This is a genomic window from Paenibacillus sp. UMB7766-LJ446 (assembly GCF_030226665.1).
Classification (GTDB): Bacteria; Bacillota; Bacilli; order Paenibacillales; family Paenibacillaceae; genus Paenibacillus; species Paenibacillus vandeheii.
This window is the reverse complement of sequence record NZ_JASOYM010000022.1, coordinates 1-57,671: the sequence shown is the minus strand read 5'-3', so window position 1 is coordinate 57,671 and position 57,671 is coordinate 1. Positions and strand designations below refer to the sequence as shown.

49 protein-coding genes and 1 pseudogene (1 of these 50 running past the window's edge) are annotated in these 57,671 nt (G+C 47.6%); 43 read left to right on the top strand and 7 right to left on the bottom strand.

The window, feature by feature from the left end; all coding sequences use genetic code 11:
- On the bottom strand, positions 1-765 hold the 5' portion of the coding sequence (locus tag QP794_RS31865) for an AraC family transcriptional regulator (RefSeq protein ID WP_285080711.1). 117 nt of this gene lie to the left of the window's left edge; 765 of the gene's 882 nt are visible here — the first part of the coding sequence; the start codon lies at positions 763-765; its stop codon lies beyond the left edge, outside the window.
- Positions 766-964: 199 nt separating this feature from the next.
- Between QP794_RS31865 and QP794_RS31860 the strand changes: the two genes are divergently transcribed.
- Together QP794_RS31860 and QP794_RS31855 are read left to right on the top strand one after the other, a co-directional pair.
- A complete protein-coding gene (locus QP794_RS31860) occupies positions 965-2,479 on the top strand; it encodes a tagaturonate reductase (RefSeq protein ID WP_285080710.1) in 1,515 nt (504 codons plus the stop codon).
- Entirely contained in the window at positions 2,479-3,993 is a 1,515-nt protein-coding gene (locus tag QP794_RS31855) for a UxaA family hydrolase (protein ID WP_285080709.1), read from the top strand. Before QP794_RS31860 ends, QP794_RS31855 begins: the two co-directional genes overlap by 1 nt.
- 116 nt (positions 3,994-4,109) lie before the next feature.
- Here the strand turns inward: QP794_RS31855 and QP794_RS31850 are convergent, their stop codons facing one another.
- The 3 genes from QP794_RS31850 to QP794_RS31840 form a co-directional block, all read right to left on the bottom strand.
- The gene (locus tag QP794_RS31850) at positions 4,110-4,793 is read right to left on the bottom strand and encodes an AlkZ-related protein (protein WP_285080708.1); all 684 of its coding nucleotides are present in this window, start codon (positions 4,791-4,793) and stop codon (positions 4,110-4,112) included.
- Positions 4,794-4,813: 20 nt separating this feature from the next.
- The gene (locus QP794_RS31845; protein WP_285080706.1) at positions 4,814-5,785 is read right to left on the bottom strand and encodes a helix-turn-helix transcriptional regulator; all 972 of its coding nucleotides are present in this window, start codon (positions 5,783-5,785) and stop codon (positions 4,814-4,816) included.
- Between the two features lie 417 nt (positions 5,786-6,202).
- The gene (locus QP794_RS31840) at positions 6,203-8,230 is read right to left on the bottom strand and encodes a beta-galactosidase (protein ID WP_285080705.1); all 2,028 of its coding nucleotides are present in this window, start codon (positions 8,228-8,230) and stop codon (positions 6,203-6,205) included.
- A gap of 133 nt (positions 8,231-8,363) precedes the next feature.
- On the opposite strand from QP794_RS31840, the gene QP794_RS31835 reads away from it, so the two are divergent.
- The 15 genes from QP794_RS31835 (at position 8,364) to coaD (ending at position 27,964) form a co-directional block, all read left to right on the top strand.
- A complete protein-coding gene (locus QP794_RS31835) occupies positions 8,364-9,197 on the top strand; it encodes an AraC family transcriptional regulator (RefSeq protein ID WP_285080703.1) in 834 nt (277 codons plus the stop codon).
- A gap of 201 nt (positions 9,198-9,398) precedes the next feature.
- Complete coding sequence (locus QP794_RS31830) at positions 9,399-10,187, top strand: alpha/beta hydrolase (RefSeq protein ID WP_285080701.1); 789 nt, start codon at positions 9,399-9,401, stop codon at positions 10,185-10,187.
- Between the two features lie 96 nt (positions 10,188-10,283).
- Positions 10,284-10,946: an SGNH/GDSL hydrolase family protein gene (locus tag QP794_RS31825; RefSeq protein WP_094936412.1), complete on the top strand. Its 663-nt coding sequence runs from the start codon at positions 10,284-10,286 to the stop codon at positions 10,944-10,946.
- A 15-nt stretch (positions 10,947-10,961) separates the two neighbouring features.
- Positions 10,962-11,837: an SMP-30/gluconolactonase/LRE family protein gene (locus QP794_RS31820; RefSeq protein WP_285080700.1), complete on the top strand. Its 876-nt coding sequence runs from the start codon at positions 10,962-10,964 to the stop codon at positions 11,835-11,837.
- A gap of 388 nt (positions 11,838-12,225) precedes the next feature.
- Positions 12,226-15,309, top strand: a complete 3,084-nt coding sequence (locus QP794_RS31815) for a X2-like carbohydrate binding domain-containing protein (protein ID WP_285080699.1) — start codon at positions 12,226-12,228, stop codon at positions 15,307-15,309.
- A gap of 282 nt (positions 15,310-15,591) precedes the next feature.
- A complete protein-coding gene (locus QP794_RS31810; RefSeq protein WP_285080698.1) occupies positions 15,592-17,139 on the top strand; it encodes a response regulator transcription factor in 1,548 nt (515 codons plus the stop codon).
- 19 nt (positions 17,140-17,158) lie between these two features.
- Positions 17,159-18,928, top strand: coding sequence for a cache domain-containing sensor histidine kinase (locus tag QP794_RS31805; RefSeq protein WP_285080697.1), 1,770 nt, complete (start codon positions 17,159-17,161; stop codon positions 18,926-18,928).
- A gap of 362 nt (positions 18,929-19,290) precedes the next feature.
- Entirely contained in the window at positions 19,291-20,583 is a 1,293-nt protein-coding gene (locus tag QP794_RS31800) for an ABC transporter substrate-binding protein (RefSeq protein ID WP_285080696.1), read from the top strand.
- Between the two features lie 147 nt (positions 20,584-20,730).
- Positions 20,731-21,618 (top strand): carbohydrate ABC transporter permease, encoded by an 888-nt coding sequence (locus tag QP794_RS31795; RefSeq protein WP_024630158.1) that lies wholly within the window; start codon positions 20,731-20,733, stop codon positions 21,616-21,618.
- Positions 21,611-22,441 (top strand): carbohydrate ABC transporter permease, encoded by an 831-nt coding sequence (locus QP794_RS31790; RefSeq protein WP_024630159.1) that lies wholly within the window; start codon positions 21,611-21,613, stop codon positions 22,439-22,441. The genes QP794_RS31795 and QP794_RS31790 overlap by 8 nt, the downstream gene beginning before the upstream one ends.
- A 183-nt stretch (positions 22,442-22,624) precedes the next feature.
- Complete coding sequence (lacZ, locus tag QP794_RS31785; protein ID WP_285080695.1) at positions 22,625-25,672, top strand: beta-galactosidase, LacZ type; 3,048 nt, start codon at positions 22,625-22,627, stop codon at positions 25,670-25,672.
- 140 nt (positions 25,673-25,812) lie between these two features.
- Positions 25,813-26,118 (top strand): hypothetical protein, encoded by a 306-nt coding sequence (locus QP794_RS31780; protein WP_053783757.1) that lies wholly within the window; start codon positions 25,813-25,815, stop codon positions 26,116-26,118.
- A gap of 100 nt (positions 26,119-26,218) precedes the next feature.
- Entirely contained in the window at positions 26,219-26,524 is a 306-nt protein-coding gene (locus QP794_RS31775) for a hypothetical protein (protein ID WP_285080694.1), read from the top strand.
- 320 nt (positions 26,525-26,844) lie between these two features.
- Positions 26,845-27,456: a 16S rRNA (guanine(966)-N(2))-methyltransferase RsmD gene (gene rsmD, locus QP794_RS31770; protein WP_285080692.1), complete on the top strand. Its 612-nt coding sequence runs from the start codon at positions 26,845-26,847 to the stop codon at positions 27,454-27,456.
- A 1-nt stretch (position 27,457) separates the two neighbouring features.
- Entirely contained in the window at positions 27,458-27,964 is a 507-nt protein-coding gene (gene coaD, locus QP794_RS31765) for a pantetheine-phosphate adenylyltransferase (RefSeq protein WP_094936495.1), read from the top strand.
- On the opposite strand, the gene QP794_RS31760 is transcribed toward coaD, so the two are convergent.
- Positions 27,942-29,258, bottom strand: a complete 1,317-nt coding sequence (locus tag QP794_RS31760; protein ID WP_285080691.1) for a nucleoside recognition domain-containing protein — start codon at positions 29,256-29,258, stop codon at positions 27,942-27,944. The two genes, coaD and QP794_RS31760, sit on opposite strands and share 23 nt — an antisense overlap.
- A gap of 203 nt (positions 29,259-29,461) precedes the next feature.
- Between QP794_RS31760 and QP794_RS31755 the strand changes: the two genes are divergently transcribed.
- Complete coding sequence (locus QP794_RS31755) at positions 29,462-30,502, top strand: SepM family pheromone-processing serine protease (protein ID WP_285080690.1); 1,041 nt, start codon at positions 29,462-29,464, stop codon at positions 30,500-30,502.
- Between the two features lie 287 nt (positions 30,503-30,789).
- On the opposite strand, the gene QP794_RS31750 is transcribed toward QP794_RS31755, so the two are convergent.
- Positions 30,790-32,022, bottom strand: coding sequence for a nucleotidyltransferase (locus tag QP794_RS31750; RefSeq protein WP_285080714.1), 1,233 nt, complete (start codon positions 32,020-32,022; stop codon positions 30,790-30,792).
- Positions 32,023-32,505: 483 nt separating this feature from the next.
- Between QP794_RS31750 and QP794_RS31745 the strand changes: the two genes are divergently transcribed.
- The 20 genes and pseudogenes from QP794_RS31745 (at position 32,506) to QP794_RS31650 (ending at position 51,758) form a co-directional block, all read left to right on the top strand.
- Complete coding sequence (locus tag QP794_RS31745) at positions 32,506-33,012, top strand: YceD family protein (protein WP_024630170.1); 507 nt, start codon at positions 32,506-32,508, stop codon at positions 33,010-33,012.
- A 68-nt stretch (positions 33,013-33,080) separates the two neighbouring features.
- Entirely contained in the window at positions 33,081-33,254 is a 174-nt protein-coding gene (gene rpmF, locus QP794_RS31740) for a 50S ribosomal protein L32 (protein ID WP_017689233.1), read from the top strand.
- A gap of 449 nt (positions 33,255-33,703) precedes the next feature.
- A complete protein-coding gene (gene fapR / locus QP794_RS31735; protein ID WP_052016600.1) occupies positions 33,704-34,252 on the top strand; it encodes a transcription factor FapR in 549 nt (182 codons plus the stop codon).
- Entirely contained in the window at positions 34,249-35,244 is a 996-nt protein-coding gene (gene plsX / locus QP794_RS31730) for a phosphate acyltransferase PlsX (protein ID WP_079347014.1), read from the top strand. Before fapR ends, plsX begins: the two co-directional genes overlap by 4 nt.
- Positions 35,245-35,252: 8 nt before the next feature.
- Complete coding sequence (locus QP794_RS31725; RefSeq protein WP_285080688.1) at positions 35,253-36,242, top strand: beta-ketoacyl-ACP synthase III; 990 nt, start codon at positions 35,253-35,255, stop codon at positions 36,240-36,242.
- 27 nt (positions 36,243-36,269) lie between these two features.
- Positions 36,270-37,202 (top strand): ACP S-malonyltransferase, encoded by a 933-nt coding sequence (gene fabD / locus QP794_RS31720; RefSeq protein WP_285080686.1) that lies wholly within the window; start codon positions 36,270-36,272, stop codon positions 37,200-37,202.
- Positions 37,203-37,239: 37 nt separating this feature from the next.
- Complete coding sequence (gene fabG / locus QP794_RS31715) at positions 37,240-37,989, top strand: 3-oxoacyl-[acyl-carrier-protein] reductase (RefSeq protein WP_094936421.1); 750 nt, start codon at positions 37,240-37,242, stop codon at positions 37,987-37,989.
- Between the two features lie 151 nt (positions 37,990-38,140).
- Positions 38,141-38,374, top strand: coding sequence for an acyl carrier protein (acpP, locus tag QP794_RS31710; protein ID WP_285080685.1), 234 nt, complete (start codon positions 38,141-38,143; stop codon positions 38,372-38,374).
- 180 nt (positions 38,375-38,554) lie between these two features.
- On the top strand, positions 38,555-39,793 hold the full coding sequence (gene fabF, locus QP794_RS31705) for a beta-ketoacyl-ACP synthase II (RefSeq protein WP_285080684.1): 1,239 nt from the start codon (positions 38,555-38,557) through the stop codon (positions 39,791-39,793).
- 13 nt (positions 39,794-39,806) lie between these two features.
- Positions 39,807-40,505 carry a ribonuclease III gene (rnc, locus tag QP794_RS31700; protein ID WP_024630178.1) on the top strand — a complete coding sequence of 233 codons (699 nt, stop codon included), beginning with the start codon at positions 39,807-39,809 and terminating at the stop codon, positions 40,503-40,505.
- Between the two features lie 189 nt (positions 40,506-40,694).
- Complete coding sequence (gene smc / locus QP794_RS31695) at positions 40,695-44,264, top strand: chromosome segregation protein SMC (protein ID WP_285080682.1); 3,570 nt, start codon at positions 40,695-40,697, stop codon at positions 44,262-44,264.
- A gap of 74 nt (positions 44,265-44,338) precedes the next feature.
- Positions 44,339-45,352, top strand: coding sequence for a signal recognition particle-docking protein FtsY (gene ftsY, locus QP794_RS31690; protein ID WP_094936423.1), 1,014 nt, complete (start codon positions 44,339-44,341; stop codon positions 45,350-45,352).
- A 133-nt stretch (positions 45,353-45,485) separates the two neighbouring features.
- Positions 45,486-46,133: a PAQR family membrane homeostasis protein TrhA gene (trhA, locus tag QP794_RS31685; protein WP_285080681.1), complete on the top strand. Its 648-nt coding sequence runs from the start codon at positions 45,486-45,488 to the stop codon at positions 46,131-46,133.
- 259 nt (positions 46,134-46,392) lie between these two features.
- Entirely contained in the window at positions 46,393-46,743 is a 351-nt protein-coding gene (locus tag QP794_RS31680; RefSeq protein WP_285080680.1) for a putative DNA-binding protein, read from the top strand.
- Between the two features lie 65 nt (positions 46,744-46,808).
- A complete protein-coding gene (ffh, locus tag QP794_RS31675; RefSeq protein WP_024630183.1) occupies positions 46,809-48,185 on the top strand; it encodes a signal recognition particle protein in 1,377 nt (458 codons plus the stop codon).
- A 54-nt stretch (positions 48,186-48,239) separates the two neighbouring features.
- Positions 48,240-48,512 (top strand): 30S ribosomal protein S16, encoded by a 273-nt coding sequence (gene rpsP, locus QP794_RS31670; protein WP_024630184.1) that lies wholly within the window; start codon positions 48,240-48,242, stop codon positions 48,510-48,512.
- A gap of 23 nt (positions 48,513-48,535) precedes the next feature.
- Positions 48,536-48,766: a KH domain-containing protein gene (locus QP794_RS31665; protein WP_024630185.1), complete on the top strand. Its 231-nt coding sequence runs from the start codon at positions 48,536-48,538 to the stop codon at positions 48,764-48,766.
- Positions 48,767-49,005: 239 nt separating this feature from the next.
- Positions 49,006-49,518 carry a ribosome maturation factor RimM gene (rimM, locus tag QP794_RS31660; RefSeq protein WP_024630186.1) on the top strand — a complete coding sequence of 171 codons (513 nt, stop codon included), beginning with the start codon at positions 49,006-49,008 and terminating at the stop codon, positions 49,516-49,518.
- 1 nt (position 49,519) lies between these two features.
- Positions 49,520-50,287 (top strand): tRNA (guanosine(37)-N1)-methyltransferase TrmD, encoded by a 768-nt coding sequence (gene trmD, locus QP794_RS31655; RefSeq protein ID WP_285080679.1) that lies wholly within the window; start codon positions 49,520-49,522, stop codon positions 50,285-50,287.
- A gap of 214 nt (positions 50,288-50,501) precedes the next feature.
- Positions 50,502-51,758 (top strand): annotated as a pseudogene (locus tag QP794_RS31650) (hypothetical protein).
- Between the two features lies 1 nt (position 51,759).
- Here the strand turns inward: QP794_RS31650 and QP794_RS31645 are convergent.
- Positions 51,760-52,725: a polysaccharide deacetylase family protein gene (locus tag QP794_RS31645; protein WP_285080678.1), complete on the bottom strand. Its 966-nt coding sequence runs from the start codon at positions 52,723-52,725 to the stop codon at positions 51,760-51,762.
- 335 nt (positions 52,726-53,060) lie between these two features.
- Between QP794_RS31645 and rplS the strand changes: the two genes are divergently transcribed.
- From rplS to QP794_RS31620, 5 genes are all read left to right on the top strand, one after another.
- Complete coding sequence (rplS, locus tag QP794_RS31640) at positions 53,061-53,402, top strand: 50S ribosomal protein L19 (RefSeq protein WP_024630190.1); 342 nt, start codon at positions 53,061-53,063, stop codon at positions 53,400-53,402.
- A 256-nt stretch (positions 53,403-53,658) separates the two neighbouring features.
- Positions 53,659-54,279 (top strand): signal peptidase I, encoded by a 621-nt coding sequence (gene lepB, locus QP794_RS31635; protein WP_024630191.1) that lies wholly within the window; start codon positions 53,659-53,661, stop codon positions 54,277-54,279.
- 167 nt (positions 54,280-54,446) lie between these two features.
- A complete protein-coding gene (ylqF, locus tag QP794_RS31630; RefSeq protein WP_079346996.1) occupies positions 54,447-55,310 on the top strand; it encodes a ribosome biogenesis GTPase YlqF in 864 nt (287 codons plus the stop codon).
- Positions 55,311-55,710: 400 nt separating this feature from the next.
- The gene (locus QP794_RS31625; protein WP_285080677.1) at positions 55,711-56,415 is read left to right on the top strand and encodes a ribonuclease HII; all 705 of its coding nucleotides are present in this window, start codon (positions 55,711-55,713) and stop codon (positions 56,413-56,415) included.
- Between the two features lie 31 nt (positions 56,416-56,446).
- Positions 56,447-57,664, top strand: coding sequence for a hypothetical protein (locus tag QP794_RS31620; protein ID WP_285080675.1), 1,218 nt, complete (start codon positions 56,447-56,449; stop codon positions 57,662-57,664).
- The last annotated feature ends 7 nt before the right edge of the window (positions 57,665-57,671 follow it).

Below are 57,671 nucleotides of genomic sequence, written 5' to 3'. Positions count from 1 at the left end.
AACGGCCATCGTGTCATCACTTCGAAGCAGATGCTCTTTCGCCATAATGACCCGGCGAGCCAAGGCATAGTCCGTTAACGTCATACCAGTATACCTTTTGAATGCACGGCTGAAGTGAGCCGGAGATACGGCTGCCTGCCGTGCCAGTTCCGCCAAGGAAAGACCACTGCGGAGCTCTTCGTCCATATGGGCCAGTGTAGAGGCTAACCAGCCTGGTCCAGGAACGCTTTTGACAGGACTTGCCGGACCGGCCGCCTCCAATCGCTCCAAATCAATAAGTAAGAGCTGCAACCGCAGCAGTGCTGCGTGAGCACTCAGGTGATGGTCCAACTGAAATTCTGCATGAATGTCGTCAATGAGCGCAGCAACCTGGGTTTGCTCCTTGGCATCCAGATGCCTCTTGTACACCTTTCGCTTGCGACAGCGTTCAAATAGAGAGAGCATGGCTGATGCACTGCCTCCCGCTGTGGAGGCCAGTAATCCTGGACTGAAGAATAAGGCCGACGAAGTCACCGGATTCCCGGCATCCGGCAATGCACGATGTACCGTGCTGCCTGGAATGATGAACAAATCGCCCTCCTGCATATCTTCAAGACCGGTATCAATGAAAATGGTGCCCTTACCCCGATATACATAAATAATTTCATGCCAGTCATGAAGATGATCCGGCAGCTCGTTCTGGGGGGACTTGGTATCTGCATACACCAGACGAAAGGGTATCCCCGATTCCGCCTGAATGGTCTTACGAACGGGTGAACGTTCCATTCGATCTCCTTTCGAAACATTGATCACAAAAATGATAGTACACCTGGTCATGAAAGAGTACATTTACCGCAATATAAGCAATTAAATTTCCTTTTATTGATGATACAATGAATTTAAAGCGTTTTCAATGGAAGTATAGAGGCTGTATGGCGTGCAGCCGGACATCTAATATGACAATTAAACGATGAGGTGAGTGTTCATGTCGGCGAGCACGAAAAGACCAGGGCTAAAGCTGAATCTGCTCGGAAGTGATAGCCAGCGCAAGTGCAAAGAAGTGATGGAACGTCCCGTAAAGGTACTGCAGATTGGGGAAGGCAACTTTTTGCGCGGGTTTGCAGACTGGATGCTTCATGAGAGTGCGAGACAAGGTAAATTCCATGGCAGTGTTGCTGTGACCCAGCCTCGGCCTGGTGGAAAGGCAAAGCTGGAACAAATTCGGAATCAGGACGGATTGTATACGATGATTACCCGAGGTCTTTCACAGGGAAAAGCGGTGGAACGCACGGAAATGATCTCGATTTTTTCACAGTGTATTAACCCTTACGAAGAATGGCAGGATTTTCTGAGGCTTGCGGAATTGCCTTCCCTGGAGTTTGTCATCTCCAATACAACCGAGTCGGGATTGAAGTATACGTATTCGGAGTACTTGCAGGGGGAACCAGTACAATCGTTTCCGGGTAAATTGACGGTCTTTCTGCATCAGCGTTATCTGTGGTTTGATGGGGACCCATCCAGAGGATTGATCCACCTGCCGTGTGAGCTGCTTGAAGGCAATGGGGATATACTGCGAAGTTGTGTACTGCGGCATAGTGAGGATTTTGGTTATTCTGAAGGCTTTCGTTCATGGATTGAAAATCATAACTTGTTTTTGAACAATCTGGTTGACCGGATTGTCACGGGTGCACCGACCAAGGAAGAAGCCGATTCCCTGACCCATCGCTGGGGGTATGAGGATCAACTGATCAATACGGCAGAGCCGTATCATTTCTGGGCCATTCAGGCAGATGAAGCACTGGACAAAAAACTGCCCTTGAAACAGGCGGGACTCAACGTACACTGGGTGAAGGATCTGAAACCTTTTCAGCTGCGCAAGGTTCGTATTCTAAATGGTGCTCATACACTCATGTCATCGCTGGGCATTCTGCAAGGCAAGGACCATGTAAGAGAGACAATGGAAGACCCGGAGTTTGGCTCATGGGTCAGAGAAGCGGTACATCAGGAGATTGTGCCTGCACTGGATATGCCGGATCATAACTTGGATGAGTACGCAGCAGAAGTGTTTGAACGATTTCTCAATCCGTATATTAATCACAAGCTGCAGGATATTGCATTAAATACAGTAGGAAAGTTCAAGGTTCGTGTGCTGCCTACACTGATGGCTTATAAGCAAAAACAGGGAAACTGGCCTCTACGGCTTGTGAAAGGCTTTGCGGGATTGCTGTGTCTTTATCGCCCGATGAACACGCCAGGCGGTTATATGGGACAGCGACTGAACGGTGAGTCCGTCCTGCTTCGGGATGATGTCGATGTATTGGCTGCACTCGCCAAACACTGGGACAGTTATGAGCCACTGAAGAGGGATAAGCAGCAATTAGACCGCCGTGTTGCTGCCGTATTGTCTGATGTATCGATTTGGGGAGAAAATCTGGATGATCGAGAGGGACTTCGCGAAGCACTCGTTCACGAAATAGGTCTGTTGGAAGGTGAGAGTTGATGAACACAACCCATACAATTAATGACTGGATTGCAATTCAGCCGCAGGATGATGTCATTATAGCCCTTCGAGATTATGTAAAAGGGGAAAGCATCACGCTTCCAGACAGCTCTACTTTTACACTAAGGGATGATGTGCCCAAAGGCCATAAAATTGCTGTGCATACCCTCGCACCGGGCGAGGATGTGATGAAATATGGTTTTTCCATCGGGATAGCCAAAGAACAGATTGAGCAGGGTAGCTGGATTCATAGCCATAATCTGAAAACAGGACTTCACGGATTGCTGGAATATCAGTATCAGCCCGCACCACCTGTTCAGACGGACATGCCTCCGGAACATTTACGGTCCTTCGATGGATATTTGCGACCTAACGGTGAAGCAGGTATCCGTAATGAAATCTGGATTGTCAATACGGTCGGCTGCATTAATAAAGTATGTGAAGCACTGGCTCGTATGGGGCAGTCCCAGTTCGGCAGCAGGGTGGATGGAGTTTACCACTTCCCGCATCCGTTCGGCTGCTCGCAATTGGGGGATGACCTGAAATATACGCAACAGGTACTGGCTTCCCTGGTGGAACACCCGAATGCTGGCGGTGTGCTGGTTATTGGGTTGGGATGCGAAAACAATCAGGTAGATCAGTTCCGCGAATGTATTGCACCGGAATATCAGGGGAAAGTACGTTTTCTCAAAGCGCAGGAAACGGATGACGAGCTTGAAGAAGGACTGCGTCTAATGGAAGAGCTAGTGGAGCTTGTTGAACATGAAGAGCGTCAGCCGCTGCCTCTGAGCAAGCTCAAAATTGGATTGAAGTGCGGTGGCTCGGACGGTTTATCAGGGATTACGGCAAATCCACTAGTGGGCTCCGTTTCAGATATGCTGGTTGCTGCAGGAGGCACAGCCATATTGACCGAAGTTCCCGAGATGTTTGGTGCGGAGACTATTCTGATGAATCGGGCGGCCAGTGAGCAGGTATTTGATGATTTGGTAGACTTAGTGAATGGCTTCAAGCAATACTTTGTGAACCACGGTCAGAATATATATGAAAATCCTTCACCAGGGAACAAAGCAGGGGGCATTACCACGCTGGAAGAAAAGTCTTTGGGATGTACGCAAAAGGGAGGGCGCTCTGCCGTAGTTGATGTGCTTCGTTATGGTAAACGTGTCACTTCAACCGGCCTGAATATTGTGGAAGCTCCGGGCAATGATCTCGTGTCTGTTACGGCACTGTCTGCTGCGGGTGCACATATTGTTCTCTTCACAACAGGTCGCGGAACACCGTTTGGAGGCCCGGTGCCTACGGTCAAGATTGCCACCCAATCGGATCTCGCGAATCGAAAAAAACACTGGATCGATTTTAACGCGGGTCAACTGCTGGAAGGAAAGACGATGGAAGATGTGAAAGTACAGCTGTTCAGCCAACTGATCGATATTGCTTCAGGACGGGCGCATACGCTCAGCGAGCAGCATGGATTTCGGGAAATTGCGATTTTCAAGGATGGGGTCATTCTGTAATCCGGATTCGGTCCGCTGCCATGCAATTAGACTCATCCATCATCAACGTATACCGCAAATCCCGGCGGCTTCTTCTTCGGCTTCCGGGATTTGTCGTATACACATATTTCAATCAATCAATTCATGGCAAAGGCTTTTTTGATTTTGGTCAGTGCAGCCGCAGAAGCGTGTTGCTCCAATTGATGCAGCAGGAGTTTGCTCGCGTCTGCAGCGCTTCCCTCAAACAGTTTAATACCTTGACGCTTCATCCAATAGCCCGAGGTCTCATAAGCAGAGCTGTTCCAGGCGACCTTGCCTTCAGCTAGGCCTTCTTTTTCCTTGGTGCCACAGATGACAATGGCGCCAGCACTCTGGAGGTCCAGCAGTCCCTGGTCAAATGCTTTTTTGTCCTCTTTGGCTCCAAAACCTGCCTGTGAACGTAATTTACGACCATCCATACCTTCGTGCTCCTCAATTCGTTCATACAGTTTGAATGCTTCACGAGAGATCAAACCCGCATCATACTGTTCTTCCATGACTCTGGAGTCCGCTAGCAGGCGATGCACCCAAGGGAAATATTCGCGTGATACCAGGATAGCTTTCTTTTTGACAAATTTTCCATAGGCAGCGATCCCTTCCTCGGCCAGACGTGAACGCCACAACCAGGGATCAAGATCGTTATCCATATGCCAGTTTTCTTTAGGAGTAATGGAGGACAGTGACGGGTATTCAGGGAATAAAGGTGCGAGCGGGAGCAGTCCCACAGCTTCTATTCGCCGAACAGCTTCTTCGTAAGTTACGATGGTTTCATTCTCATTCATTGAATTCGGCAATCTCCTTTCTAACTTGTGCTGCAACGATTATGGTTGGAAGCGAGATACATCTGGCTTACTTCCTCGGCATGTTGGCGAATCTCGGAGCGAAGGTTCTCGGGTTCAAGTACTTCTGCCTCACGTCCAAGTCGATAAAAGAATCTTACGGCCCAAGCCCACTCACCTGGAGGGCACAGAAAGGAAAGTTCCCAGACATCCGGAGCAATTTCGGTCATCTGTTCGCCAATATGCTTGTCCTGTTCTGCTTCAATCATTCCGCTGTAACTCAAACGTGCCGTAACGCGCGTTGGAGAACGTTCGGGAGATTTCGGTTTGCTGCGCTGCCGTTCAGCCTCTTCAGCCAGCATTTGCGATTCGATCAGCTCAACGGGCTTAACGTCCAGAATGCGGTCTGCCCTGAACAGGCGCTGTTCACCATGCTCCTCCGAATACGCTTCACAATACCAGAAACCGGCAGAAGCATAGATTCGAATAGGGCAGATCGTAAGCCAGCGTTGACGGGAAGCGGATCGGTATAACATACGCAGCCACCCTTGTTCCGGGATGCAAGCCAAAAGCGGTTCCAGATGATGAAGGATGTAGTTCGGCTCCGGAATGTCATGTTTCAGTTGTTTAAGCATGGGATCCATCCTTGCCTTGACATCATCCGGGATAATACTTTTGATCTTGTCCATTAATGTCCAGCGTTTCTCTTGAAAAGGGGTATCTGCGTAATGGCTTAGGCCTTCGAGAGCAAAGATGAGAGTAGCTGCTTCAACCGGGTCCAATTGCAGTGGGGGCAGTACATACCCCTCCATAAGTCTGAAGCCGCCTCCGGGACCGGAGATAGCAATGATCGGGACATTCATCTCGGAGAGTGATTGGATATCCCGCAGGATGGTACGACGGGAAACTTCAAACTTTTCCGCAAGTGAATGTGCCGTTTCGTGACCGTTCTGCAATGCCATAACGATGGCGGCAAGCCGATTTGTTCTATTCATGTCAGCCACTCCGTTTCGAGGGTTGCGCCGCCGGAAAGGATGCTGGAGTGTTCCTCTCATTGTAGCAGTGTATAAGTGACATTATGGTTGTCACCAATAATTTCGCAGCATGATACTATGTATTCCATATACAGTGCAGCGCCTGCTTTCAGTGGGGCCGCTTCCTTTTCCCGGCGGGGCGTCGTTAAATTGTGTGTCTCGTCCAATTCGCTTCGCTTCTCGGTATTTCCTTCTAACCGAGAACCTCACAAATAATGACAAAAACCCGTATCCGGTCTAAACGGATACGGGAAGTAGCAGATTGAAACAGGTTCAATCCTATAATACTTCAAATTTTAACAATTGACACTCATTTAAGCTACAAATATGAATCAACGCGATTTGCTTGTAACATGTTGTATCATCGGTTTTCCAAAATTATTTCATTTCAAGCAGCTGCACACCGCGGCCTTCAATCTCAATCGTACCTGAAAGGGACCGATCTGTAAGCAAATCATGAGCCTTAGCCTTGCCGAGATCATAGGATTGGGCAGTAGCATTGTGATTCATGACAAACAGGTACTGCTGTCCATCATTGGTACGAGCAGTCACTTCAACACCTTCCGGCGTATTCAGAAGGGAATCAATATTTTTGGCTGCAGCCAGTTGTCCCAGTAAACCGTCCAGGAATCGGTCTTCCGGATCGGAAGCTACATACCAGGCTTCCCCTTGACCGAATGTGTTACGTGTCACGACAGGCATACCTTTATAGAAATCGTCTCCATACTCGGCGATGACTTCAGCGCCTTCACTGTGCAGCAGGTCACACAGCATGCCACAACCATATTCTCCTTGAAGATCACCATAAGCCTCTTTCAGGACAATACTGTTTTTTTGCTCAGGCAGCAGGGCATCAATTTCTTCGACCCAGATCCCGAGCAGTTCGCGAAGTTCACCCGGGTAACCACCAGTTGTTACGATGTCACTTTCATTAACGATACCACTGAAGAAGGTTGTCAGGAATGTACCGCCTGCTTCAACGAATTTCTCCAGTTTGGCTGCAAAGCCGGGTTTCACCATGTAGAGTACTGGAGCGAGAACGATGTCGTATTTGCTGATATCCGTATCCACACTAACGATGTCCACCTGAATGTTGCGGCGGAAGAAGGCAGCGTAGTATTTGTGAATTTGGTCTACATAGTTCAGTGCAACGGTAGGTCCGCTTGATTTCTCAATTGCCCACCAGTTTTCCCAGTCGAACACAATTGCCACTTTGGCATCAATGGTGGCATCCAGCGTCTTGTTACCGAGCAGCTGCAATTCCTTGCCCAGCTCTGCGACTTCACGGAACACGCGCGTATTCTCATGGCCTACGTGTTCAATTACAGCGCCGTGGTACTTCTCGCAGGCGCCGATGGAACGGCGAAGCTGGAAGAACATGATCGTATCCGCGCCGTGAGCCACGGACTGGTAACTCCACAGACGCATGACACCAGGACGTTTCAGTGAGTTATAAGGCTGCCAGTTCTGCTGGCTGGGTGTCTGCTCCATCAGCATGAACGGTTGACCGTCCTTCAGTCCACGCATCAAATCATGGGCCATAGCGGTGTAACTGACCGGCGTTGCCAGGCCGGGATAACTGTCCCAAGAAACGATATCCATATGCTTAGCCCATTTGAAATAGTCCAGTTGTTTGAAGAATCCCATCAGATTGGTCGTAACGACCGAATCCGGGATATGTTTTTTGATCGCATCATATTCCAGCCGATAACAATTAAGCATACTGTCAGAGTTGAAGCGGGAATAATCAAGCGAGATGCCTTGGAACGTGGAATTGTTGTTTCCCCAGTGCTCGCTCAGGTTGCTTGGCAGTACAATTTCGTCCCAATCATAGAATGTATGGCCCCAGAAATTGGTGTTCCATGCTTTGTTGAGCTGCTCCAGAGTCTGATAGCGTTCTTTGAGATACACGCGGAACGCTTTCTCGCAGTTATCGCAGTAACAATCGCCGCCATATTCGTTGGAGATATGCCATACAAGCACAGCAGGGTGATCCTTGTAACGTTCCGCCAGCTTGTCTGCAAGTTTCTCGGAGTATTTGCGGTAGGTTGGGCTATTCGGACAGGAGTTATGCCGTCCACCGAATTTGCGTTTACGTCCATCGGCATCTACACGCAGTACATCCGGATATTTCTTCGCCATCCACGCTGGATGTGCAGCAGTGCTTGTTGCGAGGCAAATGTAAACGCCGTTTTCATAGAGACTGTTAATGAACTGGTCCAGTCCTTCAAAATTATAAGTGACTTCATCAGGCTGAATTAGTGCCCAGGAAAATACGTTGATGGTCGCAATATCAATACCTGCCAATTGGAACATGCGTAGATCTTCAAGATGAGTCTCATGATCCCATTGTTCAGGGTTATAGTCGCCGCCGTAGAACATTTTGGGTAACTTGCTGCTAATCAAATGTGTTCACCTCTTGTATAAGAATAATTCTATACTATATGATGAATATGACTTTTAAAATATAAGAAAAGTAATGAAACATATAAGAATATGGAACTGTAATCTTGTTTTTTGTTCAAAGGAGAGAATCTCAATGCTCATCACACCCGATCATCGGCGCTATTTTATGACCCCACGGGATCGGCTGCTTCCGCTCTACATCGAGAGCATCGGATATAACGGAAATCAGGAGAGTGTCTCCAGACCAGCGGGCTATCCCTGCTATCACTGGCTTCAGACGGTGAAGGGGGCCGGAGAGTTCAGATTTGCAGGTTCAACTGTACTGCTGGGAGAGACGTCCGGCATTTTGCTGCCGCCGAATGAGCCGCACGAGTATGTACCCTCGCAGGGAGAGTGGCAGACACTTTACATTACCTTTGGAGGTGCCCAGTGTCCGGCCATCACAGAATCACTTGGTTTGGGGGAGGCTGCCCTTCATCAATGGGATTCGGAGAGCCCGCTTGAATACTATGGGCGGGAAGTGCTGGGTTCCATCAGCAGTGATCAGGATTTATCCGGCTTGGAAGCGTCAGCGGACATGTACCGATTTCTGATTTTGCTCAAAAAGCATGGCATGACGGGCAGTCGTTCTTCGATTTCGCATGCTGTGGAACGGCTGGCTCCGTTAATTTCATTTATGAATGAACACTACGCCGATCCCGATATTGGCCTTGAACAGATGGCAGCCATACCAGGCATTACGCCAAGGCATTTGAATACCCTTTTCAAACAATCCTTTGGCATGACCGCCTACAGTTATTTCATACTCCTTCGCATCCGCAAATCAAAAGAATGGATGACAGGAAACAGTAAACTGACCGTCAAGGAAACGGCAGCGAAGGTTGGTTTTCGGGATGCGAGCCACTTTGTGGCTACATTTCGGCGGATTGAGGGCGTAACTCCGGAACAGTATCGAACGTTATACTAATCATTGAGAGGTAATCCATGTGCTATAAAACACTGTTCAAGTAGGAACATTCGGTGTAACCTGTTACAAATTGAATAAAAAGTGATGCCAGGAAGGTATTGATGCGTATGGGTGCTTCCCGTTATGATGGTATCGATTCCTTAGATTGGAAAACGATTATACGGATCAACGTATCCGTTCAATTTAGAGAGGATGATAGAAGTGACGTCAACTATACCACTATGGGACCATGCAGCACCTTATGCGGCCAAGGGCCGTGAGGATGAAATGCCCCATCTGATTCCATTTATTCAACCAGGTTCCGAGAGCGCTGTCATTATATGTCCGGGTGGGGGCTATGGATTTTTGGCCGACCATGAAGGAGCTCCAATCGCTGAATTGCTGAACCGTGCGGGAATTAGTGCATTTGTGCTGAAGTACCGCGTGGCGCCTCACCAGCACCCGGCACCAATGACAGATGGTCAGCGTGCAATTCGTTATGTACGGGCGCATGCCGAGCAATTTGGCATTCAGCCTTCCAAAATTGCGGTGCTTGGTTTCTCGGCGGGTGGGCACCTTACAGCCACGTTGGGAACTTTGTATGACGAGGGTCAACCAGATCATGAAGATCCTATTGAACGGGAGAGTTCACGCCCGGATCGGGTTATTCTTTGTTATCCGGTAATTACGATGGAATCCTATGGACATGCCGGTTCTCGTGAAAATCTGCTTGGGTCAGATGCGACTGCCGAACAGATCAAGGCCTTCAGTGCAGAGCAGCAGGTGAAGGCCGACGCCCCTGAAGCATTTATTTGGCATACGAGTGATGATCAGGCGGTCCCGGTGGAAAACAGTTTGCGTTATGCGCTTGCCCTGGGTGCGCATGGCATTCCCTATGATTTGCATGTTTTCGAAAAAGGTTCACATGGTCTGGGATTGGCAGAGGATAACCATGCCGTTCGTGCCTGGTCTGACCTGTGCCTGACCTGGCTTAAAAATCAAGGGTGGTAACCCTGCGCTGGCTGAGCTCTGTCTTTCCTGATTATGAATTGAATACGAGTGATCTCACCTATTTTAACGCTTATGAGAGCGAAGGAGAAAACGACAATGAAATTGCAAAAGAATGATAAGCTGCTTTTTATCGGAGATTCGATCACAGATTGTGGCCGTGAACATCCTGTAGGTGAGGGCAGTTCTGGATTGGGGCATGGCTATGTGGCACAAGTGTATGCCCTGCTGCGTTCCATCTACCCGGAGTTGATGTTGCGAATTCAAAATGTGGGTAATAGTGGGAATACGATCCGTGATTTGAAGCAGCGCTGGGATCGTGATGTGCTTGATCTCAAACCGGACTGGCTAACCATCATGATCGGGATTAATGATGTATGGCGTCAATTTGATAATCCACTATCTACAGATTCGCATGTTTTCCTGGAGGAGTATGAATCTACACTGCGTGAGCTGGTTGCTTCTGTTCGTCCGGGGTTGAAAGGACTTGTTTTGATGTCTCCTTATTATTTGGAAGCCAACCCGGAAGATCCGATGCGGGCTACGATGGACGTATACGGGGAAGCTGTTCGCAGAGTAGCCGCTGAATATGATGCCATTTTCGTGGATACACAGGCTGCATTTACACCGTTCTGGGATCATTTCTATACGTCCGTGCTGACTTATGATCGGGTTCATCCCGATGCAACAGGCCATATGGTTCTTTCCAAAGCATTCCTGGATGCCATTGATTTCGAATGGTCAGGCGGCGTCAAATCATAAAAAGGATGTGATGGCATGAGCAACTTGAACATTGCAGTACATACCCCGGCGTTGCTGGGCGAAGGTCCAAGCTGGGATGCAGAACACAATCGGTTATTATGGGTGGATATTGAAGGGTATAAGGTACACGTATATGATCCTTCTACAGGTGAAGATCAGGTCTATGATGTAGGCGAGCATGTAGGTGCGGTTGTCCCATACCATGGTGATGAGGTTGTCGTTGCTTTGCGCAGTGGCTTCCACGCCTATAACCTGCTCACGGGAGAGCTGCAGCCGATTGAGGATCCTGAAACAGGCAAGGACAACAACCGTTTCAATGACGGGAAATGTGACTCGCTTGGCCGCTTCTGGGCAGGAACGATGAGCATGAAGAACGAAAGCAAGACGGGGGCATTTTATTGTCTGGAGGAAGGAAAGCCTGTTCGAACGATGTTCAGGGATGTGTCCACGTCCAATGGATTGGGCTGGAGTCCGGATCAGCAAACGATGTATTACATTGATACGCCGACACGTTCTGTTGATCGATTTGATTTTGATCTGGCTGCTGGAGAACTTACGAACCGGACAAGTGCTATTGCTATCCCGGAGGAATTTGGCTTTCCGGATGGAATGACTGTAGATGGTGAGGGAATGCTGTGGATTGCCCATTGGGGCGGAGGAAGAGTTACACGCTGGAATCCGCATACGGCAGAGCTGCTGCAACAGATTGAGATACCTGCGGATCAGGTGACATCCTGTTGTTTCGGAGGGCCGGATTTGGAGGATTTGTATATAACGACTGCCCGGATTGGTATTGGTGAAGAGCGGCTGCTAGAGACGCCGAATGCAGGATCTCTATTTGTAGTCAGACCGGGTGTGAAAGGGCAGAAAACCTACGCGTTTGGCAGTTAATACAGTCGGATAGCAAATAAATGAAGGAACGAACGTGTTAGCGGGATTGTGTTTTTCTTTTATACAATAGTATGTCAATGGAGAAGGGTGCTGGATCAAGCAGCAGCCTTCTTTGTGTTTGTGAAAGCGATATACTGAAAAAAATTACAAAAATCAGAATTAGAGCAGAAGGGGTTTTTTAATGGTCATCGAATGTTATCTATTGACAGTATAATCCAGTGAATGGTTATCGAAATCGATTTATGAAAGCGTTTTATAAATTGGAGAGGAGGTGGGGCTGGTTGCCTGACCTAATGCATTAAATGTCTGACACTGCACTCATCAACAGGATGACACAGCGGGAGTTGACCGGATGCGATGAACATATTGAAGAGGAGGCTAAGTTACTATGAAAACGTTTTTGGAGAAGCTGCGGGTGATGAGCTTGGCAATTGCCGTAGCAGCCGTTTCGCTAGGCGTACTCGTTGGAACAACAGATGCGGCACCAAGTGATTCATACCAGTGGAAGAATGTCGTGACTGGGGCTGGCGGAGGTTTTGTGCCGGGTATTATTTTTAATGAGTCAGAGAAAGATCTGATCTATGCCCGGACGGATATCGGTGGAGCCTATCGCTGGAACCCTGTGAATGAGAGCTGGATTCCGCTCACCGATTTTGTCGGCTGGGATGACTGGAACAAAAACGGTGTCGATGCGCTGGCAACAGACCCGGTTGATCCGAATCGAGTCTATATGGCTGTTGGCACGTACACGAACTCATGGGACAAAAACAACGGCTCCATCCTGCGTTCTACGGACCGCGGTGATACTTGGCAGACAACCACTCTTCCGTTCAAAGTCGGCGGTAACATGCCGGGACGTTCCATGGGGGAACGTCTGACTATTGATCCGAATAAAAATAGCATTTTGTATTTTGGTGCCCGCAGTGGTAATGGACTGTGGAAAAGTACGGATTACGGCGTAACCTGGAGCAAAGTAACGAGCTTCCCGAATCCGGGAACGTATGTGGAGGACCCGTCTTATGAGTATACCAGTGACATTGTAGGCCTATCTTGGATTACTTTTGACAAATCTACAGGTTCTGCTGGACAGGCAACACAGACCATCTATGTGGGGGTAGCCGACAAAAATCAAAGTATATACCGCAGTACGAATGGAGGCGCAACGTGGACTGCTGTCGCTGGACAGCCTACAGGCTATCTGCCTCATCACGGGGAAATGGATGCCAATGGCAATCTCTATATCTCTTACAGTGATGGTGCAGGCCCTTATGATGGGGAAAAGGGAGACCTGTGGAAATTAAATACGTCTACAGGGGTATGGACCAATATTAGCCCGGTGCCAAGCAGCAGCACGGATAATTATTATGGATACGGTGGACTGGCAGTAGATGCACAGCATCCTGGTACACTCATGGTAGCAACTCTTAACTCCTGGTGGCCTGATGCGAATCTGTTCCGCAGTACGGACGGTGGAGCTACTTGGACCCGTATTTGGGAATTTGAAGCATATCCAAACCGCAAAATGCGCTATACACAGGATATATCAGCTGCGCCTTGGTTGACCTTTGGGACAAATCCTGCACCCCCTGAAGTTTCACCAAAGCTGGGCTGGATGATTGGTGATCTGGAGATTGATCCATTTGATTCTGACCGTATGATGTATGGAACAGGCGCGACCATCTACGGCACCAAAAATCTGACAGACTGGGATGACGGCAATAAAATCAATATTTCAGTGATGGCCAAAGGGGTCGAGGAGATCGCGGTTCTGGATCTGATCAGCCCGCCAAGCGGAGCACACTTGTTAAGTGGAGTAGGGGATGTCTCGGGATTCCGTCATAACGATCTGGATCAGGCACCAGCTACGATGTTTACCAGCCCCAACTACTCTTCTACGGAAAGTCTGGATTTTGCAGAGTTAAGTCCAAGTACTATGGTTCGCGTAGGGAAAGCAGACTACACGGCTGATCCGAATGCAAAATCTATTGGTTTATCCAGCGACGGTGGGACGACGTGGTATAAAGCAAACGCAGAGCCTGCCGGAACAACCGGAGGAGGAACCGTAGCTATCTCTGCAAATGGTAACCGACTTGTATGGAGCACATCAGACAAGGGTGTGCATTATTCCACTGGCGGAAACTCATGGACCGCGAGTTCAGGTATACCCGCACAGGCCAAAGTGATCTCCGACCGGGTGAACCCGAACAAATTCTATGGATTTGCTGCCGGTAAAGTCTATGTGAGCACCAATGGTGGTGCCTCCTTCACCGCTTCTGCGGCTACCGGGCTTCCGGTTGAAGGAAATGCAGATCTGGACGCTGTTCCAGGTACAGAAGGTGAGCTCTGGTTTGCAGGTGGCAGTGAAGAGGGAGGGCCATATGGTCTGTGGCATTCCACCGATTCAGGAGCGACATTTACTAAGCTTGCAAATGTGGAGGAAGCGGACAGCATCGGTTTTGGTAAAGCGGCGCCTGGACAGAACGTGGTCGCGTTGTACACGATTGCAAAGATCGACGGAACACGTGGATTTTTCCGTTCCGATGATGGCGGGGCGAATTGGGTACGGATTAACGATAATCAGCATCAATATGCTCGTGTAACCACAATTACAGGTGATCCACGTCTGTATGGAAGAGTGTATTTGGGTACGAATGGACGGGGCATTTTATATGCTGACCGTATTGGCGGGAACAATGGCGGTGGAGAAGGTGGAGGCGGGTCTCCGGTAACCAGCTCGACCATCACACCAGTAAATGCTGAATTTGATAAGAATCCAGGCAACCAGGCCGATATTCCTGTAACGCTGACACTGAACGGAAACACACTTAGTACGATCCGTAACGGCAGTTCAACGCTGGTTGCAGGTACGGATTACACATTGTCGGGCAATCAGGTAGTGCTGAGCAAAACCTATCTGGCTTCGTTGCCCAAGGGAAGCGCAGCGTTAACCTTCCATTTCAGTGCAGGCAATGATGCGATTCTGAATCTGACTATCAAGGACACGACGGCTGTACCCGCAGGCGCCATTCGAATTGAGATGTTTAATGGAACGACTTCAGCAACGAGTAACTCCGTTAATCCCAAGATCAAGTTAACGAACACAGGCACGACGGCGATCAATCTTTCCGATGTCAAAATTCGTTACTACTATACGATTAACGGCGCTCAGACCCAAAGCTTCTTCTGTGATTGGGCAACGGCTGGAAACAACAATATTACGGGTACATTTAGTGCGTTGTCGACCCCGGTGACCGGAGCGGATTACATGCTGGAGATTGGCTTCAAGGATGCTGCCGGTTCACTGGCAGCGGGGCAAAGCACTGAAATTCAAGCCCGCTTCTCCAAAAGCGACTGGAGCAACTACACTCAGACGGATGATTATTCCTTTGCACCGGCTCAAACCGCTTATACTGATTGGTCAAAAGTAACTGGATATATTGCGGGAAGTCTTCAATGGGGAATCGAACCTTAGACTTAAACTTGAAATGAAAGTTTGAGTTAATCTAAACGTACATGGATAAGAAGTCTTGGTTAGCCAAAAAAGATTCACGGCGGACCAAGGCTTCTTATTTTGTCGAAATATAGTGTACACTAAAGAGAGTTTCCATTGATAAAACGTTCGTTTTGAGATATAAAAAGAAGTACAAAACTTTAAGATAAATGTAACCGCTAACACGGGAAGGCTGTTCTATCCGATATATGATGGTATAACCTGTAGACATAGAAGAAAGATTAGACGAGGGGGTCAAGGGTCATGAACCGGTTGTGCAAGGTGCTGATTGTTGACGATGAGTTTCTTGTAAGGCAAGGCATTAAGCACCATATGAACTGGGAAGCTGAAGGTTTTCAGATTGTAGGAGAAGCTTCCAATGGAGAAGAAGGACTTGAGCAGGTACAGTCGTTACAGCCAGATATTGTCATTACGGACATCGTAATGCCTGTGATGGATGGGGAAACCTTTGTCCGGACGTTAAAAGCCAGCCATCCGCAGATTGAGGTTATTGTACTTAGCAGCTTCAGTGAGTTCGAATATGTACGTTCAACGCTCCAGAATGGTGCAGCAGACTATATATTGAAACCGAAACTGGATACCAATGAATTATTACAAGTGCTTCAACGTACCGCTGGCAAAATTCCGGAATTGCAATTTGAGCCTTCACATGATGGGTGGAGGCTCGGGCAACTGATGGAAAAGATGCTGTCCGGTTTTACATTGGATGAGAGTAACGAGATGGATATCATTAGCGAGACGTTTCCTCACCGATGCTTTCGTTTACTCGTATATAAGCCGCAGGATACACAGGTACATGTGCACAGGCTGGATAACGAGCAGTTGGAGAACAGGTTACGGGATTTGCTCCCTGACGTAGAGTGTGCAATCGTTCCGGCCGAAGGCATGTCACCGGTGGTGCTTCTTAATGTAGACCCTTCAAAGGATGAATGGATGGTGCAGCAGATTAAGGAGTTGGCGAGCAAGAACAAGGAAGCCCAGGACGGATCTTGCTGGGTGCTGAGCGACAGCTTTTCTTCATTTGAAGAGATGGGAGACGTGTATCGAACGCGTCTGATCAAACTAATGGAGTATCGCTTTTATTATGAGGATCGCTCTATTCTGGTATATGGCGAACTTCCGCCTCTTCACCCTGCCGGGTACCAGTTCAACGTGAACATGTTTTTGCAGCATGTGAAGCGAAATCGAACAGAGGCGGCAAGAGAATATTTGCAGGAGCATGCCCTTACGTTGGGAAGGGATTATATCGCAGATGTGTTCGAAATCAAGTCCTTCTTGGGCAACCTAATCTTTAACGTGTCCATCACCCTGGCAGATATGGATGTTCAGTCTGCTGCGCTGGAAGAGGGTAAATATGCCTATTTCAAACATGTGGATGGAGCTTCCAGCCTCAGGGAAGCCATGACTGTGCTGGATCAATTCATGACTGAGGTACAGGAATGTACTAGTGGAGAGGGCGGACGACGAAGTGATCCAAATATGAAAATGCTGCTGGAATATATGCATGAGCACTTTGATCAGCCGCTCGGACTTGCCGAAGTAGCAAAGCATTTTCATTTTAATCCCTCGTACCTGTCCAGTTATTTCTCTTCACACAAAAAAGAAGGCTTTAACGAATATTTGAACAAAATTCGAATCGAAAAGGCAGAGGAACTTCTCCGGTCGGATGATGTCACCATTTCCGAAATTAGCAGTATGGTAGGGTATTCTGACCACAGCTACTTTTGCAAGGTGTTCAAAAAATTTACCGGACTGTCACCCAGCCGATACCGGCGAAAATTCTGGGCATAACGTCAGAAGGAAGAAATAAATGAAGAAATGGATGAACGCATTTTCCCGCCTGGGGCTTTTTCCGAAACTGTTCCTTGTTATGGTGGTCAGCATCATTCTTGTTTCCGTACTCATTCTATGGACATCGATTCATATGTCGACCAAGCTGTTTACCGAGACGTTCAGTATTACGAACTCCAAGGTACTTAGTCAGATCAAAACGAACTTTGAATCCTTTAACGATGCGATCGCTGCTGTATCCAATAATGTTAGACAAAGCGGGGCGATCCGTGGTTATTTGTCTGAGGGGGAGGGTGACTCCCTCACGATGGCAAAATCCTATTATAATATGAGGGAAACGATGGACCGGATTCAGTCGATCACAGAGTCCTATGAAGTCGGTATTACGATTAGCGGTATTAATGGGCGTACGTATTCCACCGATCGGTCTCATCTTCGTTTATCAGCGGATGAATTGAAAGAACAGCCGATAACGCTGGAAGCAGCGGCAAGTCCGAATCGGATCATTTTTGACGACTATCAGACGAATGATGAGACTGCCGGGCAGATGATTTCAGCGACCAAAGCATTGACGGATCGTGCCGAAAATCGACTCTACGGTACATTGTATGTGACTATGAGAGAGAACGCATTTCGTCAGTTCTATAGCAGTTTCACGAGCCGAGGCAACGATGTGGTTATCCTGAATGATGCAGGTGAGATTGTATCGTCCAATCGGGAAGAGTGGATCGGTACCACTCAACTTGAATTGCTGACCTATGCCAGAGAAATGAATAATAACGAAACTGCAAAAGGGTTAAATGCACGAGTCATGGATCAGGACAGTGTAGTATTGTCCGAGTACTTGCCATTTTACCGTTTTTATATCATAAACGTCGTCGACAAGGATCTCGCAATGGGGCAGCTGATTGATATGAAGACGGTTGCTCTGATTTGCGCTGGCATTGTGGCTGCTGCCCTCATACTGGTATTTCTAATTACGAATCAAATCACCAAATCACTGCGCAGACTCGTGAAGCAAATGTCCAATATTACTAAAAGTGATCTGGACAACTATATTCCGGTCAGCGGAAGTTATGAGAGCCGACAGCTTGGTCATGCCTATAACTACATGCTGGATGAGCTGCATGACTATGTGGATCAACTGGTACTTACACAGCGAGAGCAGCGAAACGCTGAGCTAGCGGCGCTGCAAAGCCAGATTAATCCTCATTTTTTATACAACACTCTGGCTTCCGTTAAAGTTCTAGTGCAGCAGGGGAACAAGGACAGGGCTGCCGAAACCATTAATGCGCTAATCTCTTTATTGCAGAATACGATTAGTAACGTGAGTGAGACAATAACGGTGGAGCAAGAAGTCGAAAATCTGAAAAACTATGTATTCATTAATCACGTCCGATACGGCGGACGCATTAAAGCGGCCTTTTACGTAGCTCCGGATTGTACGCATTATCATGTGCCCAAGCTGGTGATTCAGCCCTTTATTGAGAATGCCTTCTTCCATGGATTCATTTCCAAGGAAACAGGCACCATTCATGTGATGGTCTCCAGAGCCGGAGAGTCATTGATATGCGAGATTATGGATAACGGCGACGGGATCGAAGGATTCTCCATGGGTGAGTCGCTGCCCAATCCGAAGAATAATCGGCAGTTGTTCAGCGGTATCGGTATACGGAATGTACATGACCGCATAGAGCTGTTGTACGGGGCACCTTATGGTGTAACGATAATGAGCAAACCGGGAGAGGGGACAAGGGTTACCGTTACACTCCCGTTGATTACGAGCTAAACAATAGGGCTTAAGTGAAAGCAAGGATGTTATTTAAGTGAAAGTAGCTTCAATAGGAGGCCTTCCTGTTTTGTCAATGACAACACGGGAGGGTCTTTTTGGTGGGCAAAGCCAGAGAATGAAGCCTGACTTGTAAAATATTCAGATCAAAAAGTACAAAATCAAAAGAAATTACAAAAAAACAAATTTAATGCAAGCGGTTTCTGTAAAGGTTTTCATTGTGGCAATAAGATGACAAATCCACACAAAATTATTACTAACGAATGAAGATTTGGGAATGATAAGATGATTATATCGAAAGCAAACGCTTTCAGAAAACGTAAACAATTTACAAACAAAGAGGTTAAGGGGAGTTGAATGGTTTGAAAAAAATGTGGGTATTGATGCTCGTAACTGTTCTGTTATTGTCTGCATGTTCTTCCGGTGGAGGAGGAAATACGGCAAGTGAAGGTGAAAAAACCGCCAATGAAATTACGATTTGGGCTTGGGACAAGGCATTTAACGTAGCTGCAATGGAAGCAGCAAAAGAAGCATATCAGAAGGAAAATCCTGATCTGAAAATTAATATCGTTGAGTATGCTCAAGATGCTATTATTCAGAAGCTCAACACCGGCCTGAATTCTGGAACAAGCAGTGGTCTTCCTAACATCGTTCTAATTGAGGACTATCGGTCACAAAGCTTTTTGAGTGCATATCCTGATGCGTTTAAAGATATGTCCTCTACAATCAAAGCTTCCGATTTCGCAGAGTACAAACTGGGACCTACGGCTTTTGATGGTAAACAGTACGGTGTTCCGTTTGACTCCGGTGTAACAGGTCTCTACTACAGAACTGATCTGCTGGAGCAAGCAGGCTACAAAGCAGCTGACCTTCAGGACATCACATGGGATGATTACATCAAAATCGGTAAAGATGTAAAAGCCAAAACAGGTAAGGACCTGATCACACTTGATCCCAACGATTTGGGTCTGATCCGCATGATGATCCAATCCGCAGGCTCATGGTATTCCAAGGAAGATGGAAAAACACCTGATCTGGCTGGCAATGCAGCGCTGAAAGAAGCTTTTGTAACCTACAAAGCACTGATGGATGCAAACATCGTTAAGCTGAACTCTGACTGGAGCCAATTCGTGGCAGCATTCAACAACGGTGATGTAGCTACGATTCCTACAGGAAACTGGATTACACCATCTGTTCGTCAAGAAGCATCCCAATCCGGCAAATGGGCGGTAGCACCGCTTCCTAAAATGGCTGGACAATCGAATTCTGTACATGCTTCCAACTTGGGTGGTAGCTCATGGTACGTCATGAACAATGTTGCTGGTGCAGACCAAGCTGCTGATTTCATGGGTAAAACATTCGGTTCTGACAAACAATTGTATCAAGATTTGCTGAACAACATTGGTGCGATCGGTACGTACAAACCGGCAGCAGAAGGCGAAGCATTTGATAAAGCCGATGAGTTCTTCGGCGGACAAAAAGTATTTGCTGATTTTGCAAAATGGACACAAGAAATTCCTAGCGTAAACTACGGTATCAACACATATGCCATCGAGGACATTCTGGTTGTTGAAATGCAGAACTTCCTGAACGGCAAAGCGATTGATGACGTGCTGACTGATGCACAGAAACAAGCTGAAACACAATTACACTAAGATGATCCACGGTAACTTATAGAACCCAAGGAAGCATCGGAGCCGTTCCACTGTCTGGCGCAAGCAATAGCCGACCCGGACATGGTGGAAGGCTCCCTGGGTTCTATCTATGTTACACGGAGAGAGAGGAGCCATACTGTGAAAGCCATGAATACAGGAGACAGTCTCCAAAAGAAAAATAATTTGACTGGATGGGCTTTTATTTCGCTCGCTGTGATCGGGATCGTTGCATTTTACTTCTATCCGATGCTGCAAGCGCTGCTCTTATCGTTCAAGTCTGGTGTAGGAGCCAATCTTGAATTTACGGGCCTTGATAATTATAAACGATTATTTAGTGACACCACGTTCCGCACTGCCGTATCCAACACATTTCTGTACTTGATCATTCAAGTGCCTGTCATGATTATTCTCGGCTTGTTTATTTCCGTTTTGTTGAATGACAGTACGTTGCGCTTCCGCAGCTTTTTCCGTACTGCCATCTTTCTGCCGTGTGTAACCTCGCTGGTTGCTTACTCGGTTGTATTTAAATATCTGTTCTCTTCTGACGGAATGGTGAACCAATTCCTGATGAATCTGCACGTGATTGCTGAACCGATTCAATGGATCACTGACCCGTTCTGGGCTAAAATTACGATAATAATCGCCGTTACTTGGCGTTGGACCGGATATAACATGATTTTCTATCTGTCATCCCTTCAGAACATTGATCAGTCGATCTATGAAGCTGCACGGATTGATGGCGCGAATGCTTTCACGCAATTTTTCAAAATTACCGTTCCATTGCTCAAACCGATTATCCTGTTCACCTCCATTACATCGACGATTGGTACATTGCAAATTTTCGATGAAATTATGAACATCACCAAAGGTGGCCCGGGTAATGCGACGATGTCCATCTCTCAGTACATCTATAACCTTTCGTTCAAATATTCACCGGACTTCGGATATGCGGCAACCGTTTCGTATTCCATCGTGCTGATGATTATCGTATTGTCCATTATCCAGTTCAAAGTGGCAGGTGAGAGAAATGGCTAAAGCAAAAGCGAAACGTATATTCACGTATGTCTTCTTGTCCATCGTTGCATTTGTGTCCATCTTCCCGTTCTTCTGGATGCTCGTCAGTTCGACAAACGCTTCTGTAGATGTCACCAAAGGCAGACTGCTTCCCGGCTCATTTTTCCTGGATAACTTCAACAAATTGCTGGAGCAGACGAACCTGGTACAGGCTCTGGGGAATTCGGCGATCGTTTCAGTCATTTCCACACTCCTGGCACTGTTGATCGGTTCTCTTGCCGGTTATGGATTCGAAGTGTACCGGACGAAATCACGGGATATCGTATTTAACATTCTGTTGCTGTCCATGATGATTCCGTTCGCAGCGCTAATGGTTCCTTTATACCGAATGTTTGCTACGATTTCCGGTTTTGCACCGTTTATTGGAATCAATACGATGGCCGCCGTTATTCTGCCAACCATCACAACAGCGTTCCTGATCTTCTTCTTCCGTCAGAACACCAAAATGTTCCCGAAAGAGATGCTGGAAGCAGGCCGGATTGATGGTTTGAGCGAAATTGGTATCTTCCTGAAGATCTACATGCCAACGATGAAAACAACATATGCAGCCGCTGCGATAATCACATTCATGAGCAGCTGGAATAACTACCTGTGGCCTCTCGTGGTGCTGCAAACGCCAGACCAACAGACGATTCCGCTGTTAATCTCGAACCTCGGTTCCAGTTATTCACCGGATTATGGTGTTATCATGACCGCCATCGTCATCGCGACATTACCGACAGCGCTTGTATTCTTCATTATGCAAAAACACTTTGTCGCGGGTATGGTTGGTTCCGTCAAGTAATTTCAAGTAATGCATCTTTTTAAAAGCGTCTGAACGGACGTCAATGCAGAAAAGAGAGGAGAGGACGCCTGAAATGGCGTGCCTCTGTCTTTCTGTTTGTTTCTGTTTGTTTCGTAAAAGGAAAATAAGGATTTGCACTGAATAAGTAATAAATATATTTGTTTCAAGAGGAGAGGGAGCCGAATGAAAGAAACACAAGCAGATATCAACTGGCTGGGCGATGTGAGTGTATTTGAAGTAAACCGCCTCAACGCTTACTCGGATCATCGTTATTACCGCACGATGGAAGAAGCGAAAGCATCCGGTGCAATGGCTATGCGCTACGACCTTAACGGAACATGGAAATTTAATTACGCCATCCGTCCGGATTGCCGTCCCGAAGCTTTTTACAAGCAGGACTTCTCCAGTGACGGTTGGGATGATATTGAAGTGCCGGGGCATATTCAGCTCCAAGGGTACGGTCAGATCCAATATGTAAATACGCAATACCCTTGGGATGGGTTAAACGATCTGCGTCCACCTGCATTACCTCAGGACCAAAATCCGGTAGGCAGTTATATTCGCACATTCCATTTACCTACAGACTGGCAGAACAGTCCGGTATATATTTCGTTTCAGGGTGTGGAATCTGCATTCTATGTATGGCTCAACGGACAATTTGTCGGGTATGGGGAAGACAGCTTCACAACATCCGATTTTGATCTGACCCCCTTCCTTCAGGACGGAGAGAATAAACTGGCTGTGGAAGTGTATCAACGCAGCACAGGCAGCTGGCTGGAAGATCAGGACTTCTGGCGGTTCTCCGGCATTTTCAGAGATGTGTATCTGTATACTGTACCGGCTGCGCATATTCGAGATGTGCGGGTTGTAACGGATCTGGACAAGTCTTATACCAATGGTACACTAAACGTTGATCTTAAGCTTGAAGGTAAAGCCGCTGCGGGGGCAAAAGTGGAGGCTGAACTACGGGATGCTGAAGGCAACACGGTGAAAACGTTTGGTGGTATTGAAGTTACCAATGGTCTAGCGAGTCTTCGTGAGGAGATTGGCAAAGTAAATCTGTGGAGCGCGGAACTTCCTTATTTATATCGATTGTACATTCGTGTATATGATGCAGCTGGTGAGTTGGTGGAGGTTGTGCCTCAGTCCGTTGGTTTCCGGACATTTGAAATGATTGATAAAGTGATGCACATCAATGGTAAACGTATTGTTTTCAAAGGGGTAAACCGTCATGAGTTCAATCCGCGCCGTGGACGCGCTGTAACCAAAGAAGACATGTTATGGGATGTTCGTACCATCAAACAAAATAATATGAACGCTGTTCGTACATCTCACTATCCAAACCAAAGCCTGTGGTATGAACTGTGTGACGAATACGGATTGTATGTAATCGATGAAATGAACCTGGAGACGCACGGATCATGGCAGAAGCTTGGTGCAGTTGAGCCGTCATGGGTTATTCCTGGTGATAAACCGGAATGGCATGACATCGTTATGGATCGTGCAGTGTCGATGGTAGAGCGGGATAAAAATCATCCGTCCATTCTCATCTGGTCTTGTGGTAACGAGTCCCATGGTGGTGAAGTTATTTATAAAGTGTCTCAATACTTTAAAACAGCAGATCCGACCCGCCTCGTTCACTATGAAGGAGTCTTCCACGACCGTCGCTTTAACGAGACGAGTGACATGGAATCGCGCATGTATGCCAAACCGGCGGATATTGAGGAATTCCTTAACGCTAATCCGGAGAAACCTTATATCAGCTGTGAGTATATGCATGCCATGGGTAACTCCATTGGCGGTATGCATAAGTATACGGAACTGGAAGATAAATATCCGATGTACCAAGGCGGCTTCATTTGGGATTACATCGATCAGGCTATCTACAAAAAAGATCGTTACGGCAAGGAATTCCTAGCTTATGGTGGAGATTTCGGCGATCGTCCTTCGGACTATTCGTTCTGTGGCGACGGGATTGTGTACGCAGACCGTAAAGTGTCTGCCAAGATGCAGGAAGTGAAATTCCTGTACCAAAACATCAAGCTGTTCCCCGATCGGGAAGGTGTGAAAATCGTTAACGGTAATTTGTTTGCAGAAACGTCTGAATTCGAACTGGTATACAGTCTGGAGCATGAAGGTCACAAAGTGCTGTACGGAATACTGGACGTAAACGTAGGCCCACAAAGCGAAACTATTGTGAAGCTTCCTCTTGATGTGCAATCTCTTGCTGGTGGGGAATATGCAGTGAATACCGCGTTTGTATTAAAAGCGGATACGCTGTGGGCGGAAAAAGGCGAAGAAGTTGCCTTTGGACAGTTTATATTTACTCAGGGCAAGTCGGAAACTGCGGTGTCGGATCTGAATCTGACAAATGAAATTCAGGTAGTAGAAGGGGACGTTAATATCGGTGTAAGGGTTGGGCAAACCCATGTCCTGTTCTCCAAAGCTTTCGGTACAATGGTATCTCTGAAGCTGTCAGGCCGCGAGACGATTGCTCAGCCTCCAGTGCCGTTGTTCTGGCGTGCGACCACCGATAATGATAAGGGTACTGCCATGGGCTTCGAGCTTGGAGCTTGGTATGCTGCAAGTCTGTTACCTAGATGTGTGAATTGGAAAGCAGAACAAAACCCGAGTCAATATCGGATCGAATTCACGTACAAGCTTAATATTTCGGCAGATGTACAAGTAAAAGTGGCGTATACGGTACGCGCAGATGGAAGTGTGCATGTGCATAATACGTATAAAGGAACGGCAGGTTTGCCAGATCTTCCGATTCACGCCCTTTCCTTCAAGACTTCGCCGGACTATGAAAACGTAGAGTGGCTGGCGCTGGGACCGGAAGAAAACTATGCGGACCGTGCATTTGGCGCACGACTGGGTATCCATAGCAGCAAGGTAGCAGATACCGTTGCGCCATATCTTGTACCGCAGGAGTCGGGCAACCGCACGGGTGTACGTTGGGCGAAATTGACCGACAACGCTGGACGTGGCTTCAAAATTGAATCTTCTGCAGCTCCAGTTGAGCTGAATGTGTCTCCATATACGGCATTTGAGCTTGAGAATGCACAACATGCGTATGAGCTGCCTCCGGTGCATTATACGGTTGTAACGGTAGCCGGCAAACAAATGGGCGTAGGGGGCGACGATAGCTGGGGTGCACCGGTTCATCCGGAATACCGCATCGCCTCGGACAGCGAGCTGCAATTTGAATTTGTCATTCGTGCGCTGTAATAGGGATATATAAGATGTAGCTAAAGGACAGAGGTCTCCGCAAGTTGGGGGCCTCTTTTTTGTGATCTGAGGATGGTCTCTGAAACCGCTACCGCATCTACCTCGTACAGTACTGAACATGGGTAAAGGAGGGGCTTATTTTGAGTAGAAAAGCAAAGACAGGTGTATGGGTAACGCTGCTGGTCATATTGGGCATCATCGTGGGATGTTTCATCTGGTATTTCAACACGGCTTCAGGTGAACGTGCGCTGAAAACGATGCGGTCCAATAACTCCGGCGGTCTGGAACGCGTGGTTAAAGTTTACAGTGACTCGGGAGAGTTGATTCATACGTATGAAGGTAAGATTGATTTACAGGATACAGAGTATGGGAACAAGGTACTTTTTGATCTGGATGGCAAGCGGATTGTAATCTATAACGCGACCGTGATAAGTGAAGAGAAGTAAATGGGGGGCGGTGTGGAGAGTTTAGACACGAGTATTCCGATGACACTCTTTCGCTGATATGGTAAAATTAAGAAAATTAGATGGTTGAGAGGTGAGAGGCATGTTCTTGGAGATGTTGTTGATCCTGATTGCCATACTGGGAATGGGCGCGTTTTATTGCTTAATCGCTTATTTCCTGATTCGTCTCATTTCCAGAAAAGCATTCAAGCGCACGTTAACCAAGTATGAAGCAATTGAAATATTGGTATGGGCAGCCATGGCGTTTTTCGCAATCGTGATGATTAAAAATCAGTCATGGAATATCTTTTTGCCTATAGCTCTCCTTATGATTACAATGAATAACTTGCGCCGTTCAAATCGGAAGTACATAGAGATGAGCAAAGAGATGAACAATGAGGGGACTTAATATAATACTTGCTTTGGTTCAAGTACATAATATGGGATAACAAAAAGAAGCCCTCTTTCGAGAGCTTCTTTTTCATGGGAGAGGAGAAACCGGACGAAGAGCTTATGGGGAAACGTAAGTCTTCTCCGCGGTTGTCTACGACACTTGTGATGTCGATAATTACAGGATGGCCTGGAAGTTTCCTTTTTATACATCTTCGTCAACAATTTGGTCAACAATTTTCTTGAGCGAAAGCAGACGGACTATTTTTCAAACTGAACCCGATTGTGGTACGATAGCTTTATCAATAAACTTACATAGAGAGAAAAGGTGACTCATCAGTGAGAGTGGTATCTGGGAGTGCGAAAGGCAGACCGCTGAAGGCTGTTCCTGGCACAGGAACGCGGCCGACCACCGACAAGGTGAAGGAAGCGTTGTTTAGTATGATTGGCCCTTATTTTGAGGGTGGAACAGCATTGGATCTGTTTGCAGGCAGTGGTGGTCTCGGTATTGAGGCGCTGAGCCGCGGCATGGACAAGGCTGTTTTTGTTGACTTGGAATCGAAGAGTATTGAAGTGATACGTGCGAATCTGAAGGCAACCAAGTTGGAAGATCAGGCGGCTATATACCGGAATGATGCCAGTCGTGCATTGAAGGCACTCGCCAAGCGAAGCACTCAATTTGATCTCGTATTTCTGGATCCGCCCTACCGTATGAAAAATGGGGACGAGTTAATGCTTACGATGCACGAGCTGGATCTGCTTGAACCGGAAGCGACCATCGTGCTTGAATATGAATCCAAATATAATTACCCTGAGCAATTCGGCCCGTTTGAACAAACGCGCAAGGCATTGTATGGGGAGACAGCTGTATCCATCTATCATTATGCACCTGCTGCAACAACAGAAGATGGAGAACCTAGCCCAGCGGAAGAGGAGGCTCCTCATGAGTGAAATGATACATCGTCAGGAACGAATTGCCGTATATCCAGGGAGTTTTGATCCCGTAACCATGGGCCATCTGGACATTATCGCCCGGGCGTCGAAGCAGTTTGATCGCGTCGTTGTGGCTGTATTGAATAATATGAGCAAAAATCCATTGTTTACGGTGGAAGAACGCAAGAGTCTCATTACGGAAGTCACGAGTCATCTGCCGAATGTGGAAGTGGACAGCTTCCGTGATCTGACGGCGAATTATGTACGGCAAAAAGATGCTCAGGTCATTGTCCGCGGCATTCGCTCGGTGACGGATTTTGAATATGAGCTGCAGTTGGCTTCGACCAACAGCAAGCTGAACCCGGATGCGGAAACCATCTTTATGATGACCAATCCAAAGTATTCTTATCTGAGCTCCAGCATCGTCAAGGAAATTGCCCACTACCACGGAGATGTCACCGATCTGGTCTCACCTGAAGTGGAAGCTGCGCTGCGTCAAAAAATTAGCGAGAAAAACGGCGGTTGAACCAGAAGGTCAGCCCGGACAGGCTGATCATGACGGTAAGCAGTAATGCCAAACCGACACCGGCAGCAGGAAAGCCGCTCCAGACAGCCTCGATGATGTCTGAGGTGTTCATGCCAACCAGGGATTGTTTGTTCAGAAATGGTGCCAAACGGTTGCCTGAAGTGGTCTGGAAAGTGGTCCACACCTCGGAGCTGTAACGGCTGAATGGCAGCCACAGCAGCAAGCTGATTGAAAATGCAACCAACGCATGAAGCAGGCGGACTCCGGCAAAATACAACATGGACGTTGTTGCAAGTCCCGCAGATTTCAGCACGGCGGAGACTTGCAAAAGGGAGCACAGACCTCCCCAGCCAAGAACGGCTGCAAGCAAAGATATCAGGAGAACGGGTGTCAGTGGACTCTGACTCAAGTGATAGGTTCCGAGATGGAGCTCCAGTAGTGAGGGCCAAAAAGTTACGGAAGTATCCGGGGTGATATAGAGCGTGAGCAGCCGAACAAATACGGCAAACACAATCATATATCCTCCGGTCATCATTAACGTTTGCACAGCTTGGGAGACCGTGTCACCAAGCAATTTGCCGAACCCGCGCCCGTCACGTTCCTGGGCGTCACGGGCTGCAAGCATCATCTGGGACCACAGACTACGCTTTTTGAGTGAAGCAGTGTGGCTCGCAGATGTGAGTTTTTTTGGATCGGAAGCAACCTTATTGCTTTCCAAATCAGCAGATGAAATGACGATACGGGTATTTTTTGATTTCACAGGCAGAAGACGTACTCCGATCATGGTAGCGATCCAGCCACTAACCCAGTGAACGATCAGAAGGAAATATCCGGCCGCAGGCTGGTGGAGAAAAGCTGCACCAATGACAAGTATAATCATCAGTGGATTGGCGAAATGAGCTGCTGCTGCCACAATACCCGCCTGTTTGGCGGTAATTTGTTGATCCTGCGCTAATCGGGATGCGGTATCCGCTCCTGCTGGAAAGCCGCCACACATGCCGACCGCAATAGCCAGTCCGGCTTTACCTGGCAGGCGGAACCAGCGCTGCATCAAAGGGCCTAGCAAGACGCCAAGCGCGTGGGTGAAGCCGAATGCAGTCAGCATTTGGGATAACATCAGGAATGGAAGCATGGCAGGAAAGATGATTTTCCACCAAATATCCAAACCTTGGATAGAGGCATCAAATGCATCTTTCGGAGATACAACTACTGCAACTACCAGCAATAAAGCGCCGGTACTCAGAAGTACTGTTCTTAACGGTCCAGAGCCCGCAATTTCGCTCTGCATTGTCATTGTTTCACCTCATATGGATAGTGCCGCATACACTCGGCCAGGATTGGTTGTGGACGGCCGAATGACGCCCGTGGGCGCTTCGGCCTTGACCGGATAGGCTACTGTAAACAGCGGCCTATCCGGCCTGTACCATTGTATGCAAAAGCATGAGAGTGTTAGACTTATAATTATTGAAAGATACGCAAAGAACGGGGGCTCATGCAATGAATCGGATTCGGAAATCTGGCGGATTCAGAGCTTCGATCTTTGTGATCGTGGTCGCTCTAGTCGTCTATGTTGCGGTATATATGCCAACGCCATATATCATTTATATGCCAGGCAGTGCCGATGAAGTAAAACCGATGGTTACCGTGAAAGAGGGGGATAAGGAAGAACGCGGTGTGTTTATGATGACGACAGTGTCGGCAACATATGCCAATGTGTTTTTGCTAGGAACCTCTTTGTTTAATCGAAATGCACAAGTGGATAAAAAAGAAGATCGACTGCGCGGCAAAAGCGAAGCGGAATATTCTGCCGAACAGGTCTGGTTCATGAGTGATTCGCAATCCTCGGCAATGGAAGCAGCTTATGAGCAAGCGGGAGTGAAATACTCGATCGTTCCTGAGCATATTTTTGTATTTGGACTGTCTGAAGATCCAAAACCTAAGGGAGATATTGAGCCCGGAGATATTATTTTGGGTGTAGACGGAACGGCAACTCCGGACAATACGGTGCTCTCTGAGCTGTTGAAGAACAAAAAGGTCGGAGATACGGTTGAGATGCAATTGGAGCGAGGTGGGGAAACCATCAGCCGCGATGTTCAACTGATTGAAGTGAAAGACAGCAAAACGGGTGAAACTCGCCCGGCATTGGGTGTCATGATCGGTGCGGTACAGAAGGTCAAGGCAGAAGATCCGGATAAACAGATATCTTTCACGGATACTCAGGTAGGTGGCCCATCTGCCGGACTGATGTTCACCCTGGAGATTTATAATCAGTTGACCCCTGGAGATTTGACGAAAGGTCACCGAATTGCTGGCACAGGCACGATTAACAAAGAAGGTGTGGTTGGCGCAATTGGTGGCGTTGTACACAAAATTGTTGCCGCAGATCGGAAAGAAGCAGAAATTTTCTTTGTGCCGAAGGACAATTATAAGGAAGCTGAAGCCAAGGCTGAACAGATTGGTACCAAAATGAAACTTGTCCCTGTTAGCACGGTGGATGACGCACTGGCTTATCTGAAAACCTTGTCCGTCAAATCATAAAACGATCATTATTCGTGAATTGGATGGCTGAAAGAATACTTGAATAATGTAGAAACCCCCTATTGCAACGATGTCGAATCGGTGTGCAATAGGGGGTTTTTGGTTGAATAATGGATATCATATAACAAATCATCAACAGAGTGTGATCACTCTCATATCAGTAGACGGGGATTGCATTAATTCAGTTGAAAATTGGAAAAACCTGGTGGGTTGATCCGACTGAACAATGATGTTGAGGGCTGCGAATGGTTATGTTCATTCCGCTATGGATATGACTGAATGTAAAGCTAGAGCCTCACAGGCGGTTCATAGTAGTCGCTGTACATGATGCGCGTATCGACGTGTTCGCAGGCGAGTGTGTATGCTGCCTGAGCTTGTACATCCAGCTCCAGCTGGTTATGGACAAAGGTCGATGGTTTCAGCAGCACAGGCAGAGAAGCCGTCTTTTTCATGTGTTTCAAGAGGCTCTGTCCTTGTGCATTAAACCCTAGCACCCGCAGATATCCTGGACCTTCAGCCAGTTTCTCGGGTGAACACTCGGCCTTAGTATGGTTCAGCAGCAAATGGGTCAGCATGCGCTGCAGCTTTGTGCGTGTGTACCGTTTCGTCTTAAGCGCGTTCAGCAACGCTTCGACTGAAGGCTCCGGCAGCTGAGCAAGCGTGCGGCTCAGCCGGTGTTCGAGCCCTTCCGTGACCTCGGCGATCTGCTCCAGCTCGGAGGCACGGCGGGTGGCCGCGATGTGCAGCAGCGGCTGTGCAAAGCGCTCCCAGTGCACGGGAGCGCGCCCCTCCTGCCATTCGCGCCGCAGAATGGCAAGGGTTGCCGCCGGCACGTATGGCGCGGCGGCTTCGGGCCCGTCCGCCATCAGCAGGCGGCGGACGGCGGTTGCACTGGCGATCGCCCCGGGTCCGGGCGTCGCCTCGTGATACGCGGCACCGGTACGCGCCGCCGTAAAGGGCTTGATCGCGCTGCCCAGCCGTTGCAGCGCGATCAGGTAGTGCAGCCCAAGCGAATTGTTGGGCTGTCCCAGCAGTGCAGCGGCGTCGTCCGCATCGACGCCGCCAGGCGCCAGTGCTGCCGCCGCACCTGCGTATGCGGCGGGGTAGCTGGCGCCTTCCCGCAGGCGGCGCGCGATATCCTCGCGCAGCCCTGCGGGTTCCACAGCCAGCACACGCGCAATGCGCTGCAAGCTGTCCAGGTCGCCGGACTCGCTGCCGAAGCAGAGCGAGTCCACAGCGCCGGTGCGGTGCAGCAGCGACACCGCACCAAAGGCGAACCACTCGGCCGGTTGTACAGCATAGGCAACCGGCAGTTCAATTACAAGATCGGCGCCAGCATGCAGCGCCATCTCGGTGCGTGCCCTTTTGCCCACGATGGCGGGTTCGCCGCGCTGGAGAAAAGGGCCGCTCATCACGGCCACAACAACGTCTGCTCCACTAAGCCGCCTTGCTTCACTCAGATGGTAGACATGTCCATTATGTAAAGGATTATATTCAACAATGACGCCAACGGCTTTCATATGGGAACGCGCTCCTTTCGGTAACAATACAATCGGAAAGAAATTTTTCACTTCCTGGCCCGATAACATACGAGCTCATCTTGTTCCATAATAGGCCATGGATATCCCTTTGTTCAAATCATGAAGCAATATAATAAAACGAAATAGACATGAATTCTTCTCATGGATAGAGTTTAAATCTGCTCACAAAATGCATGACTTGTAGTTTAGCCTATAGTAAGCCTATAATGTACCAGGGATTGAATGAGGTTCGGGATCTTCATTTTCTAAAGGGTGTAAAGTTAAAAGTGTTGACAAACGTCTTGAAAAATCGGTATAATGATTTTTGTTTGTTAAGTCAATTTCATAATATTTTTAACGATGATTCGTCAGAATACATACAGTCAGGAATATGATGTGTTGCAAGAGTCAGGCTTGACCTGTATAACTGCGTAAGGCGTTTAACTTTAATTATGAGATTGGTTTCGTTTGGAGTGATGGGAAATGTTAATGCCATTTCGCAAAGTGGCTACCAGTGACCGACCCCTGCAGTTCAATGAACAGTGGGATATCAAGGAACTGGTTTCTAACCGACAGGATATCACAGCCGTTACCCCGCTGACTGCGGATTTATCTGCAGAGTACAGAGAGGGCGACGTTGTGGATGTTCATGGCAAACTGACAGCAGGAGTGGACATGTTATGCTCCCGATGTCTCAAGCCGATTAATGAACATTTTCATATTGATTTTCATGAGCAATTCAAGCAGGGGAAACAGCCAGAGGAATTGCCCGAAGATGACGATACTTTCTACGTGGATGGAGAGAGCGTTGATCTGAAAGGTTATGCCGAGGAAGCTTTTCTGCTGGATCTTCCGTTTATACCGCTATGCAGCGATACATGCAAAGGGTTATGCCCCAAGTGTGGCCATGAGCTGAACGAAGGTGACTGCGGTTGTGATAACCAAGTTATCGATCCGCGGCTTGCAGGGCTCAAGGATTTTTTTAAATGAGCATGAGTGAAAATCGAACATTGTAACAACTACCTGCAAAGGTTGATTTTGATAAGGAGGTGGGAATAATGGCAGTACCTCAACGGAGAACGTCCAAGACGCGTCGCGACAAACGTCGCACTCACTTTAAATTGGCTGTACCGGGCATGGTGAAATGTGAACAATGTGGCGAACTTAAACTTAGTCACCACGTGTGCAAAGTGTGCGGAACGTACAAAGCAAGAGAGATCATCTCTCAATAATAGCTAGACATCAAGTAGCACTTCATTTCGATGAGGTGCTACTTTTTTTAGACCATAACATCGCAAGATGGACCACTTCTACCTGTATTCTATCTCCTTGAATTGAATTCAACAAAACGATTTTCATATTTTAGTAATGCACCGTACTGGCTGTGTTCGGGACTGTGAGACCAGGCGCCGCAAGGCAGGATTGTTTTTGTTCAGCCAGCCTTTCTTTTTGACACGGGATGAGATATACTATAGTTTAGTACCAGGTTCTAAGATTTGACGTTACATAAACATGAACCATGATTCGTGTGAGAACGACCCTGCTGAACAGGGATGCAACTATAGAAGCACGTGGAAGAATGTCGAACTGACCGGATGGGGCGGTTCCTTAAACGATACAGCGGGGGGTGTCAGGCATCGAACGTGTACCGAAGAGACAGAGGCAGCAGCAGTTGACCAAAATGATCGAAGACAACCCGTTTGTGACGGATCAGGAACTTACACGCCAATTGAAGGTGAGTATTCAGACGATTCGTCTCGACAGGCTTGAGCTTGGGATTCCCGAGCTGCGAGAGCGGATGAAGCTGATGGCCGAGCGTTCCTACGATCAGGTGCGCTCCTTGCCCCTGCATGAGATTATCGGTGATATTGTGGACCTGCAGCTGGACAAGAGCGGGATTTCATTGTTTGAAATAAAGGAAGAACATGTATTTTCAAGAACGGGCATCGCTCGGGGGCACTATGTCTTTGCACAGGCTAACTCTCTGGCAGTAGCCGTTATCAATGATGAGATCGCTTTGACGGCTTCCGCAGACATTCGTTTTGTCCGTTCGGTTCATTTGGGAGAGAAATGTATTGCGAAGGCATATGTGAGATCGATCCCGGGTCAAAAGGGTAAAGCGAAAGTGGAAGTTTTTACTTACGTGGGTGAAGAAATGGTGTTTCAAGGCAACTTTGTAATCTACCATTCAGGTGGAGAAGACAGCGTAGAAGGAGGTCATATGGAATGAAAATCGTCATTGATGCCATGGGAGGCGACAACGCACCTGTGGCAACAGTAGAAGGTGCGATCGCCGCAGCTACGGAATGGGCGGATACACAGATCGTTCTGGTCGGCGATGAAGCCAAGCTGGAACCTCTTCTGAGTAAGTCGGGCGCTAAACCTGCCAATCTGACGGTTCGGCATGCTTCCGAAGTGATTGGGTCGGATGACGAGCCAGTTAAGGCTGTCCGGCGCAAAAAGGATGCCTCCATGGTAGTCGCAGGCCGGATGTTGAAGGAAGGCGAAGCGGATGCCATGATCTCCGCGGGCAATACCGGAGCACTGATGACAGCCGGATTGCTTGTGGTCGGTCGTATGGAAGGCATTGAGCGCCCGGCACTTGCGCCCATGATTCCTACGATTGATGATGTGGGTGTACTGGCACTTGATCTCGGAGCGAATATGGATGCGAAACCGGAACACCTTGCACAGTATGGTCTGATGGGAAGCTTGTATCGGCAAAAAGTGCAGGGAATTGCTTCGCCAAGAGTTGGCCTGCTCAATGTGGGAACGGAACCGGGTAAGGGGAATGAGTTGACCAAACATGCATATCCTTTGCTGGAGCAACTTCCGATTCGTTTTGTTGGTAACGTAGAGGCCCGTGACGTGCTAACAGGTGCGTGTGATGTACTTGTGTGTGATGGGTTTGCCGGAAATATATTGCTGAAATCGCTTGAAGGCACAGCAGGTGCCATTTTCGCTCTGCTTAAGGAACAATTCTCATCATCTCTCAAAAGCAAACTGGCTGCTGCTGTGCTTATGCCTGAGCTGCGTGGTTTGAAACGGAAACTGGATTATACCGAGCATGGTGGTGCACCGCTCCTCGGTCTGAGCAGACTTGTGGTGAAAAGCCATGGATCGGCTGATGGCAATGCCATCAAAAATGCTGTGCGCCAAGCACGGATTGCAGTACAGAACCAGCTGGTGGAGAGCATATCTAAGGAAATTAGCGGGAAGTGAGTGACGACATGAATAATTTGCGCCCGGTAGGGGTTATCGGTACAGGCAAATATGTACCTGAGAAAATTTTGACAAACAGCGATTTGGAGAAAATGGTCGATACGAATGATGAGTGGATCGTCAGTCGTACAGGAATCAAGGAGCGTCACATCGCTGCACCGGATCAGGCAACTTCGGATCTGGCATACGAGGCGGCTGTCAAAGCACTTGAATCTGCTGGAATGACTGGTAGTGATCTCGATCTAATTATTGTGGCTACCATTACACCGGACTCTTCGTTCCCATCTACTGCTTGTATTTTGCAAGATAAGCTTGGTGCCAAGGGCGCTGCGGCATTTGACTTGTCTGCTGCCTGCTCGGGATTTGTATATGGTCTGGCGACAGCAACCAGCTTCATCAAAAGTGGCATGTACAATAATGCACTTGTTATTGGTGCAGATTGTTTGTCTCGTATTACCGACTATACCGACCGTAACACCTGTGTGCTGTTTGGCGATGGTGCAGGCGCGGTTATCGTGGGTGAAGTACCGGAAGGCCGTGGATTCAAATCATTCGATCTCGGAGCTGAAGGTGCAGGCGGAAGCCTGCTTCAAATGGAGGGCGGCGGTTCACGTCTGCCTGCATCCGCAGAAACGGTTGAGAACAAAAAACATTACATTTACATGAATGGCCGTGAAGTGTTTAAATTTGCAGTACGGGTGATGGGTACAGCGACAGTCGAAGTGCTGCGCAAGGCTGGTCTGGAACGTACGGACGTGGATTTGTTTGTTCCTCACCAAGCCAATATCCGGATTATCCAATCTGCAATGCAGCGACTAGAACTTCCAGAAGAGAAAGTTGTGGTCAACGTGGATAAATACGCCAACACATCTGCAGCTTCCATCCCGCTTGCTTTGGTTGAAGCCGCTGAAGAAGGTCGCATGAAAGCCGGGGATACTGTCCTGATGGTAGGTTTCGGTGGCGGACTGACGTGGGGCGCATCCGTACTTGTTTGGTAAACTAGACAGCTGGGAGAGTTGAATGGCATGGGTAAAATAGCATTTGTATTTCCCGGACAGGGATCGCAGGCTGTAGGCATGGCTAAGGACGCGTATGAGTCCGTGCCTGCGGCAACAGAAATTTTTCGTACAGCGGACGAAACGTTGGGTTTCTCGCTGAGTAACCTGGTATTCGAAGGACCAGAGACCGAGTTGAAACAAACATCGAATACGCAACCGGCTCTGCTGACAGCCAGTATCGCATTGCTTGAGACTTTTAGAGAAAAAGGAGTTCAGCCTGATTTTACAGCTGGACACAGCCTTGGTGAATACAGTGCACTGGTAGCAGCGGGCGTTCTTTCGTTCGCGGATGCGGTAAGTATTGTGCGTGCACGCGGTCAATATATGGAACAGGCTGTTCCGGGTGGACAGGGAGCGATGGCTGCTGTATTGGGTGCGGATCGGGAAGCGCTGGGGGTGCTTTGCCGGGACGTATCCGAAAGTGGTCATGCAGTTGAACTAGCGAATATAAATTGTCCGGGACAAATCGTGATCTCCGGTGTGAAGGAAGGGGTAGCTGCTGTCGCTGAACGGGTCAAGGAAGCGGGCGGCAAACGTGCCATCACACTTGAAGTAAGCGGTCCGTTCCACTCGTCCTTAATGAAGGATGCTGCAGAGAAGCTGGCTGAGAAACTGAAAACTGTTTCGTTCTCACCCGGGACGGTCCCTGTAGTCGCAAATGTGACTGCAAGACCTGTGGAGGACGGTAAGGTACAGGATTTGTTGACAGCACAGGTCTATTCTCCGGTTTTATGGGAAGACAGTGTGACATGGCTTATTGAGCAAGGTGTGGATACCTTTATCGAGATTGGTTCTGGCAGTGTGTTAACAGGTTTGATTAAAAAAACAGATAAAACCGTTAAACTGTACAATGTAAACAGTCTTGAGACGCTCGAAGCAACGGCAGCTGCACTAATTTGATTAACCATGATTAGATTTGGGGAAAGGAGGAATGATTATGTCTAAACCATTACAAGGCAAAAATGCGCTCGTTACTGGTGCATCTCGTGGCATTGGGCGCAGTATTGCACTCGCTTTGGCCGAGGCAGGCGCCAACGTGGCGGTAAATTATGCGGGCAGTCAAGCGGCAGCTGAGGAAGTAGCGGAAGCAATTCGTGCCAAAGGTGTCGAGGCCATAACGATACAAGCGAATGTAGGCCAGATGGACGAAGCCGAGCAAATGGTCAAAGCTACGATTGAAGCGTGGGGCAACGTTGATATTCTTGTTAACAATGCTGGAATTACCCGTGATAATCTGATCATGCGCATGAAAGAAGAGGAATTCGATCAGGTGATCGAAACCAATCTCAAAGGGGTGTTTAACTGCCTTAAGGCAGTTACGCGTCCAATGATGAAGCAACGGTCTGGAAGAATTATTAACATCTCCTCGGTTGTGGGTGTGCTCGGAAATGCTGGACAAGCGAACTATGTTGCTGCCAAGGCAGGGGTCATCGGTTTGACAAAGGCATCTGCACGTGAGCTTGCCTCCCGCGGCATCACAGTGAACTGCGTTGCACCAGGATTTATTGAGACCGATATGACGAAGGAACTGTCCCAGGAGATTGTGGACAATATGTTGAACGGCATTCCGTTGTCCCGTCTGGGTCAGCCGGATGAAATTGCCGGTGTTGTCACGTTCCTGGCTTCAGAAGCTTCATCTTATATGACAGGGCAGACACTGCATGTTGATGGTGGCATGTACATGTAATTCTTCCCGGACTTGAACAATAGTCGGGGAACAGGCGCTGGACGATCCGAAATGCCGGAAAAAGGCCGGGTTCCCCGGCCGGGAGCCGCATATGTCTTCTATGGCATTTTGCCTGCGATTCTCGTATAATACCAAGGAGGAGGTGAACCGGATGTCCGATGTATTGGAGCGTGTAAAACGCATCGTCGTCGACCGCTTGGGCGCAGACGAAGCTGAAGTTACACTTGAAGCATCTTTCAAAGAAGATTTGGGTGCTGATTCTTTGGATGTAGTGGAATTGGTCATGGAATTGGAAGATGAATTCGATTTGGAAATCTCTGATGAAGATGCAGAAAAAATCACGACCATAGGTGAAGTTGTAAACTACATACAATCTCATACCTAAAGTCAATTCAGTCCCGCTCCTGTTTTCGAACAGGCGGGACTTCTCATCATTCATTGGTTTTTCTCATTCCGCAAGCGGCGCCGGTCAAACGGATCTTCGGATCATGCTTGGCTAGACGTCTGCTTGCGGATATTCCCACAAAATACTTGCGTAATGCAGTCGATATAGAGGTGAGTTGGTTTGAAACAAAGAGTTGTAATTACCGGAATGGGCGTAATGACATCGCTCGGAAAAGATTTGGAAACGTTCTGGGGAAGTTTAATGGCAGGCAAGTCCGGAATCTCTCAGATTGAGGCGTTTGATGTAAGTGAATACACCACTCAAATTGCAGCCGAGATCAAGGATTTCAACCCGGAAGAGTACATGGATCGCAAAGATGCACGTAAAATGGATCGATTTGTTCAATTCGCTGTTGCAGCTGGCTTCAAAGCCGTTGAAGACAGTGGTCTGAAAATTGACGAGAACATTGATGCAGAGCGCTTCGGTGTGTCCATCGGATCAGGTATCGGTGGATTGGGTACTTGGGAAGATCAACATAATGCATTGTTGCAAAAGGGTCCTAAACGCGTAAGCCCATTTTTCATTCCGATGATGATCTCCAACATGGCTTCTGGCCAAATGTCGATTTCTCTCGGGGCGAAAGGTCCTAACATCAACGTGGTAACAGCCTGTGCTACAGGAACACACTCCATTGGAGATTCCTTCAAGCTGATTGCAAACGGAGATGCGGACGCGATGATCTGCGGTGGTGCAGAAGCGACGATCAGACCAACCGGTCTGGCTGGGTTCTGTGCAATGCGTGCCATGTCTACACGTAATGATGATCCTGCCAAATCAAGCCGTCCTTTTGACACCGAACGTGACGGATTTGTCATGGGTGAAGGAGCGGGTGTTCTGATCCTTGAATCCCTTGAGCATGCTCAAAATCGTGGTGCCCGTATTTATGGTGAAGTTATTGGTTACGGTCTCACCGGTGATGCACATCACATGACGGAGCCAGATCCAGACGGAGCAGCTCGTTGCATGAAGATGGCATTGCGTAATGCTGGTATCGAACCGGAAGAAGTGGACTACATCAACGCACACGGAACATCAACTCCTGTAGGTGACAGATCCGAAACGCTTGCGATCAAAAAAGCGTTTGGCGATCATGCGTACAAGCTTGCGGTGAGTTCAACCAAATCGATGACAGGTCATATGCTTGGTGCTGCTGGTGGTGTTGAAGCCGTAATCTGCGGATTGTCGCTGACACATCAGACGCTTGCTCCAACAATCAACCTGGAAAATCAGGACCCGGAATGTGATCTGGACTACGTTCCAAACGTTCCACGTCAAACTAAAGTCAATATTGCCATGTCCAATTCATTTGGGTTCGGCGGTCACAATGCCACCATTATTCTCAAAAAATTTGAAGCATAAGGGGCTAGTTCGTTTGAGTGAAGATCTGAAGCAGTTACAACACAAACTTCAAATCAAATTTGACAACAGGCAGCTTTTAAAACAAGCGTTTACCCATGCTTCTTATGTAAACGAACACCGGTTCAGTCAGCATCAGGATAACGAACGTCTGGAGTTTCTGGGCGATGCGGTACTGGAACTGACTGTGTCGGAATACTTGTATCACTTGTTTCCTAACCGGCCGGAGGGTGAATTAACTAAGTTGCGGGCATCGATTGTCTGTGAGCCTTCCCTCGTCAAATTTGCTGAAGCGTTGGGTTTTGGGCAGTATGTACTTCTTGGTAAAGGTGAGGAACTGACAGGAGGACGAACAAGACCGGCTTTATTAGCGGATGTGTTTGAATCTTTCATCGGTGCATTATATCTGGATCAGGGATTGGCGCCTGTCCGGACATTTCTGGATCAGCATGTATTTCCGTTAATCGTTCTGGGTAGCAAGCTTCAAATGAGCGATTACAAAACGGAATTGCAGGAACTCACTCAGCATCACAATATGGGAGCTCTTGAATACCGTATCGTTGAGGAACGGGGCCCTGCCCATGAACGGGAGTTTGTCTCCGAGGTCCATATGGGTCAAGAACGGCTTGGCAGAGGTACAGGACGTTCCAAAAAGGAAGCCGAGCAGCAGGCTGCATCCGCAGCACTGGATCGACTGAAGCTTCCGGAAGCCTGAGCTTTACCGTAAGCGCATAGACAAACGAAGAGCAAAGAGCAGCCCGCGGGTCCGCCTGGCGGAATTTATCGGCCGGACTGCTTTTTGCTCTTTTTTTTGTAAGGAGGATCAGGATTTGCTTTTCTTGATCGATAACTAGGCGCTGAATGCAACACTTGAAATTTGCAAGAGGAGGTGACGGGAAACCCTATGTTTTTAAAACGGATTGAACTGGGTGGATTCAAGTCATTCGCCGACAAAACGGAAATGGAATTCGTTCGTGGTATAACCGCTGTTGTAGGCCCGAACGGAAGTGGGAAAAGTAACATTTCAGACGGCATACGCTGGGTTCTTGGGGAACAAAGCGCCAAATCACTGCGTGGTGGCAAGATGGAGGATATCATTTTTGCCGGCAGTGATGCACGGAAGGCTGTTAATTATGGTGAAGTTTCATTGACGCTGGATAACGAAGATCATGCACTTGCTTTGGATTTTGGTGAAGTGACGGTAACGCGTCGTGTACATCGCAGCGGAGACAGTGAATATTTTATCAACAAGCAGTCCTGTCGTTTGAAGGATATTACGGAATTGTTTATGGATACCGGAATCGGCAAGGAAGCCTACTCGATTATTGGACAGGGACGAATCGAAGAGATTCTGAGTACCCGTTCAGAGGATCGCAGGGGGATCTTTGAAGAGGCATCAGGTATTGTTAAATATAAATCACGCAAACGGGATGCTACTCGCAAACTGGATGAGACGGAACAGAATTTATTGCGGATTCATGATCTGGTCACCGAGTTGGAAGACCAGATTGGTCCGTTAAAGGAACAATCGGAAAAAGCGATCCATTACAAGGAATTGCGTGGACAGCTGAAATCCCAGGAAATTTCCATGTACGTGTATCAGATCGAACAAATTCATGCTTCCTGGAGCAAAGCAAATCAACGACTCGAATCGTTGAAACAAGAAGAAGTCGGGTTGGCTGCCATCGTCTCCACTCATGATGCCAAGCTGGAAAGTGATCGGATTGCACTGCGCACGCTGGAAACGGAGACAGAACAGCTGCAATCCGCCTTACTGCAATTCAGTGAAGCAACGGAGAAAAGCGAAGGTCTCGGGGAACTGCTCAAGGAGCGTTCACGTCATTTGCAGACAAACCAGGAACAGCTTAAAGTGACGCTTGCTGCTAGTGAAGAGAGACATCGGGAGCGTGAAGCCGAGTTACTTGCATTACGCGAAAAGTTTGCCAAACTTGAGCTTGAACTGAATGACGTGAGAAACCGTCTTTCCGAGGAAGAGGCCAAACTCATCGGCGTCACTGGCGGTATCAGCCAACAGCAGGAGGAAAGCCTTAAGGGCAACCTGCTGGAACTGATGAATCAGATGGCCCAGACACGAAACGAAATTCGTTACGCGGACCAACAGAAAGAGACGTTGGAACGGCGAATGAATCGCGCGACGGAGGAATCCGGCAAGTGGGAAGGCCAGAAGGAAACGCTGGAAGCCCGCAAAACGGAGATTGAGAAAAAAGTCGTTCGCTTGGGCAAGGAAATCAGTGATCTGCGCGGTGGATACATTACGGAAAGTGAACGTCTCCAGTCGTTGCAGAAGCTGCTCGAAGAAAGCCGGGGAACTGTCCGTAAGTGGGAGCAGAAGCGTGAGGCCCAGGTTTCCCGTCGCGATACAATGAAAGAAATGCAGGATGATTTTGACGGTTTCATGCTGGGTGTCAAAGAAGTACTTAAGGCATCACGCAAAGGTACACTGAGCGGGGTTCATGGAGCTGTTGCAGAACTCGTTAAAGTACCTGAGAAGATCGAACTTGCGGTAGAGACAGCGATGGGTGCTTCCCTGCAGCATGTCGTCATGGAGAATGAATCAGTATCCAGACAGGCAATTGCATTTCTGAAGCAACGTCAATTGGGCAGAGCTACGTTCCTCCCGCTGGATGTTATTCGTCCACGTACCATTGGTGCGGGTGAACGTTCAATGATCGAAGGCATGGATGGATTTGTGGGCATTGGTGCGGATCTCGTACAATACGAATCCCGATATGCTTCGATCATTGGAAGCTTGCTCGGAAATGTGATTATTGCGGAAAAGCTGGAGGATGCTAACAAAATCGCGGCTCGCTGCCAATATCGTTTCCGGGTCGTAACTCTGGAAGGCGATGTGGTTAACGCAGGGGGTTCGATGACTGGTGGTAGCCAGCATAAGAAAAATGTAAGTCTGCTCAGCCGAAAACGGCAGCTGGACCAACTGGATCAGGATATTTTGGATACCGAAAATCAAATAGTAAAACTGCATCGCAGTGTGGATGATGTGAAAATTCAACTGGAGCAGTGTCAGAATAAGTTGGACGAGCTGCGCCAGTCAGGAGATGACACCCGAAATGCAGAGCAGCAGGCTTCAATGGAAATGAAGCAGGTTGAGCATGAGCTGCGTCACGTACTGGAACAGGTTGCGGTAGCCGGGCAGGAAAAGAGCGGGTTTACCGAGGAAATCAAAGAGATGGATACAGCCCGCGATGTCGCAGTGAAGAAGCTGGAGCAGCTTGAGGAAGAAGAGAAGGCGACCCATCGTGCCATTCATGCCGCAGAATTCGCGCGTAAAGCGAATGAATCCGCGAAGGAGGAATTGCAGACCCAGCTCACCGAACTGAAAGTTCGAGAAGGTAAACTGGATCAGGAGCGATTCTCCAATGAGGAGCAATTGAGGCGTCTGGAGCGTGAAGTGGAATCACTGGTGAAGGATCTTCGTCAAAATCGCACGCTGCTGGCCTCCATGGAAGCCGATCTGAAGAAAACAGAGACTGAGAGTGTTAAACAGATTGAAGATCTGAACCAATACAAGCTGAAAAAAGCGGAATCTGCACAGGAGCTGGATTTCAAGCGTGCTGCCCGAAGCGAGCTGTCGAAGAAGCTTGAGCTTGCGGAGAGCGAAACGAAGGAACAGCGGACACAGCTGAAAGCTGTGGAGGAACAGATGCGCCAAACGGAGATTTCCGTGAACAGACTTGATGTTGAGCTGGAAAACATCTTACGCAAATTGATGGATGAGTATGAGCTCGGCTATGAGCTTGCCAAAGAGCGTTATCCAGTGCCGGAAGATGTGGAGAGCACACAAGCTGAGGTACAGAAACTGAAGCGCAGCATAACAGCTCTTGGTGATGTCAATCTGGGAGCGATCGAAGAATTCCAGCGGGTTAATGAGCGGTATGAGTTCCTCAGCACGCAGAAGGACGATCTTGTTGAAGCGAAAACAACGTTGTATCAGGTCATTCGCGAAATGGAAGACGAGATGGCCAAGCGATTCAAAATGACATTTGATGCGATTCGCCGGGAATTCGGCACGGTCTTCGCCAAGCTGTTTGGCGGAGGGCGCGCGGATCTGGTCTTGATGGACCCTGAGCGTTTGCTGGACACGGGTATTGATATCGTCGCTCAGCCGCCTGGCAAAAAGCTTCAAAACCTGCAGCTATTATCCGGTGGAGAACGAGCGCTGACTGCGATGGCATTGTTGTTTGCTATCCTGCATGTTAAGCCTGTACCGTTCTGCGTACTGGATGAAGTCGAAGCCGCGCTGGACGAAGCTAACGTGGTACGTTTTGCCCAGTATTTGCGTGAGTTCTCGGAACAGACACAGTTCATTGTTGTTACACATCGCAAAGGCACAATGGAAGAAGCGGATGTGCTGTATGGTGTCACGATGGAAGAGGGCGGAGTATCCAAGCTCGTTTCGGTTAAACTGGAAGATGAGGAAGCTGTCATTGCCTGATCTTTGAGTGATTGTCACACATGAACTCATCTAATATCATTTAAACCAAGAAATGTACACGATGGAGGGGCTTTATGAGTTTTTTTAAAAAGCTGAGAGACAGCATTGCAAGCAAAACGGAGTCAGTCACCAAACAGTTCAAGGACGGATTGGAAAAGACACGTAAAGGCCTTGTGGAGAAAGTATCGGACCTCGTCATCCGTCGCAAAAAAATCGACGAAGAATTCTATGAAGAGTTGGAAGAAATTCTGATTGGGGCCGACGTAGGTGTTAATACGGTCATGAAATTGATCGAAGATCTGCGTGACGAAGTCAAAAAACGCAAAATTGAAGATGCAGCTGAATTACAGCCTGTATTGTCCGAAAAACTGACGGGCTTACTTCGTGGTGAGCAGAATAATGAACTGAAAATGAATCCGGATGGGATTACGGTCATTTTGTTTGTTGGTGTTAATGGTGTTGGTAAAACAACAACGATTGGCAAGCTGGCCCATCGCTTCAAACAGCAGGGTAAAAAGGTCATCATGGCAGCAGGCGATACATTCCGCGCCGGAGCGATTGAGCAACTCGAAGTATGGGGGCAACGTGCTGGTGTGGAAGTTATCAAGCAACAATCGGGTTCTGACCCTGCCGCTGTAATGTATGATGCGGTACAGGCTGCAAAACAACGGGGTGCTGATGTGTTGCTCTGTGATACAGCGGGCCGTCTGCAAAACAAATCGAATCTGATGGATGAACTCAACAAAATCTATCGTGTTATTCAACGTGAAATTCCGGAAGCACCTCATGAAGTATTAATGGTGCTGGATGCAACTACAGGTCAGAATGCACTGAATCAGGCCAAACTCTTTGGAGAGAAGAGCGGGGTAACCGGATTAGTGCTGACGAAGCTGGATGGTACGGCCAAAGGTGGTATTGTTGTTGCGATTCGTCAGGAGCTGGACTTGCCAGTGAAGCTGGTCGGACTCGGTGAGAAGATCGATGATCTGCAGCCATTTGATTCAGAGCAATTCGTGCATGCGTTGTTCTCGGGATTGATCCAGGAACAGCCAGAGCAAAGCACAGAAGAAGAGGAATCCAATTCGTAGTCGTTAAATAAATCAATGTTTTTGACCGTATTGCCACTGATATACGTGATAAGTGTCACGTGTAATATCAGTGGCAATACGTGTATAATAAAATAAAATAGGCAATTTCTCAGGATTAGAAAGGACGGTTGAAATGGCCAATACCTATACCTATTCCCGCCGTGAAGAAGTCGCCAATGCGGTGACACATGGTATCGGCGCTGCGCTCAGTGTAGCTGCACTGGTGCTATTGATTGTATTTTCCAGTATGAAAGGCACAGCCTGGCATGTGGTCAGTTTCACGATCTACGGGATCACGATGCTGCTGCTTTATACAAGCTCAACACTCGTGCATGCATGGAAAGATGGCAAAGTAAAAGATTTGTTTGAAATTTTTGACCATTCTTCAATTTATTTGTTTATTGCGGGATCATACACTCCGCTTTTGTTTATTGCTGTTCGCGGCACGCTTGGCTGGAGCTTGTTCGGTGTGATCTGGGCAATTGCATTATTAGGCGTGATCTTTAAGGCGTTTTTCACGAAAAAGTTTCTATTCATGTCCACGATTTTCTATATTGCGATGGGCTGGCTCATCATTATTGCTTGGCAACCGCTTGTGGCTGCCATTCCTGCAGGCGGAATCGTGCTGTTGGTTGCTGGAGGACTGATGTATACGCTAGGTACACTTTTTTATGTGTGGCGTGGTTTTCCGTATCACCATGCGATCTGGCATCTGTTTGTGCTGGCAGGCAGTATTCTTCATTTCTTTATGGTATTAATATACCTGACTCCTCTTCGCTAAGGGGGGGGCGCCATGTGAAACGAATCGGCTCCACTTGAGGAGACGCATTCGTTTTTTGTTCTATATAAAGGACAAAGCAGGCTGTAATTTACAGTAGATGAATGGCTGAGATCAACCGTGTAGGCACGAAATATGAGCTCCAGATGCACGTTTTTATTGTGACAAGTATTTTTGCTTGACAACCTGATTTGTTTTAGGTATTATTAGGAACGTTGCAAGAGTGTAAAGTGTTTTTCCTTGACGAAGGGAGTGCCCCGTTATGAGTCAAGAAAACCGGCTTGAGAAGACAAACCGGATTAACTTGCTGTTTGCTTTCTATGAAAGCTTACTTACCGAGAAACAGCAGACTTTTCTAAAGTATTACTTTCATGATGATTTTTCGCTGGGCGAGATTGCAGCCGAGTTTGAGATCAGCCGCCAGGCGGTATACGAGCATATCAAGCGTGCCGAACAAATGCTGGAAAATTACGAAAGCAAGCTTGGCTTGCTGGAGAAGCACGAACAGCGCAACCGTAATCTTGAAGATTTGCAAAATGCATTGGAGCGCGCAGGCGTTTCCATTGATAACAACCAACAAATAAACGATATTGTTCATCAGCTCAGAGAATAGTTCGTAAGAGTTGAACGAAACGTATCAGTCCTGAAAACAGTATTACAGCTTAAGGAGGTGGGATCATGGCATTTGAAGGATTAACGACCCGATTGCAGAATGTGTTCAGCAAGCTGCGCGGCAAAGGCAAGGTGTCTGATGAAGATGTTGCCGAAGCTATGCGCGAGGTACGTCTGGCATTGCTCGAAGCGGATGTAAACTTCAAAGTGGTCAAGGAATTCATCGCCAAGGTGAAAGAGAAGGCTGTTGGCAAAGAAGTGATGGAGAGCTTCACGCCCGGAATGGTCATTATCGACATTGTAAACAAGGAACTGACGGATTTGATGGGTGGAAGCCAGTCGAAGCTGGCCAAAGCCAACAAACCGCCTACGGTACTGATGATGGTTGGTTTGCAGGGTGCGGGTAAAACGACGACATCCGGTAAACTGGCCAAGATGCTGCAAAAGCAAAACAGCAGACCGTTACTTGTTGCAGGAGATATTTATCGTCCAGCAGCGATCAAGCAGTTGCAAGTGCTCGGCGAGCAGATCAAAGCGCCGGTATTTACACTGGGAGATCAGACAAGCCCTGTAGAGATCGCACGTCAGGGTCTGCAGCATGCCAAGGATAACGGTAATGACTATGTCATCATCGATACAGCTGGACGTCTGCATGTCGATGAAGAATTGATGGAAGAACTTCGTCAGATTCACAGCGTAGTGAATCCGGATGAAGTATTGCTTGTCGTGGACAGCATGACAGGTCAGGATGCAGTTAATGTGGCAGAACACTTTAACCAGCAGCTTGATCTGACAGGTGTGGTTCTGACTAAGCTTGATGGAGATACTCGTGGTGGTGCCGCGCTCTCTGTTAAAGCCGTCACTGGTTGTCCGATCAAGTTTGCCTCCCTTGGAGAGAAACTGGACGCACTTGAGCCTTTCCATCCAGAGCGCATGGCTTCTCGTATTCTTGGTATGGGCGACATGCTCTCTCTGATTGAGAAGGCACAGTCCAACATTGATACCGAAAAAGCCAAGGAAATGGAACGGAAGATGCGTAATGCAGAATTCACGTTCGAAGATTTCCTGGAGCAAATGGATCAAGTGAAAAAGCTGGGACCAATCGATCAGATTATGGATATGATTCCTGGCATGGGCAAGATGAAACAAGCCAAGGACCTGAAGGTTGATGATAAACAGATGGGCCGGATCGAAGCGATCGTGTACTCCATGACGACCGAAGAGAAACGTAACCCGGATATGATCAATCATAGCCGCCGGAAGCGGATTGCTACAGGTAGTGGAACATCCCTGGCCGAAGTAAACCGTCTGATCAAGCAGTTTGATGAGATGCGCCGCATGATGAAACAGTTCTCGGATATGATGGGACCTAAAGGCGGCAAAAATAAAGCGATGAAGCAGCTTAAGGGTCTGGGTAAAGGAATGAAGTTTCCTTTCCGTTGATTTCAATTGCAGCTGAACGATATACAGATTTCATTGAAGGAGGTGAATTTTCAAATGGCAGTTCGTATTCGTCTGAAACGTATGGGTGCTCACAAAGCTCCTTTCTACCGCGTAGTGGTATCGGATTCCCGTTCCCCACGTGACGGTCGTTTTATCGAGGAGATCGGTTACTACAACCCGGTTGAACAACCGGCTGTTGTTAAGATCGATGAAGATAAAGCATTGCAATGGCTTCAAAACGGTGCGCAAGCATCCGACACTGTCCGCAACTTGCTGAGCAAAGCGGGCGTGATGAAGAAGTTCCACGAGTCTAAATTGACTAAATAAGGTGCTGATTCGGAGGGTCATCTATGGAAGAATTAGTAAGCATAATTGCTAAGGCTTTGGTCGATCATCCGGAAGATGTGGCGGTTCGGACGGTTGAGAAAGATCGGCTTGTCGTATATGAGTTAACCGTTCATCCTGACGATGTTGGGAAAGTGATTGGTAAACAGGGACGAATCGCAAAGTCTCTTCGTACGGTCGTCACATCAGCAGCAGTTAAGATGGATAAACGGGTAACCGTCGATATCATATCTTAAAGATATACGAAAGGGGGTTAGGATGCATGTCCTAGCCCCTTTTCGTGCATGCTGAAACTTAAATAATAGGATTCAAATAGCTCGTCAAGTATGATTATCTGCGGAAGTAGTGAAGGGTACGGGATCGATTCTGAAGAAGCGTTAGGATAACAGCGATCTTTGAACGAGCCGTAACCGGAACGGTCGCAGGGAGATCATCACATATGAGTACCAATATGAATGAATTGCAGGAGGAACTTATGGCAGAATTTATGAATGTAGGGAAGATCGTCAATACGCACGGCATTCGCGGTGAGTTGAGAATCATGCCTTTAACCGATTTTCCGGAGGTACGGTTCGCTAAAGATGCGGAACTGTTTCTTTTTACACCGGATAATCATCCCGTATTAGTCAATGTGGAATCTGCGCGTTTGCATAAAAATATGTACATTCTTCGTCTGAAAGAATACGGAAATATCAATGAAGTCGAAAAGTTCAAGGGTGGTATGGCCAAAGTGTTGAAAGAAAACTTGGCTGAGCTGGAAGAGAACGAATACTACTTCCACCAAATTGTTGGGTGTTCGGTAATTACAGATGAAGGCGAAACACTTGGAACGATCACTGAGATTTTGACTCCGGGTGCGAATGATGTATGGGTTGTCAAGACACCAGCAGGCAAAGAAATTCTGCTTCCGGTTATTGATGATGTTGTTCTTGATGTGGACGTTGATCAGCAGCAGGTCAAGATTCACCTGATGGAAGGGCTGCTGTAACATGAAAGTGGATGTATTAACCCTATTCCCGGAAATGTTTGAAGGTGTGTTTGGGACGAGCATTCTCGGCAAAGCCCAAACCAAGGGGCTTGTATCCCTGGGTGCAACAAACTTTCGGAATTATGCCACCAACAAACATAACACAGTCGACGATGCACCTTACGGTGGAGGTGGGGGGATGGTATTAAAGCCAGATCCAATCTTTGCTGCTGTTGAGGATGTATTGGAGCAACGGGGCGAAGCTGCGGAAACGATGAAACCGCCACGTATTATTCTAATGTGTCCGCAAGGTGAGACGTTCACACAGACAAAAGCAGAGGAACTTGTACAGGAAGATCATCTGATTTTTATTTGCGGACATTATGAGGGCTATGATGAGCGTATCCGTGAATTTCTCGTGACGGACGAATTGTCGATTGGTGACTATGTGTTGACGGGTGGCGAGCTGCCTGCGATGGTGGCGATTGACAGTATTGTGCGCCTTATTCCGGGTGTGCTGGGTAATGAGACAAGTGCTGTAACGGATTCATTCAGTACCGGATTGCTCGAATACCCACACTACACACGTCCTCCCGAATTCAGAGGCATGAAGGTTCCGGATATGCTGTTATCCGGACATCATCTAAATATTGAGGCGTGGCGCAGGGAGCAGTCCTTGCTTCGTACGTTGGAACGCAGACCGGATCTGTTGGAAACGGCGGAATTGACGGACAAAGAACGAGTTTGGCTAAACAAGCTACGTTCCGAACGTGAAAAGAGTGCAGAGTAATTTGATATCTCATTTGAGTACGTAATATAATCTCATTCAAATGATTGAAAGACCAACCATGTGATATAAAGGTTGGTCTTTTTTTGTATAGAACACTTTTGCCACATTGAACTATTTTGCATGTTCCGAAATAGGGTTGTATAAACTGAAGAATTTCTTTATGGTGATCTCAGCTAGAAGCGTATGTAGACGGTATGCTGAGGAGGAAGAAGATATGGATCATCAGCCTTATGAAATTGGTAGAGTGAATATTAGCAAAGCAGGAGAACGCTGCAAGATGCTTCTGGGGGATCTGAATGGAGATGGCAGGCTTGAGATGCTGTTGGTGCAGGCAGATGGAGGCATAGACGATCGTTACGTTCCGCATCAGGTATGCTGTTTGTCGGCATATGATCTGGATGGAACATTAATTTGGCAGGTCGGAACACCGGATCCGGATGCAGGGGGGCCAGGGTCAGACTATCCTGCTTAGATTGCAGATTGGGATGGGGACGGAAATAATGAAGTGCTGTGTGTAATGAACAAGCAATTTCTTATTCTGGACGGAAGAACGGGAGAGATAAAGAAACATCATGATCTGCCTGGAGAACAAGCGCATGACTGTATTATTCTTGCCAACCTCACTGGAGACCAACACAGAATGGATATCCTGCTGAAGGATCGTTATAAAACGTTATGGGCATTAGACCATGATTTCAATTTGTTGTGGAAGCATGAAGGAAACATAGGTCATTTTCCGTGGGTATACGATATCGATGGGGATGGAAAGGATGAAGTGATGGCCGGGTATGACATGCTGGATCATGATGGAACATTATTATGGTCCTGTCAGAATCTTGATGATCACGCAGACTGCATATGGTTTGGCGATGTGGACGGGGATGGAGAGGTTGAAATTGTTATCGGTGGAAGTGTCACGGTGATGATGGATCGGTATGGTCATGAGATATGGCGTTATGAGGATTCGATTGAATCACAGCATATCGCATTGGGGAAATTTTGTTCGGGAAGGCTAGGTTTACAGATTGCAGGCCTGGATCGGATTATTCGGGGCGACGAAAATGGCAAGGATGGAATGTTTATGCTGGATAGCGAAGGGAAAGAACTATGGAAAGAACATCGGAAAACTCGTGGATGGTTAACGATTATCGAGCCTGTACAGAACTGGGATGACAGCGGGCTTGACTACATCTTGGCTTACCGTCGAGGTGGGGGCGTCCTGCCATCATTGGTCAATGGTGACATGCAATCGATTGCAGTATTTGAAAAAGAGGGCTATGCCGTACATGCTGACTTGTGTCAGAGCGGCAGGGAACAGATCATCATCTATGATGCACATGAGGCAGAAATCTATTCCAGCTCAGTGATGGATATAACTACTCCAACCGCTTTGGACATAAAAAGAGCCCAGCTTCAGCCGAAAAGACTGTATAGCTCGACTCTTTATCCGGGCGGGGAAGTTTCAATCTAGCCTAATGACTGATCTCTACGACAGGAAGGATTTCCTGTGGTTTTGATTCAGGGTGGAGCAATGCAGCCAAATCGGTTCCTGTCGTAACCGTTAATCGTGGGAGCTTCATGGGATTATCCCCGGGTCGAACAAAACCTGAACGTACGGAAAAGGCCATGCGATACCCATTTTTCTGCAGTTGATAGATCATCTGCGTGCTGGTATAGCCGAAAGGATAGGCCATATACGGCGTGTCTATACCGGTTTCCTTCATTAGTTTGACGTCATCATTCATCAGACTTGTGTCGAGTCCGACGGGTACATTGTCACCGCAACGCATATACCCCTTGTGATGCAGATTATAGGTATGGCTATTGAACTCAAAAACGTCCTTAGCGGCCTGCATCTCCTGTTTGGAGATAAACGTTTTTTTGTCTGGATCAAAAGCCGAAGGCTGATCCTGAATTTTGCTGCCGATGACAAACAGGGAAGCATGGAAATTATATTTTTTGAGCACAGGGTACGCTAAAGTATAATTGTTCTGATAGCCATCATCAAAGGTGATGACAATAGACTTTTGGGGCAGGGAGATCTGTCCATTCACGTATTGCTCAAGCTGCTCCAGTGTAATTGTGTTGTAACCTTCTTCATGCAGATATTTCATGTTTTCTTCGAAGTCTTCCAGATTAATGATCGATTGGTTGTTTTTTTCATGGTTGTTGATTTTGGGCTGTATGTAATGATACATCAGTACAGGTACTTCAGTAGCCGAACCTTGTGCGATGTGAAAGGTAGCCTGATCAAGTACAGGTTTGCTGGAATAATCGGAGTGAGACATTAGAAATGCCTTACGTTTTACCATATCCCAGGACGTGCATGCTTTGTGGGACATTGCATTGGTAGGATGAGTTACCGCATACGCATACATTGTAATGGAACAAGTGAGTAGAGCGAGTGCAGCAAGAGTGATTTTTTTGAAGAGTTTCATAAGTCAACAGGTTCTCCTTTTACCATTTCATTTCTTCATGGAATTACATTTTAGATGCATTAGCACGTAATCCAACAAGCTATATCATAGACGATCTTTCTTGACAGAAAGTTACAGTATTTTTTCCGTCTAATGCTTGACTTATTCCAGAATACTAATCATGACGATCCATCGCGGTGGAACTTCTAATTTGTTTATTTTTCCTTGTGTTTTGTTATGGTGCGTGATACAATAAGTCTGTTATGTGGAATACGGCGGTCCTCTATGGATAATGAAGGAGACAAGGTGTTCTCTGGAAGAAGTATGAACGCCTGTACGGAAGGAGGGAGTCATAGATGAATATCGTTCAAGCGATTACACAAGAACAACTTCGTAAGGATATTCCGAGTTTTCGTCCTGGTGACACTTTGAAAGTGCACGTTAAGGTAATCGAGGGAACTCGTGAGCGTATCCAATTGTTCGAAGGTGTTGTGATTAAACGCCGTGGTGGTGGAATCAGTGAGACTTTTACAGTTCGTAAAATTTCTTACGGTGTAGGTGTGGAAAGAGCTTTCCCGCTTCATTCCCCTAAAATCGATAGAATCGAAGTGGCTCGCCGTGGTAAAGTGCGTCGTGCGAAGCTTTATTATCTTCGTGAACTACGCGGTAAAGCAGCGAGAATTAAAGAAATTCGTTAATATAACGGATACCGGGGAGGGCTTGGAGACAAGCCCTTTTCGTTTTTGTCCGGGAAAAGTTGAACCGGAGGTGCACTTCCGAGTAAAATGGTATGGCGGCACATGCGCGAATAGTCCGGGAGGCTTGTGAAATCAGTTATTGAAGAACATTTGAATTGTGGATTAAATGTACTGGTAATGCTTGCGTGTAAGATTACATAACTGATGATGTGTAAAAACTGCTATAACATGTACTGTGAAGAGAGGAAGATCATTAATGGAACAGGAAGTTCAACAGGACCAGGGCAATGCTGCCGAAGAGAAAGGCAGTCGATCCAAAAAAGCCAAAAATGAAATTTTCGAATGGCTCAAAGCCATCGTGATTGCACTAGTACTTGTCATTTTAATTCGGTGGTTGCTGTTCAAACCGTTTGTTGTGGACGGGCCTTCCATGCAGCCGAATTTTCATACAGGTGAACGTGTGATTGTCAATGAAATCTTATATGATATCAGGGAACCACAGCGCGGAGAAGTTATCGTATTCCACGTTCCATCTGAAGGCCGTGATTTCATTAAACGTGTCATTGCTGTTGCTGGTGATACCGTTGAGGTTCAGGACGATACGGTTCTCGTCAATGGTAAAAAAGTCGATGAGACTTACATTCAGGGAGCAATCGATGCTGCTGAAGCGAACGGTGGAACCTACAACGTGAAGGACTTCCCTAATGAGCAATTCCCGGATGGGAAAGTACCTGAAGGTCATGTTTTTGTAATGGGGGATAACCGCCCGAACAGTACGGATAGCCGGATGATCGGTTATGTGTCACTGACGGATATTGTAGGTCGTGCAGATGTGATTTTCTGGCCGATCGGCGATATCAAGTGGATTAACCATTAATATGAATGCAGGATATACAAGCAAAATATAAAATATACACTAAAACGTAGATAGCAGAGATAATCTGGGGATAATAATGACCGGAAGATTATTTTGTTAGCGAAATGATGCGGTGTGGATATTATAGTTAAAGCTTGTATATCAACAAATAATGAGGTGAAGACAAGGTGACGATTCAATGGTTTCCAGGTCATATGACCCGAGCCAGACGCCAGATTCAGGATAAGTTAAAGCTGATTGACGTGGTCATCGAACTGCTGGATGCCCGTCTGCCTGTCTCCAGCCGCAACCCGATGATTGACGAGATTTTACAGGGCAAACCCCGGATGATTTTGTTGAATAAATCCGACTTGGCGGATCCAAAAGTGACGCAAGAATGGATTGAATATTTCAAAAAAGAGGGAATCACGGCTTTTCCTGTAGATGCTTCAACAGGTACCAACGTGAAAGACATCCCAACACAAGCGAAGCTTCTCCTTAAAGAAAAAATTGACCGTCAAATAGCTAAAGGGATTAACCCTCGAGCGGTTCGTGGACTGATTGTTGGTATTCCAAACGTGGGTAAATCCACTCTAATTAACCGACTGGCTGGACGGAACATTGCGGCAACGGGAGATCGTCCTGGTGTGACAAAGGGACAACAGTGGATCAAAGTGGGTAAAGAAATGGAACTGCTGGATACCCCGGGTATTCTTTGGCCAAAATTCGAAGATCAAAACGTCGGTTATCGTCTTGCGGTAACGGGTGCAATCAAGGAAGAGATTCTGAATGCAGAAGACATCGCCTTTTTTGGCATTAGTTACCTGATGCGTTATTACTGGGATTCTCTTGAAGAACGATATGGACTTCAGGAGTTCTCTAAGGATGCGGATGATTCAGACAGTGTCGTTGCGATCATGGAACAGGTTGGCCGTATACGTGGTTGTGTGGTGAGTGGTGGGCGTATCGATTTGGAAAAGGCATCGCGAGCATTTCTGCGTGAACTGCGTGCGGGCAAAATGGGACGTTTCTCTATGGAAGCTCCTTATTAAATACGAAACAACTGCCGAAAGAAGCGGCCGTTACCGGATTACCGGGAGCGGTCGCTTTTTGTCGTACTGGAATTCAAAATAAAGGAGCTTTGCTTGAGCTGGAAGGTGATTCTAGTAAATTGCACTTTATGGTATTGTTTTGTACGTATATCTGAGGATTGTAAATCATGCTATGATGAGTGATAAAGATTTAGCCTGCTCAATGCTGAATATCTTCAATTTAAGCCATCAGATACCGATAAAATATTAACTCATCATCGTATTATCTATAGGCTTCACGGAAATTTATGTCTTGTTTAATTGGATTTGATAGAACAAAAATCGGGAATCTACGTCTATATAATAAATGATATAAAAGTGATGCGTTGAAGCAAGAGTGGGTAGAGGAGATGACATCGTAATGAATGAAATAAATGAGTTAAATGAATTGACGCAACTGGATGCCCTGGTTGAACCGAAAAAGAAAAAAAAGGAATGGGTCGAGCCCAAAGATCTGCTAATCTATGAGCGTGAATATTGGGAAAGCGGATTTGAACGGATTGCCGGAATTGATGAGGTGGGACGTGGTTGTTTATTTGGAGATGTCGTAGCCGCAGCCGTTATTTTGCCTCGGGATCTGATTCTGGAAGGGGTTAATGATTCCAAGAAATTAACGGAGAAAAAGCGAGATGCATTATATGACATCATTATGGAAAAGGCGTTGTCAGTAGGGATCGGATATGCGGATGCGGAAACGATTGATCAACTGAATATTAAACAGGCTGCAAGGCTTGCCATGAAACGTGCAGTAGAAGCGCTGGAGGGTGTGCCGGACTATCTGCTGGTAGATGCTGAAAAGGTAGATGTGCATATACCGCAGTTGTCCATTATTAAAGGCGATGCAAACAGTCAATCCATTGCGGCAGCATCCATTATTGCGAAGGTTACCCGGGATAGGCTCTGCAAAGAGGACTGGGATACGTTATATCCGGAATATGGCTTATCAATACATAAGGGATATGCAACGAAATTTCATCGTGAACAGATTATGGCTCTGGGTGCTACACCCATGCACCGTCGCAGTTTTCTCGGCAATTTGCTCGGAGAGCAGCACACTTTATTTTAATTAGACCACACACGGAGGGAGGGTGAAGGGTTTGAATATAGGTTCCGTGATTCGTGGTTTGCTGGGGGATAGTAAACCGGGAAATGCCAAGCCGCTGGAGTTAAAGGAAGGTCAGGTTGTACGAGGGTCCGTAGTTAGTGTATCCGATGATGGAGCAGACGCGGTTCTTCAAATTCAGGGTGTACAGGTACGAGCAAAACTGGAAACCCCGCTTCGACCAGGTGAAACAACACTGCTTCAGGTCCAGCCTCCAGGTGAGAATGGCGTAACGGTCATGAAGCCACTCACGGGCACATTGGCAGAACTTCCACAGGCTTCTTTGAACAATTTGCTTCAGGAGGTAGGTTTGCCGGATACCAAAGGTAATCGTGAACTATTGTTATCCATGCAGAGAAGCGGGTTACCTTTAACCAAGGATAATGTAGCTATGGTTCAAAATATGATGACAGCTAAACCTGCACAGGTGCCTGTCGAAGAATGGGTGCAGGCTACAGGTATTGCATTTCAGCGTGGTCTACCGATTACAGCGGAAACGGTAAAGGGCTTGCATCAGGCTGTATTTGGTCCGCCACTACATCAGTTGTTAAAGGGTTTGGCTGAGCAGCTGGAATCCATGCTAACCCAAACAGCGGGCAAACCGGCAGGTAGTGGAGAACAGGCGGCCACGATGAGAACATCCGTTATGGGAGGATTGGCTGTACCGTTAAGCGGAGAGCAGACGGGAGAAACGTTAGCTCCGTCAGGCGGTACGCGAGTGACAGGAGGAACGTCTGGCTTGACAGGGCAACTCGTGCCCGGGGCATCTGCAGGTGCTGCTCCAGTGGCTGATGGATCAGAGGAAGCTACTGGTAATGCGGTGAAAGGTAATGGGCAGACAGGTGCAAGTACGGTAAATGCGGAAGCTACTGGAATGAAATCAGGGGCCAGCAATATTGAAACTGCTGGCAAGGTGGGTACAGGTATTCCGGCGGGAACCGGAATACCTGGTGAGAGCCCGCGTGCAGCTGATGCGGGCGTTGCGGGGAGCCGCCCGGGCACACCGGGGGCGGCTGTGGATACTGCGGCTGGCCGTGTGATTACGGTCCAGCCTGAGGGGAACGCGGCCGGTCGAGTGGACGGCCGCGGTAAAACGCCTGCTGCTGCGGGGCTTTCTGCCGCAGCAGGGCAGGCGGCGCCAGCAGCTCCATCGGCAGCGCAGCTGGCGCCCAAGCTGCTGGCGCTGCTGGACGCGCTGCGCAGCGAATCTTGACCCTACT

What these genes read in the sequence shown, in the direction of transcription:
- QP794_RS31860 (WP_285080710.1), top strand. Translation starts at nt 965, where the DNA reads ATGTCGGCGAGCACGAAAAGACCAGGGCTAAAGCTGAATCTGCTCGGA.
- QP794_RS31855 (WP_285080709.1), top strand. Translation starts at nt 2,479, where the DNA reads ATGAACACAACCCATACAATTAATGACTGGATTGCAATTCAGCCGCAG.
- QP794_RS31850 (WP_285080708.1), bottom strand. Translation starts at nt 4,793, where the DNA reads ATGAATGAGAATGAAACCATCGTAACTTACGAAGAAGCTGTTCGGCGA.
- QP794_RS31845 (WP_285080706.1), bottom strand. Translation starts at nt 5,785, where the DNA reads ATGAATAGAACAAATCGGCTTGCCGCCATCGTTATGGCATTGCAGAAC.
- QP794_RS31835 (WP_285080703.1), top strand. Translation starts at nt 8,364, where the DNA reads ATGCTCATCACACCCGATCATCGGCGCTATTTTATGACCCCACGGGAT.
- QP794_RS31825 (WP_094936412.1), top strand. Translation starts at nt 10,284, where the DNA reads ATGAAATTGCAAAAGAATGATAAGCTGCTTTTTATCGGAGATTCGATC.
- QP794_RS31820 (WP_285080700.1), top strand. Translation starts at nt 10,962, where the DNA reads ATGAGCAACTTGAACATTGCAGTACATACCCCGGCGTTGCTGGGCGAA.
- QP794_RS31815 (WP_285080699.1), top strand. Translation starts at nt 12,226, where the DNA reads ATGAAAACGTTTTTGGAGAAGCTGCGGGTGATGAGCTTGGCAATTGCC.
- QP794_RS31810 (WP_285080698.1), top strand. Translation starts at nt 15,592, where the DNA reads ATGAACCGGTTGTGCAAGGTGCTGATTGTTGACGATGAGTTTCTTGTA.
- QP794_RS31805 (WP_285080697.1), top strand. Translation starts at nt 17,159, where the DNA reads ATGAAGAAATGGATGAACGCATTTTCCCGCCTGGGGCTTTTTCCGAAA.
- QP794_RS31795 (WP_024630158.1), top strand. Translation starts at nt 20,731, where the DNA reads ATGAATACAGGAGACAGTCTCCAAAAGAAAAATAATTTGACTGGATGG.
- QP794_RS31790 (WP_024630159.1), top strand. Translation starts at nt 21,611, where the DNA reads ATGGCTAAAGCAAAAGCGAAACGTATATTCACGTATGTCTTCTTGTCC.
- lacZ (WP_285080695.1), top strand. Translation starts at nt 22,625, where the DNA reads ATGAAAGAAACACAAGCAGATATCAACTGGCTGGGCGATGTGAGTGTA.
- QP794_RS31775 (WP_285080694.1), top strand. Translation starts at nt 26,219, where the DNA reads ATGTTCTTGGAGATGTTGTTGATCCTGATTGCCATACTGGGAATGGGC.
- coaD (WP_094936495.1), top strand. Translation starts at nt 27,458, where the DNA reads ATGATACATCGTCAGGAACGAATTGCCGTATATCCAGGGAGTTTTGAT.
- QP794_RS31760 (WP_285080691.1), bottom strand. Translation starts at nt 29,258, where the DNA reads ATGACAATGCAGAGCGAAATTGCGGGCTCTGGACCGTTAAGAACAGTA.
- QP794_RS31755 (WP_285080690.1), top strand. Translation starts at nt 29,462, where the DNA reads ATGAATCGGATTCGGAAATCTGGCGGATTCAGAGCTTCGATCTTTGTG.
- QP794_RS31750 (WP_285080714.1), bottom strand. Translation starts at nt 32,022, where the DNA reads ATGAAAGCCGTTGGCGTCATTGTTGAATATAATCCTTTACATAATGGA.
- QP794_RS31745 (WP_024630170.1), top strand. Translation starts at nt 32,506, where the DNA reads ATGTTAATGCCATTTCGCAAAGTGGCTACCAGTGACCGACCCCTGCAG.
- rpmF (WP_017689233.1), top strand. Translation starts at nt 33,081, where the DNA reads ATGGCAGTACCTCAACGGAGAACGTCCAAGACGCGTCGCGACAAACGT.
- fapR (WP_052016600.1), top strand. Translation starts at nt 33,704, where the DNA reads ATGATCGAAGACAACCCGTTTGTGACGGATCAGGAACTTACACGCCAA.
- plsX (WP_079347014.1), top strand. Translation starts at nt 34,249, where the DNA reads ATGAAAATCGTCATTGATGCCATGGGAGGCGACAACGCACCTGTGGCA.
- QP794_RS31725 (WP_285080688.1), top strand. Translation starts at nt 35,253, where the DNA reads ATGAATAATTTGCGCCCGGTAGGGGTTATCGGTACAGGCAAATATGTA.
- fabD (WP_285080686.1), top strand. Translation starts at nt 36,270, where the DNA reads ATGGGTAAAATAGCATTTGTATTTCCCGGACAGGGATCGCAGGCTGTA.
- fabG (WP_094936421.1), top strand. Translation starts at nt 37,240, where the DNA reads ATGTCTAAACCATTACAAGGCAAAAATGCGCTCGTTACTGGTGCATCT.
- acpP (WP_285080685.1), top strand. Translation starts at nt 38,141, where the DNA reads ATGTCCGATGTATTGGAGCGTGTAAAACGCATCGTCGTCGACCGCTTG.
- smc (WP_285080682.1), top strand. Translation starts at nt 40,695, where the DNA reads ATGTTTTTAAAACGGATTGAACTGGGTGGATTCAAGTCATTCGCCGAC.
- ftsY (WP_094936423.1), top strand. Translation starts at nt 44,339, where the DNA reads ATGAGTTTTTTTAAAAAGCTGAGAGACAGCATTGCAAGCAAAACGGAG.
- trhA (WP_285080681.1), top strand. Translation starts at nt 45,486, where the DNA reads ATGGCCAATACCTATACCTATTCCCGCCGTGAAGAAGTCGCCAATGCG.
- QP794_RS31680 (WP_285080680.1), top strand. Translation starts at nt 46,393, where the DNA reads ATGAGTCAAGAAAACCGGCTTGAGAAGACAAACCGGATTAACTTGCTG.
- ffh (WP_024630183.1), top strand. Translation starts at nt 46,809, where the DNA reads ATGGCATTTGAAGGATTAACGACCCGATTGCAGAATGTGTTCAGCAAG.
- rpsP (WP_024630184.1), top strand. Translation starts at nt 48,240, where the DNA reads ATGGCAGTTCGTATTCGTCTGAAACGTATGGGTGCTCACAAAGCTCCT.
- QP794_RS31665 (WP_024630185.1), top strand. Translation starts at nt 48,536, where the DNA reads ATGGAAGAATTAGTAAGCATAATTGCTAAGGCTTTGGTCGATCATCCG.
- rimM (WP_024630186.1), top strand. Translation starts at nt 49,006, where the DNA reads ATGGCAGAATTTATGAATGTAGGGAAGATCGTCAATACGCACGGCATT.
- trmD (WP_285080679.1), top strand. Translation starts at nt 49,520, where the DNA reads ATGAAAGTGGATGTATTAACCCTATTCCCGGAAATGTTTGAAGGTGTG.
- QP794_RS31645 (WP_285080678.1), bottom strand. Translation starts at nt 52,725, where the DNA reads ATGAAACTCTTCAAAAAAATCACTCTTGCTGCACTCGCTCTACTCACT.
- rplS (WP_024630190.1), top strand. Translation starts at nt 53,061, where the DNA reads ATGAATATCGTTCAAGCGATTACACAAGAACAACTTCGTAAGGATATT.
- lepB (WP_024630191.1), top strand. Translation starts at nt 53,659, where the DNA reads ATGGAACAGGAAGTTCAACAGGACCAGGGCAATGCTGCCGAAGAGAAA.
- QP794_RS31625 (WP_285080677.1), top strand. Translation starts at nt 55,711, where the DNA reads ATGAATGAAATAAATGAGTTAAATGAATTGACGCAACTGGATGCCCTG.